Origin of the sequence: Afifella aestuarii (assembly GCF_004023665.1) — a bacterium.
Classification (GTDB): Bacteria; Pseudomonadota; Alphaproteobacteria; order Rhizobiales; family Afifellaceae; genus Afifella; species Afifella aestuarii.
In genome coordinates this window covers 395,108-452,778 of sequence record NZ_SAUF01000002.1, presented here as the reverse complement: position 1 = coordinate 452,778, position 57,671 = coordinate 395,108, and the positions used below count along the sequence as shown (strand labels likewise).

Here is a 57,671-nt window from a genome sequence, read left to right as displayed (position 1 = left end):
ATTGCGGTTGCCGAACCCCTCTCCCACCGGACCGCCATGGCGCGCGAGATGCTTCTCTCGCTCGGGCTGCCGCTCGTCATCGTCATCCCGCTCAGCCTTGCGGCGATCTTCTTTGCCGTGCGCACCAGCCTGCGGCCTGTCCGGCGGCTGCGCGCCGATCTCGCGCAACGCGGCGCCCGCAATCTTGCAGCGCTTTCGGATCGCGGCCTGCCGAGCGAGCTTGAACCGATCGTTCAGGGCATGAACCAGCTTCTCGACAGGCTGCGGGCCGCCTTCGAGGCGGAACGGAGTTTCGCCGCCAACGCGGCGCATGAATTGCGCACGCCGGTCGCTGGCGCGATCGCGCAGGCCCAAAGGCTGCGCGCCGAAACCGAGGACGCGAGTGCTGCCGAGCGTGCGAAGGAGATCGAGACGACGCTGAAGCGGCTCAATCTCCTGTCGGAAAAACTCATGCAGCTCGCACGTGCCGAGGGCGCCAGACTGCGCACCGACACCCCCGCCGATATGCGGCCGATCCTGAAGCTCGTCGTGGACGATTTCGCCCGCATCGGCGCAGCACCCCGCCTGCATCTTGAGATGCCGGACGAGCCGGTCCTGTCCGACCTCGAACGCGACGCTTTCGGCATTCTCTGCCGCAACCTCATCGAAAACGCTCTGAAGCACGGGCGCACGGGCGAACCGGTCGATATCGCGCTGTCGCAGGCCGGCATCCTGGCGGTCGCCAATGCCTGCCCGCCGGTGGCGGAAGAGGATCTCGCCCGGCTCACGACCCGCTTTGCGCGCGCCAGCGACAAGAAGGATGGCAGCGGCCTCGGCCTTGCCATCGTGCGCACCATCGCCGAGCGCGGCGGCGGCGAGCTCGCCTTCGCCTCGCCGATCCCCGGTAAGCCTGCGGGTTTCGAGGTTCGCTTCACGCTGCCCCGTTCCGAAGCCGGACCCGCATGACGCGCAAATGCTAACAGACCCTTGAAGGCAATCCCACGATTGTTCTTTTAGTCAAATAAGAGACTGGCCAAACGATCGATCACAACAGAGACTGACCGCAATGCCATCCACAACAGAGCGGCACCTGCGATCATGTTTTTGAAGTCTGCTGAAATCTTCGCGCTCAAAAGCGGCGGTATCAATCCGGTGCTGCTGCGCCTGACGACCGACAGCGGTGTGGTCGGCCTCGGAGAAGCTGCCGTCGCCTATGGTGTCGGCGCCAAGGCCGCCGCGGCAATGCTGCAGGAGCTCGCCGAGCGCTTTCTACGTGGGGGCGTCGATCCCTATCGCACCGAAAGCATCGCTGCGAGCATCAAGGATTTCAGTTTCTGGGCGAAGGGCGGCGGGCCGATCCTGCATGCGGGATTGAGCGCCATCGAACAGGCTCTCATCGACATCAAGGCACGCAGCCTCGACGTTCCTGTCTACGAGCTCCTGGGCGGGCGGATGCGCGACACGCTGAGAACCTATGCCAATGGCTGGTATTTCGGCTGCAGCTCGGATCGGGAACTGCCCGCGGCCGCCGAGCGAACCGTCGCTGACGGCTATTCCAGCCTAAAATTTTATCCCTTCGCAGAAATCCTCGACGACGGACGCCTCCGCCATCCCTCCCTGCGCGGCAGTGCCGATCCCGATCTCGTCAAGCGCGGTGTCGCCCTCGTCGCTGCAGTACGCGAAGCGGTCGGGACGGATGTTGAATTGCTGCTCGATCTCTCCGCCGGCCTCACGCCCTTCGATGCGATCCGCTTCTGCCACGAGATCGAAAAATACGACGTGGCCTTCGTCGAAGAACCGACCGAACCCGACGATTTGAACGCGCTCAAGCTCATCTCGGATCGCGTGTCGCAGCCGATCGCCGTCGGCGAGCGCCTCTATGGCCGCCAGGGTTTTCGCGATCTCCTGGAAAGCCGCAGCGTCGCCATCCTGCAGCCCGACCTCGGCAATACGGGCGGCATCTGGGAGGCTCGCAAGATCGCCGCGATGGCGGAAGCCTATGGCCTCAAGGTCCAGCCGCATATCTGCGCCAGCTCGCTGTCGACAGCGATCGGTGCGCATTTCAGCGCATCGATCCCGAGTTTTTACGTCCAGGAGCATTTCCCCTATTGGGCGCGAGTGCCCGGCTATGTGGAAGTGCTGCAAGACCCGCTCGAGCCACGGGTCCAAAACGGCCGCCTCCCCGTCGACGACCGACCGGGCTTCGGCGTCGACCTCGATGATGAGAGAATTGCCGACTTTCTGTTCTGCCGGATCGACCTCACCTGAAGCGAGGCAGCCTTGAACCTTCAACAGCTCGCAGCTTTCCGCGCCGTCATGATGACCGGCACCGTCAGCGGCGCCGCCGAAGTTCTGGGGCGCAGCCAGCCGGCGGTGAGCCGCATGCTGGACCGGCTGGAGGCGGATCTCGGCCTCACCCTCTTTGAACGCCGCAAGGGCCTGATCATGCCGATGCCGCAGGCGCGCCGGCTGCTCGACGAGGTCGAGCGCGCCTATGTCTCGCTCGATTCCTTGCAGGCGCTGGCGACCCGGCTCGCCAAGGGCCAGGGCGACCAGGTCAACCTCGCCATCCTTCCCGCCCTCGGGCTCAGCTTCATGCCGCGCGTCATCGCAAGATTCCGCGACGAGCGGCCCGGCACCCGCGTCAGCCTCGCCATCCGCATGTCACCCACCGTGGAGGAATGGGCGGCCGGCCAGCAGGTCGATTTCGGCTTTGCCGAGATGCCGGTTCGTCGAACCGGCTTCGATACCGAGATCTTCTCAGATTCCCCCTATGTGGCGGCGGTGCCGAGCGACCACGATCTCGCGGATCGCTCCTGTCTTGGGCCGACCGATCTCGCCAAAGGGCCCCTCATCTACTGGACGCCCTTCGTCGCGGCACGCCATCTTCTCGATCAGGCACTCATCACTTCGGGGGTGCGCGTGGAGGCGCTGTGCGAAACGAGCCTCTCGGGCGCCGCTTATGAGATGGTGAAACAGGGCCTCGGCATTGCCGTCATCGATCCCTACACGGCGATCCTGCAGCGCGACGATCGCATCCGCCTCATCCCCTTCCGCCCGGCCATTCCTTTCAGCGTGGCTCTTCTTCGGCCGCAATTTCGTGCCGCAACCCCGGCGGTCGAGCGCATGCTCGAGCTGGCAAAAATGGAACGGGACAAAGTGCTTGCCGAGGTTCCGTCCTGACCCGGGCGCCGCATCCCGCTCTCGGTATGCCTTTTGCGCATAACCATCGGCATATTTTTAATTTTGAACATTTCGAGGCTATCGACATAGTCGCGACAGAAAGTCGCCTCACCGGGAAGTATATGCCGAGCACCCTTGCGAACCTTGACGGGCTTGAATGCGATGTCGCTGTCATCGGAGCCGGGATCAACGGAGCAAGTGCCGCTCGCGAACTGACCGAAGCGGGTTATTCTGTCCTTCTCTGCGACAAGGAAGATTTCGCCGCCGGCGCGAGCAGCCGCTCTTCGCGGATGCTGCATTGCGGGCTGCGTTACTTCGAGGCCGAAAACCCGGTCGCGGCCTTCGGCCTGCATCCGCAGCGGTTTGTGCAGGCCTTGAGGATGGCGCGCGCCGGCATGGAGGCCCGCCACGAGATCGCCGAGACCGCAGCCGACGGCGTGAAACCGTTCACAATGTGCTTCCCGGTCTATCCCGAAAGCCCGGTGAAGAGCTGGCATCTCGATGTCGGGCTCCGGCTCCTGGAGCGGATCGGCCCCGGCGCGCCGCCTCTCGAATACCGCAAGATCACCGGCGATTTCGAACGGCACCTGCCCTTTGCGGGCGATCTGCGCGATCTCGACCGCCTCAAGGCCGTGGCGACCTACCGCGAATACGTCTTCGACTGGCCGGAACGCTTCTGCGTCGATGCCGCGCTCGAAGCGGAAGCGGAGGGCGCCGTCGTCAAGAACTTCTGCCGCGCGGAGCTCGTCGAGAGGGATGCGGCAAAACGCTGGATCCTGCGGCTCGAAGCCAAGGACGGCTCGGTCGCGACGGCAAAGGCCCGCCTCGTCTTCAACATGGCGGGCACCTGGATCGACGAGGTTAATGCGGAGGCTGCTCCCGGCGCGCATGACGCCCCGCGCGAAGGGCCCGAGCGGCTGATCCGCGGCACCAAGGGGGCGCATATGATGGTGCGCCTGCCTGAGAGGTATCAGGGCTACGGCATCGCCACCATGCACCGGCAGGGCATGCCCTTCTACGCCCTGCCCTCGCATGAGGATTTCTTCTATTTCGGGCCGACGGAAACGCCCTTCGACGGCGACGCCAAGGATATTTCCGCAACCGACGACGAGATCGATTTCCTTCTCGGCGAAGCCAATTATCTCCTGCCGGGCTTGAACCTCACCCGCGCCGACATCGCCTTCACCTGGGCAGGGGTCAGGCCCCTCACCTTCGATGAAGAGCTGCCGATGGGCCGCCGCTCGCGCGAGATCCACGACCTGTGGCAGGACGGCATGCCGAACGTCTTCGCCATGACCGCCGGGCCGGTGATGTCGCATCGCAGCGCCGGCCGGGTACTGCGCAAACGCGCGGAGGCGGCACTCGGCCCCGCACCCCACGCCAAAGGCAAGTCCGCTTCGCCCTGGCGGATCTCCGAGACCTCGCCGCGGCTGTCGCAGCCGGAACCCGCCGGCAACGCCCGACGCGCCGCCTTCCGCCATGCCGTCACGCACGAACATGCGCGCGACCTCAAAGGCATTCTTTACACGCGCACGGCCCTTGCCTGGCGCCGCCATCTCGCACGCGAAGATGTGGAGGAGGCCGCCCGGTCGGTGGCCGATCTCCTCGAATGGACGCCCGAACGAACAGCCGAAGAAGTCGAGGGCTTCCTCAACTACCAGCGGACGGTGTTTCGCACCGGTCAGCGCTCAAATGATCGATCGACCGCAATGCCAGCCTCAACCGGAGACATGCAGCCATGAAATCGATAGCGAAAGTCCTAGGCCTCCCCGTCCTCGCCGCATTGGCGGGCGCGACCTTCCTCGGCGCCACGGCCCCGGCCCAGGCGGCTGACGGCCGCCTGCAGGAAATCCTCGATCGCGGCACGGTCCGCGTCGGCGTGCTCGGGGCGTTCAAGCCCTGGTCGTTCCCCTCGACCGACGGCACCCAGGAAGGCATCGAAATCGACCTCGCAAAGAGCGTGGCCGATACGCTCGGCGTCGATCTCGAACCGGTCGTCGTCACCTCCGCGAACCGCATGCAGTTCCTGCAGCAGGGCAAGATCGATGTGATCATCGGCGGCATGTACGACACGGCCGAACGCCGCAAGATCATCGGCATCATCGAGCCGGCCTACTGGACCTCCGGCCCGACCTTGATGGCCAAGGAAGGTGCCATTGCGAGTTGGGAAGACATCAAGGACAAGCCGATCTGCGCCAAGCAGGGCGCCAATTACAACAAGCAGGTTCAGCGCGAATACGGGCCGCGTCTCGTCGCTTTCACCGGCAATACGGAAGGCAAGGCCGCCCTTCGAGCCGGCAAATGCGTCGCCTGGCTCTATGACGACGCCTCCATCATGGCCGACCTCGCCTCCGGCGAATGGGACGGCTACGAAATGCCCGTCTCCGTCCTCTTCAACAATCCCTGGGCCTCCGCCGTGCCGATCGAAGAGCTCGACAAGCCCTGGGGCGTCTTCATGACCGGCATGGCCTATCGCTGGCAGGCCGACGGCAAGCTCCTCGAGCTTGAAAAGAAGTGGGGCGTGAAGCCGTCCGATTGGCTCGCCGAACAGCACAAGCGTCTCGAATGGGACGAAAGCTACCTCGACGGCCAATAAGCGCCCGTAGCGAGACCAGGGGAAGTCAGTTTTAATTGCAGGGCATAAGCTTGTTCAGCCTCATCGCGCCTTTGTTCCAGCGGCTCTACGACGAGACCGGCCTCAACTTCATCGTTTTCTACGATCGCTATGAATACGACCGTTTCGTCTCCGGAATCGCGATTTCGCTGCAGCTCATCTTCTGGTCCATTCTGCTTTCCCTCGTCATCGGGGTTCTGGGCGCGTGGGTGCAAACCTCGCGCTCACGGCTCCTGAGGGGCGTCGTCAACGGCTACATCCAGCTCTTCCGCAACACGCCGCCCCTCATCCAGCTCCTGTTTTTCTATTTCGGCCTCGGCGCCTTCACGCCGCAGGTCGATATGGGCGGCTATTACGAGCCGCTCATCTCCTCCTTCAGCTGGGCGATCCTGTCGCTCGGCATTTTCGGCGGCGCCTTCAACGTGGAGATCTTCCGCTCCGGCATCGAGGCGGTGCCGAAATCGACGGCGGAAGCCGCGGAAAGCCTGTGCTTCTCACGCTGGCAGACCTACGCCTATGTCACCCTGCCTCTCGCCTTCCGCATCAGCCTGCCGGCCCTCACCAACAACCTCGTCAGCCTCGCGAAGACGACCTCGCTCGCCTACGTGATCTCGGTCCCGGAGATGACCTACACGCTCAATCAGGTCTGGTCGGACAACATCAACGTGCCGGAGATGATGCTCGTCCTGTTCCTCTTCTACGTCATCATCGTCAGCCTGATCGCCGCCGGCCTGCACTGGCTCGAAAAACATCTGGCGCTGCCGGGATATGGACAATGAAGACAGTCCGCCCCTTCCGCATCGACGCCGAAACCCTGTCGTCGTTCCTTCCCAGTCGCGCGATCCGCGGCTGGCAGGGCCTCCTGCTTCTCGGCATCTTTCTCGCGAGCCTCGCCGCCGCACAGGCTCAGGGCGTCGCGGCGCCGCAGACACCCTCGGCAATCGCCACGCTCATCGAGTGGATGCCCTTTATTCTGAAAGGCTTCGTCCTCAACCTCGTCATGAGCTTCCTGGCGATGGGGATCGCGACGGTTCTCGGGATCGCGCTCGGCATGCTGCAGCTCAGCCACAGCCGCCTCCTGCGCGCGCCGGCCTGGATCATCACGCATCTCTTCCGCAACTCGCCCTGGCTCGTCATCCTCTTCGTCGTCATGCTCCTCGTCCCTTTCGAGGTGGAGCTGCCGGGCGGGCGAAACCTGATCCTCTCCGACTGGATCAAGGCGACGATCGCCTTCTCGCTGCCGGTGATGGCGAATGTCAGCGAGATCGTGCGCGGCGCCATCGTTTCCATCCCGCGCGGGCAGTGGGAATCGGCGGAGAGCCTCGCCTTCACCCGCGGCCAGACGCTGCGCTGGATCATCCTGCCGCAGTGCGTGAAGCGGGCGATCCCGCCGTGGATGAACTGGTACGCGCTTCTCGCCATGGCGACGCCGATGGCCTCCATTCTCGGCGTGCGCGAAGCCGTCGGGAATGCGCAGGCGGCGATGGAAGCGGCGGGTGCCCGGCCGGAACTCCTCGTGCCGTTCTATCTGTTCCTGCTGCTTCTCTTCTTCGCCTACATCTACCCGATTTCGATTTGGACCCGAGCGATCGAGCGAAAATATGCTGTCGAGACCTAAGAAAACTGCGTCTGGCGCGGATACGCCGGCCTGGACGCCGGACATGCCGCTCGTCGAGGTGCACGACGTTCACAAATCCTTCGGCGAGCTCGAAGTCTTGAAGGGCGTCAGCTTCGATGTCCGCCAGGGCGAGGTCGTGTGCATCATCGGCCCGTCGGGTTCCGGCAAGTCGACGCTGATCCGCTGCATCAACGGCCTCAACAACATCCAGCAGGGCTCGATCAAGGTCGAAGGCCAGGAGGTCAACGACCCCAACCTCAACCTCCTGGAACTGCGCAAGAAGGTCGGCATCGTCTTCCAGCAGTACAATCTCTTCCCCCACAAGACGGCGCTCGAAAACGTCATGATGGCGCCGGTGAAGGTTCTCAAAGAGCCGAAGAAAGAGGTGGAGGAGCGCGCCCGCGCCCTCATCGCGAAAGTGCGCCTGAGCGGCAAGGAAGACGTCTATCCCGGCCATCTTTCCGGCGGCCAGCAGCAGCGCGTGGCGATCGCCCGCAGCCTCGCCATGCGCCCCGACGTCATGCTCTTCGACGAGGTGACGGCGGCGCTCGATCCGGAAACGGTCAAGGAAGTGCTCCTCACCATCAAGGAGCTCGCGGCCGAAGGCATGACCTGCATCCTCGTGACCCACGAAATGGGCTTTGCCCGGGAGGTGGCGGACCACGTGTATTTCACCGACCGAGGCGTGATCGTCGAGCACGGTCCGCCGGAAGAATTGTTCACCCGCGCCAAGGACGAGCGCACCCAGCGCTTCCTTAGCCAAGTCGTCTAGCCGCATCGCCCTCGGCCTCGCGGTCGCAACGGCGTGACGGACCCCGTCGCGCCGAAGGGATCGCTATGCCTTCGTCAAAGAGAGAAATGGATGTTTGAAACCGCACTCAGCCAAACGCCGCTGCAAGGCGATCCCGCCCACAAGGATCCGCTCCTGCGCCCTTTGCGCATCAAGCATGTCGAATTCCGCAACCGCATCATGAGCACGAGCCATGCCTGCGGGCTTGAATCCGGCGGCATGCCTCAGGAGGCCTACCAGCTCTATCATCTGGAAAAGGCCAAGGGCGGTATCGGGCTGTCCATGTTCGGCGGTTCGTCCAACGTCGACCGCGATTCCCCGAACATTTTTCGTCAGCTCAATGTCGGCGACGACGCGATCATTCCGCATCTGAGGCGCTTCAGCGAACGCATGCACGGGGAAGGCGCGGCGCTCATGTGCCAGATCACGCATCTCGGCCGCCGCGGCGATCCCTATGCCGGCGACTGGCTGCCGACGATCGCCCCCTCGCCGCTGCGCGAAACCCTGCACCGCAGCATCCCGAAGGAGATGGACGAACACGACATCGCGCGTGTCGTGAAGGCCTATGCCGCCGCCGCGCGCCGCTGCAAGGAGGGCGGGCTCGACGGCATCGAGACGCTCGCCGCCGGGCATCTGATCGGCCAGTTCCTCTCGCCTCTCACCAACCGGCGCACCGACCGCTTCGGCGGCAGCCTGGAAAACCGCTGCCGCTTTGCCGTGATGGTGCATGCGGCGATGCGCGAGGCGGTCGGAGAGGATTTCCTGATCGGCATTCGCTACGTGGTCGACGAAGCGACCAAGGGCGGCCTCAGCTTCGACGATTGCGTCGAGGCGGCGCTGCTTTTGAAGCGCGAAGGCGCCGTCGATTTCTTCAACGCCATCTACGGCACGATGGACACGACGCGGGCGCTCGCGGAAGAGAACATGCCGGGCATGGGCTCCAAGCTCGCGCCCTGGGTCGAGCCGGTCGGCGCCTTCAAGGCCGAGATCGGCCTGCCGGTCTTCCATGCCGCCCGCATCGCCGACATCTCGTCGGCGCGCTTTGCCGTTGCCGAAGGCAAGCTCGATATGGCGGGGATGACGCGCGCGCAGATCGCCGATCCGCATCTCGTCGCCAAGCTTGCCGCCGGTCGCGAGGAGGACGTCCGCCCCTGCGTCGGCGCCACGCATTGCCAGTCGCCCTATCGCCCCTCCTGCCTGCACAACCCCGTCACCGGCCGGGAAACGAAGCTGAGCCACGTCATCCGCCCGACGGACGGGCCGAAGCGCAAGGTCGTCGTCATCGGCGGCGGCCCGGCCGGGCTCGAAGCGGCGCGCATCGCGGCCGAACGCGGCCATGACGTATCGCTCTACGAAGCCGCGGCCGATGTCGGCGGGCAGGTTCTTCTCGGCTCGACCGGCTCCTGGCGCCGCGATCTCATCGGCATCGTGGAATGGCGGGTCGCCGAGCTTTCGCGCCTCGGCGTCGAGATCCACACCAACGCCTATATGGAGGCCGACGACATCAAGGCGCTCGCCCCCGACGTCGTCATTCTCGCCACAGGCGGCCTGCCGCAGATCGATCTTCTTGAAGGCGACGATCTCTGCGTCAGCACCTGGGACATCCTTTCAGGCCAGGTGCCGATCGGGCGCGACGTCCTCGTCTATGACGGCACCGGCCGTCATCCGGGGCCGCTTGCCGCCGAGAAGGCGAAGGAGGCCGGGGCGAACGTCACCTATGCCACGATCGATGTGACGATCTGCGAAGAGCTCACCTATGCGGAGCGGCTGCGCTGGAAGAAGCGCTTCCTCGCCCTCGGCGTCACGCCCGTTTCGGAGACCCGCCTCGTCGCCGTCACCCGCAAGGACAACCGCCTCGAAGCCGTCCTCCTCAACGAGCTGTCGCGGGAGGAGACCTCCGTTCTCGTCGACCAGGTGATCGTCGAGCAGGGCAGCATCCCGATGAACGAACTCTTCGAAGAGCTGCGCACGACTTCCAAGAATGACGGCATCACCGACATCGAGACCTTCATCAGCCTGCAACCGCAGCCCTTCCGGGACGGCGCCGGCTTCGAGGTCCACCGCATCGGCGATGCCGTTTCAAGCCGCAACATCCACGCCGCCATGCTCGATGCGGTCCGCATCTGCAGCCCGCTTTGAGCGGGCAGCACCAGCTTCTGCAATTTCCCCCAAGAAAGGCCACGCCATGCGATTTTCCCACTTCAAGGTTCTCACATTCGACGTCGTCGGAACGCTCATCGATTTCGAGAAAGGTCTGCTCGACGGATTTCGTTCGTTCGGCGGACCGGCGGCCCGCGATCTCAGCGACGACGAGATCTTCGTTCCCTACATCGAGGCCCGCCACATTTATCCGGGCCGCTCCAGTCAGGTGATGGAAGACGTCTATCAGCACGTTGCCGGCAAGCTCGGGCTCGACACCAGCAAGGGCGCAGCCACCGCGTTCCAGGCGCATGTCCTGAACTGGCCGGCCTTCCCGGATTCCGCCGAGGCACTGAAGCGCCTGCGCACCCGTTTCCGGCTCGTCGCGATGACCAACACCGACCGCGTCGTCTTCACGAGCTACGCGCATACCCTCGGCCATCCCTTCCATGACGGCGTGACGGTCGACGAGGTGGGCATCCCCAAGCCCGATCCGCGCTTCTTCGACTTCAACCGCGGCCGCCAGTCGGCCTTCGGCTACAAGCAGGAGGAAATTCTGCATGTGGCGCAGAGCCAGTATCACGACATCGGCGTGGCCCGCGAACTCGGCTATTCCGTCTGCTGGATCGAGCGGCGGCAGGGCCAGGAAGGCTTCGGTGGCACGCCGGTGCCGAAGGAAGTGACGAAGCCGGACTTCCATTTCCCGACGCTCGCCGCGCTCGCCGATGCGATCGACGAGGATTTCGCCGCAAACCACTAAAGGCGGTCGCGCGCGTTTTGATCCTGCAGGCCGGCTCCGGCCGGCCTGTCTCCAGTAAGATCTCGGGCGCTCACCGGATCTCGGGCGCTCAGCGGAAGGGCGGCTCGTCGAAGGCGCGCAGCTTGCGCGAATGCAGCCTGTCTCCCTCGCGGCGCAAAAGCTCGACGGCGCGGATGCCGATCTGCAGATGCTCTGAGATCGCCCCCTCATAGAACCGGTTCGCCTGCCCCGGCAGCTTGATCTCGCCGTGCAGCGGCTTGTCGGAGACGCAGAGAAGCGTCCCGTAGGGCACGCGGAAACGGTAGCCCTGCGCGGCGATCGTCGCACTCTCCATATCGACGGCGACGGCCCGGCTCTGATTGAGGCGATGCGCCGAGGCGGTGTAGCGCAGCTCCCAATTGCGGTCGTCCGTGGTGACGACGGTGCCGGTTCTGAGCCGCAGCTTCACCTCTTCGCCATGCATGCCGCTCACCTGCTTGGTCGCATCGTAAAGCGCCCGCTGCACCTCGGCGAGGCTCGGGATCGGGATATCCGGCGGCAAGACGGCATCGAGAACATGGTCGTCGCGCAGATAGGCGTGAGCGAGCACATAGTCGCCGATCGACTGGCTTTCGCGCACGCCGGCGCAATGGCCGATCATCAGCCAGGCATGCGGGCGCAGCACCGCCAAATGATCGCAGATCGTCTTCGCATTCGACGGTCCGACGCCGATATTGACGAGCGTGATCCCGGAACGACCCGACCCCATCAGGTGATAGGCCGGCATCTGGTGCTTCTTCCAGGCGAGCTCGGAGATCGCCCGCTCCGGATCCTCCGTCTCCTTCGTCACGAGACTGCCGCCGGCGCAGGAGAGCGCCTCATAGGGGCTTTCCGGATCGCGCACCTGCTCACACGCCCAGCGAATGAACTCGTCGACGTAGCGGCTGTAATTGGTGAAGAGAACGAAGGGCTGAACGTGGTCGGCGGGCGTGCCCATGTAATGCTTCAGCCGCGCCAGCGAAAAATCCGTGCGCAGCGCATCGAAATGCGACAGCGGGATCTCCTGAGCGGAGGCAAACAGCCCGTCGGAAACCTCATCGCCGATCAGAGCGAGTTCCGTCGTCGGAAAATGCCGGATCATTTCGAGCGTCGTCGCCCGGTCGAGCACGAGATCCCCGTCCTCGAGGACATAGGGAAAAGGGATTTCCTGGGACGACGGACGCACGCTCAGATGCACGCGGTGATCTTCGGCCAGAATGGCGAGCTGATCGGCGAGGTAGTTGCGAAAGAGTGCCGGCCGCGTGATCGTGGTCGTGTAGCCGCCCGGGCGCGTGAAACGTCCATAGGCGCGCGGCTTGAAGCTGCGCGGCGGTGCCCCGTCCCAGCTGACGCGCAGCTCCGGATAACAGAAAAGGCCCGCCTGGCGGGCCGCCGGATCGGGCGGCGTTCCGTCCTTGGCAAAGAGCGCGATGGCGTCCCGCAGCTCCTGGACGGCGGCCTCGTAAAGCTGTTCGAGGCGGTTCAGCGCGTCTTCGACGCCGGCTATGTCGGTTGTCCTGTCGTCTTTCATCACAATTCCTTCCGCCCGGAAGGCCATATCGCAAGACGCCTCTGTTTAGCTACGGGCGGCCGTCATCCGCGAGATTTCACCGAGACCGTCATAGAGGATGACGGCGAGCGCGCCGGTCAAAAGGCCGCCCTGCAGCACGAAGGCGAGATTGTTGGAGTTGAGCCCGGCGATGATCACCTCGCCTAAGCCTTTGGCGGCGACCGTGGAGCCGATCGTCGCCGTCGAAAGCGCAATCACGAGCGAAATGCGTACGCCTTCGAGGATCACGGGCAGAGCGAGCGGCAGCTCCACCTGAAAAAGCCTCTGCCGCCCCGTCATGCCCGTCCCCTTCGCCGCTTCCGCGACGGCCGGCTGCATGCCGGTCAAGCCCGCGAGCGTGTTCTCGAAGATCGGCAGAAGCCCGTAGAGAAAGAGGGCGATCAGGGTCGGCCAGGTGCCGAAGCCCACCACCGGCACGGCAAGCGCCAGCACCGCGACGGGCGGAAAGGTCTGGCCGATATTCACGATGGCGCGCGACAGGGGCAGAAATTCCGCGCCGATCGGCCGGCTCACCAGGATCGCGAGTGCCACACTGATCAGGGTCGCCGGCACGATCGCCGCCACCACGATCAGAAGATGCGAGATGGTGAGGTCGAGAAGGCTGGCGCGGTCATAGATCGCCGGCGCGCCCACGGGTGCAAACGGCTCAAGCAACGGCCTGAACGCCTCCGGGACGAAGAGGAAGGCGAGCACCAGCGCCACGAGCGCAAGCCGCAGGAGGAGGACGAAAGGCCGGCTCATGCCACCGATCGCGCCGCATCGAGAAGCGCCCCTCGCCGCACGAGACCACACGCCGTCCCGTCTTTACCGACCACGGGCAGAACCTCGCGACCACTCCAGATCATTTCCGCCAGCGCATCATAGAGCGAGCGATCGGCGGCAATCGGCGTTCCTTCCGCGGTTCCTTCTTCGGTCCGCTCGCTCACCGGGATGAGCGAGAGATAGCGGAACGGCCGGTCGTCGTCGCCGACGAGGTTGCGGACATTGTCGCTCGCCGGATGGGTCAGGATTTCGGCCGGCGGCGCGAGCTGTTCCACCCGCCCCTCGCTCATCACGGCAATGCGGTCGCCGAGCCTGATCGCCTCGGCCATGTCGTGGGTGACGAGCAGGATGGTGGAGCCGAGGCGGTCCTGGATGCTCTTGAGATCGGTCTGCGCCTTGGCGCGGATGACGGGATCGAGCGCCCCAAAGGGCTCGTCCATCAGAAGCATGTCGGGACGGGCGGCAAGCGCGCGGGCAACGCCGACGCGCTGCGCCTGACCGCCCGAGAGCTGGTGCGGATAGCGCGGCGCGATCTCGTCGGGATCGAGCTGCAGGAGCTCCAGAAGCTCGTGCACGCGTGCGTCGATCTTCTTGCGATCCCAGCCCAGGAGCTTCGGCACGGTGGCGATGTTGCGGGCGACCGTCCAATGCGGAAAAAGCCCGTGATCCTGGATCGCATAGCCGATGCGGCGGCGGAGCTCATAGGCCTTCATCTGCCGCGTATCGGTGCCGTCGATCTCCACCAGCCCCCGTGTCGGTTCGACGAGCCGGTTGATCATCCGCAGGAATGTCGACTTGCCCGAGCCGGACGTGCCGACAATCACCGTGATCGTCGCCGCCTCGATCTCCATCGACACGTCGCGAACGACGGCAGTGCCGGCATATTCCTTGGTGAGGCCTTCGATGCGGATCATGCCTTTGCTCCGGGGAGAACGTCGATGACGGCGTCGAGCACGACGGCGGCGGCAAATGCCAGCGCCACCGTCGGCAGTGCGCCGAGAAGGATGAGGTCGGTCGCCGTCTGGCCGAGCCCCTGGAAAACGAAGGTGCCGAAACCGCCCCCGCCGATGAGCGCGGCGATGGTGGTGAGGCCGATATTCTGCACGAGCACGATGCGCACGCCCGTCAGAATGACCGGCAAAGCGAGCGGCAGTTCGACGGAGATGAGCCGTTGGCGGCTCTTCAGCCCCATCCCGGCGGCCGCTTCCGTGACGCTCGGCGATACCCCGGAAAGCCCGGCCGCCGTGTTCGCAACCATCGGCAAGAGCGAATAGAGAAACAGCGCCACGAAGGCCGGCGCCATGCCGATGCCGCGAATGCCGATTTCGGAGGCGCCCGGCACGTTCGCCGCCACCCAGCTCAAAGGCACGATCAGCATGCCGAAGAGCGCGATCGACGGGATCGTCTGGATGAGGCTCAAGGTGCTGAGGACCGGGCCTTTCAAGCGTTCGGAGCGGTGGATCAGGATGCCGATCGGCACACCGGCGGCGATGGCGACGGCGAGCGAACCGAAGGCGAGCTGCAGATGATGCGCGCCCTCCCGCCAGAAGGTCGCCGCGTGCCCGCGATATTCGGCGAGGATCGACAAGGCGTCCCATTCCCCGGTCATGAGGATTGCGCCGATCGCGGCCGCCGCAAGCGCAAACACGCCGAGCCTCAGGAGCGGCCCGGGCTTCAGCCTGACGATCGCATCGGTGATCAGGATCGACAGCGCAAAGCCCGCGAGCCAGAAGCCCGCTCCCGGCGCCACGCGCGCATAATCGGCTCCGTCCGCCATCAGCATGCGCGCCGACACACCGATCGCGATCAAGAGGAGAAGCAGGGTGAGCGCCGGGGCGGCGAGCCGGATTGCCGGCGGGCGCACGAAGAGCGCGACCGCAATGGTAGTGACCGCGCAGGCGAGCAGCGCCGCGGCCCAGACGGCGGGCAGCGCGTCGAAAAGCCCGCGCGCCTCGGCGAGCGCGATCCGGTTCGCCCGGTAACTCGAAAGCGGCAGAGCGAGCGCAACCGCCAGCAGCGCGCCCATGGGCGCGCCGAGCTTGTCAGGACGCGGGATCACAAAGCCCGGCTCAGCCGTCGATGAAATCGTGCGAGACGAGGAATTCATGCGCCACATCGCCCGCCGGCTGGCCCTCGACCTGCACCTGGCCATTGAGCTTCTGCAGCGTTTCGAGCGTCAGGGCCTCAAATACGGGCTTCAAGAGATCGGCGATCTCCGGATGCTCGTCGAGAACGGGTTTTCTGATGATCGCGGTCGGCTGATAGACGGGCTGCACGCCCTTGTCGTCTTCCAGAACCTGCAGGCCGGCCGCCTGGATCGCGCCGTCGGTGCCGTAGACCATCGCCGCATTGGCGCCGTTCGTCTGGCGCGCCGCCGCGCGGATCGTGGCCGCCGTATCGCCACCCGAGAGCACGATGAGCTGATCGGAATTGAGCTTGAAGTCATAGGCCTTCTGGAAGGCCGGCAGAGCCGCGGCGGAGTTCACGAATTCCGAGGAGGCGACCAGCTTGACCTCGCCGCCATCCTTCACCCACTTGCCGAAATCGGAGAAGGTCGTGATGCCGTTCTCCTCTGCCACATCGCTTCGAAGCGCCACGGCCCAGGTGTTGTTGGCCGGCGCCGGCGTCAGCCAGACGATGTCGTTTTCCTCTCCGTCGAGCTTCTTGGCCATGTCGTAGGCCTTCTCGGCATCCGTCCAGACCGGCTCGTCGGCGCGGTTGAAGAAGAAGGCCGCATTGCCGGTATATTCCGGATAGATGTCGATCTCGCCGGCGGTGATCGCCTTGCGCACCACGGGCGTCGCGCCGAGCTGCAGACGGTTTTCCGTCTCGATGCCGGCATCGTTCAGAACTTCCAGGATGATGTTGCCGATGACGCCGCCTTCGGTGTCGATCTTGGAGGAGACGACCACCTGGGCGGAGGCACTACCGGCGACGAACGTTCCGGCCGCGACAGCCAGGGCGATGAGAATTTTCATGGACGATCTCCAAAATCTCCGACGATGGGTGACGCGACCATCGGCGCGCGGTGCGAACGCCGGAAAATCCGAAGCATCAAGGCAAGCTCCCCGGATTGCATCCCATTCCCCCCGCAGCTCATCCAACGGTCAACCACCAGCTAGGTACAGCAGGTGAACGCCTTGTCCATGATGGAAGATCCAAAAGTCGCGCAAAACGCCCCGTTCGCGGCGGATTCGTCGCGCCTTCAGAGCGTCTCGTTCGGCGCCGAACCTGTCTCGCCGGGCGATCGGGGCTCAGGCTTTCTCGCCTCGCGGCGGAACTCGCCCGGGCTCTTGCCGGTCCATCGGCGAAAGGCGCGATGAAAGGCGCTCGGCTCGGAAAAGCCGAGATCGGCGGCAAGCTCGCCGACCTTTGAATGGCCGTGGAGAAGCTCCTGCGTCGCCACCGCCATGCGCAGCTCGTCCTTGATGTCGTTGTAGGTCTGGCCTTCGAGACGTAGCTTCCGCCGCAAGGTGGAGGCGGGCAGACGCATCTGCGCGGCGAGTTCCTCAAAGCCCGGCCAGGCCGAGGGCGGCATCGCCCGCAGGCGCTCGCGCAGCCGCGCGGCCTGCCCCGCATCGTGGCGGTAGCGCACCAGAATATTGGCGGGCGCCTGGCGCAGGAACTCGCGCAGCGCCCGCTCGTCGCGGATCGGTGAAAGCTTCAGAAAATCGGCATCGAAGACGAGCCCGCTCTCCGGCTGATCGAAACGCACAGGCGCACCGAAGAACAAGCGGTATTCGGCCTCATATGGTGGCGGAGGTCCGCGAAAGTCGACCCGGCGGAGCGGAATGCGCCGCCCGATCAGCCAGCAGGAGAGCCCGTGCACCATGATCCAATAGGTGCGGTAGGCGAAGGCGGAGCGCGGACTGGCTTTGTCCTTGAGGACGATTTCGGCGAGCCCGTCGGCGACGCAGAGCTCGCCATAAGGGTCTTCCAGAACGACCCGCAGAAAACGCAGCGCCCGCCGCAGTGCCTGCTCCAGGCTTTTGGCCGACAGGATCGCATGGCACAGAAGTGTGAAACTGCCGCGCGGCATCGGCCTTGCCGCCTCGCCGAAGAACTCGTCATCGACCGCAAGCGCCACCGCCAGCCAGAGCGCACCATATTGCTCGGCCGACACCGGCTCCACCACGATTGGCGGCATGCCGGCCTGGCGCAGGAGCGGCTCTCGCGCGATGCCGCGCCGGTCCAGACAGGCGAGCGCGTCTTCGACGAAACACGGGGCGATCATGCGCCGTTCCAATCAAGCCCACTCCCCAAAAAGTGGCGAAACCGATCATGAAATTAGAGCAATTCGGTCATCGCACGCCATATCTCTTCATCGCTAACCTGACTTCACAAAAGAACACGGTTCCTCCGCCGCAGCGGAAAGGAACTCAGGGAGGACAGATATGGCCGCGCCTTCTGGCAGCGAAGACCGCGACGATTATGCCGACGCGATCGCGAACTTTCGTCTCGACGACATCACGAAGCTTCTCTCGGGCGATCTCGAAACTGGGATCAACGCCTGCGTCGAATGCTGCGACCGGCATGTGGCCGGCGGCGGCACGGCGCTTCACTATATCAGCGCCGATGGCCGTCAGGAGACCTACAGCTTCGCGCAGATGCAAAAGCTCTCGGCGCGCTTTGCCAATCTTCTAGCCGAGGAGGGCGTCAAGCCGGGCGATGTCGTCGCCGGCATGCTGCCGCGCACGCCGGCACTCCTTGCCATCATTCTCGGAACCTGGCGGGCGGGCGCCGTCTACCAGCCGCTCTTCACCGCCTTCGGCCCGAAAGCGATCGAGCACCGGCTCCAGATGTCGGACGCCCGCCTCGTCGTGACCGACACGGCCAATCGCGGCAAGCTCGAGGGGATCGCGGCTCTTCCCCGCGTCGTCCTCGTCGGTAGTGGGGACAGCACGGCGTCGTCATCGGGAGACCTCGACTTCGACAGCGCCATGGCGCGCCAGTCGGAGGAATTTGCGCCGGTGATGCGCTCCGGCGACGATCTCTTCCTGATGATGTCGACCTCCGGCACGACGGGGCTCCCCAAGGGCGTGCCGGTGCCGCTCAAGGCGCTTGCCGCCTTCCTCGTCTATATGCGCGATGCCGTGGAATTGCGGGCGGACGACGTCTTCTGGAACATCGCCGATCCGGGGTGGGCCTACGGCCTTTATTACGCCGTCACCGGCCCGCTCGTCCTCGGCCATGCGACCACCTTCTATGACGGGCCGTTCACGGCGGCGAGCACCTACGACATCATCAAGCGCTACGGCATCACCAATCTCGCCGGCTCGCCGACGGCCTTCCGGCTTCTGATCGCCGCCGGACCCGAGGCCGCCGCCGAGGTCAAAGGTCAGCTCCGTGCCGTCTCGAGCGCCGGCGAGCCGCTCAACCCGGAAGTCATCCGCTGGTTCGCCGAGCATCTCGATGCCCCGATCCACGATCATTACGGGCAGACGGAACTCGGCATGGTGGTGAACAACCATCACCGCCTCCGCCACCATGTGCATCCGGGCTCCGCCGGCCATGCCATGCCCGGCTACCGCGTCGCCGTCCTCGACGATGGCGGCCGCGAACTGCCGGCGCACAAGCCCGGCATCCTTGCCGTCGACATCGCGAAATCACCGCTTCTCTGGTTCTCCGGCTACTGGCAGCAGCCGACGCCGGCGATCGCCGACGGCTATTACCGCACCGGCGATACGGTGGAGATGGAAGAGGACGGGCGCATCAGCTTCGTCGGTCGTGCCGACGACGTGATCACCTCGTCGGGCTATCGCATCGGCCCCTTCGACGTGGAAAGCGCGCTCATCGAGCATCCGGCCGTCATCGAGGTGGCAGTCATCGGCAAGCCCGATCCGGAGCGCACCGAGATCGTCAAAGCCTATGTGGTGCTGCGCGAGGGGACGGAAGCCTCGACGGAGCTCGCCGAAGAGCTGCGCCTCTACGTCAAGGAGCGGCTCTCCGCGCATGCCTATCCGCGCGAGATCGAGTTCACCGAGGCTCTGCCGAAGACGCCGAGCGGCAAGCTGCAGCGCTTCATGTTGCGCAACCGCGAGAAGGCGAAGACCGACAGCGACGCCGCCTGAGCCACCGGCCCCGGAGCTGGGCCGCCCACTCCCGGCCGCCAACTCCCGGCCTTCTGGCCTCTTGTCCGAACTCAGCCCGTGCGCTTCGGCGCACGGCATTCTTGCCGCCCGCGTCAGAAAGCGAGACATGCCATGCAAAATCCCGATCCTGTCGTCATCGTCGGTGCCGCCCGCACGCCCATGGGCGGCTTTCAGGGCGATCTCAAGGATGCCACGGCTCCAGAGCTCGGCGCCGCTGCCCTCAAAGCCTCGCTGGAGAGGGCCGGGGTCACGCCGGAGGCCATCGACGAGGTGATCTTCGGCTGCGTCCTCAGCGCCGGTCAGGGCCAGGCGCCCGCGCGTCAGGCGGCGCTCGCTGCCGGCCTGCCGCTCGCCACCGGCGCCACCACCGTCAACAAGATGTGCGGCTCCGGCATGAAGGCGGCGATGCTCGCCCACGACGCGATCCTCGCCGGCTCTGTCGAAGTGGCCGCGGCCGGCGGCATGGAGAGCATGACGAACGCGCCCTATCTCCTCGACCGGGCACGCTCCGGCTACCGCATGGGCCACCAGAAGGTCATCGACCACATGTTCCTCGACGGCCTGGAAGACGCCTATGACAGGGGCCGGCTCATGGGCACCTTCGCGGAGGATTGCGCCGAGGCCTATCAGTTCACCCGCGCCGCCCAGGATGCCTTTGCCATCGCCTCGCTGGAAAAAGCGCAAAAGGCGATCACCGACGGCAGCTTTGAAGACGAGATCGTGCCGGTCACGGTGAAGACCCGCAAGGGCGAGGACACCGTGCGCCAGGACGAGCAGCCGCCCAAGGCGAGGATCGACAAGATCCCGAGCCTGAAGCCCGCCTTCCGCGAGGGCGGCACGGTGACGGCCGCCAATTCGTCCTCGATTTCAGACGGCGCGGCCTCGCTCGTTCTCATGCGCCGTTCGGAAGCGGACAGGCGCGGGCTCACGCCACTTGCCGTGATCGCCGGGCACGCCACCCATGCCCAGGCGCCCAATCTCTTTCCGACGGCGCCGATCGGCGCGATCGAGAAACTCGTCCAACGCACGGGCTGGGATCTGCGCGACGTCGATCTCTTCGAGATCAACGAAGCTTTTGCCGTCGTGGCGATGGCGGCGATGCGCGATCTCGACCTGCCGCAGGAGAAGGTGAACGTGCATGGCGGCGCCTGCGCGCTCGGTCATCCGATCGGGGCCTCCGGCGCGCGGGTTTTGGTGACGCTTCTGGCCGCGATGCGCCAATACGATGTGAAGCGGGGCATCGCCTCCTTGTGCATCGGCGGCGGCGAGGCGACGGCGATGGCGATCGAACGGCCGGCCTGAGCGCGACAGCCCGAATCGGCCTCTTTCCGACGGGGTCAAAAAAACGGCGTGCAGGCCCCGCGCGCGTCAAAAGCGCCTTCGCTTTGACATACCTCGGGAACACTCTCGGCAGACGGCGTATAATGCCGGCCCAAGACCTGGGAGTGAACAATGCGATTGAAGAGCCTCACGGTCAAAATTTGCTGTCTTGCCATCGGCCTTGCCTGGAGCATCCCCTCGGCCTCGGCGGCACCGGTTTCAGCCCCTGCGGTCGCGCCGCCTGACGCCGCACAAATCGTGCAGCCGGTGCAATGGGGACCGCCGCCACCTCCGCGCTACGGACCACCCCGCTATTACCGCCCTCGCTACGGTCCTCCCCGTTACGGGCCGCCGCGCTATGGCCCGCCGCCGCGTTGGCGCAGACCGCCTCCGCCGGGATGGGGCCCACGCCCGCGGTACTACGGCCCGCCCCCGGTCCGCTACGGCGCGCCGCGCCCGTGGACGCGCGAATGGTATGCCTATTGTTCGTCGAAATACCGCAGCTTCGACCCGCGCACAGGCACCTACCGCCCCTATAACGGGCCGCGCAGGCTCTGCCGCTGAGACAAACGGCAAAGTTCGGGCGGAGCCTTGCTCCGCCCGGATTTGTCGGCGATTTGGAGGAGAGAGCCGGCGTGCTCGACGCCGGCTTTACTGGGGCATCGGGTCAGAGACGGTGACGGAGCCCATGCGGATGCGGCGGAAGGCGGCTTCCACGAAGCAATAGCCGGCGAAGGCGACGAGGCCGAGCGCCACCAGCAACAAGAGAACGGTGCCGAAGGGCAGGCCCTGGATATAGCTCAGCGCGTCTTCGAGGCCCGGCGCACTCGAGGCGTCGTAGATGCCGCCCGCATAGAAGGCGAGAACGCCGATCACGATGAAGATGACGCCGCGCGCCATCAGCCCCAGCGAACAGACGGGTTTCACCATCTTCATCTTGTCGCGGTCGAGATCGAGGTATTTTTCGTAGCCGGCTGACCAGCCCTTATAGAGATGCGCAAGGCCGATACCGACCGGCACGAGGCAGAGGGCAAGAGCCACCCAGCGTCCCCAGGCCTGACCGAAAAGCCAGGTCAGCCAGCCGGACGTCGGATCGCCGGAGCCGCCGCCCCCGCCGCCGCCAATGGCGAAAAGCAAACTCACCACGAAGGCGGCAAGGCCCATATGGATGACGCCGCTGCAGAACAGGAAAAAGCGCAGAAGCAGGCCCTTTGGATCGCTGCCATGATCGTCGAGATCGCCGAACGACTGGGCGAAGCGCCAGAGCCCGAAGGCGGCAAGACCGATGCCGACCACGCCAAGAAGCACACCGCCGAGCGGCTGCGTGAGGATTTCGCGCAGCGCGCCGCGCGTGTTCTCCGCCTGCGTGGACCCGATCGCGGCAAGAACCGCCAGGATGCCGACCACCAGATAGACGACGCCACGCGCCGCATAGCCGCCGCGCGTGCCCCATTTCAATTGTTGCGAGATTTCCGCTGCGATGATCGCCCCCCTCGGTTTCGCCTCGACAACGTCAGATGGCGAGGCCGGTTCCGAGAGAAGAAGATCTGGATCTACCAGGGGTGCGCGAGCGGCTCGTGGCCTCACACGCTGACGAAAACGAAGAGAACGCCTGCAAGGACCAAAGGCACGCGCAGCATCAGCGGGCGGGCGGCGATGATGCCATAGGAGAGCATGGATAGCCCCACCCCCACCTTCACGAAGGCAAGAAGGGCTGCAAACGGGCTCACCCCGAGCGCGAGAAGCGACGGATTGGCGATCATGCCGAGCGGGATCACGTAAAGCCCGATGCCGAGCAGCATCGCCTTTCCCGCCACCTTCAGCCAGTTCTCACCGATCATGCCGGCGGCGATGAAGACCGCCCCGCAGACGGGCGGCGTGATCGTCGACAACAGCGCAAACCAGAAGACGAAGAGATGCGCGACGAGCGGCTTCAGCCCGAGAGCGGCAAGGGCCGGACCGGCGACCGAAATGCAGATGACATAAGCGGCCGTCGTCGGCACCTCCATGCCGAGGATGAGGCAGGCGAGCGCCGTCAGGAGAAGCGCCGGCCATAAGGAATCGTTGGCGACGGAGAGGATGGTCGACGTCACCTTCACGCCGAGCCCGGTCAAGGACAGAACCCCGATGACGATCGAGGCGCAGATGATGATGGAGCCGATCATCGCCACCTGGCGGCCGGCCGTCACGGCGGCGATCGCGAACCTGTTGCCGAAATGGCGGAAGGAGAAGCGCAGGCGGACATCGAAGAAGAGCAGGATCGTGGCCGTCAGGATGGCGACGGAGGCCGCATATTGCGGCGTGAAGCCCGCGCCGAAAATCGCAGCCAGCAGCGCCAGAAACGGCACGGCGAAGAACATCGAAGTGATCAGCGCCTCGCGCCGCCCCGGCTGGTCGGTGCTTTCCACCGGGCGCAGATCGTAGCGCGTGGCAAAGGCGTCGACGCCCACCCACACGGTCAGGAAGTAGAGGATCGCGGGCGGCAGCGCGGCCGCCATGATCTGCGTGTAGGGCGTGCCGGTCAGCTCCACCATGACGAAGGCGCCCGCCCCCATCAAAGGCGGCATGATCTGCCCGCCCGAGGAGGCAACGGCCTCAACGGCACCCGCGAGCGATTTCGGATAGCCGAGCTTCGTCATCGCCGGGATGGTGATCGCCCCCGTCGAGGCGACATTGGCGGAGGCGGAGCCCGAAATCGAACCGAACAGCGCGGACGACAAGGTCGCGACCTTTGCCGCGCCGCCCTTCAGTCGGCCCGCGACCACCGTCGCGACATTCATGAAACCCTTGCCGGCCTCGCCCGCATTCAACACCGCGCCCAGAATGACGAAGATCGCGACGACATTGACGGAGACGCCGGTGAGCTGCCCCCACAGGCCGCCTTCGGCAAGGGTCATGGTCCCCAGAAAACTCTCGAGCGGCAGGCCGGGATGGCCGAATTCGCCCGGCACATATTGCCCGAAGAGCCCATAAGCGAGGGTCGCGAGAGCCACGAGCGGCAGCGGCCAGCCGATGGCGCGGCGCGCTGTTTCGAGCGCCACGGCGATGAGGAGCACGGCGAGCCCCATCTGAAAGGGCCCGTCGATGAAGCCATACTGGTCGGCGATGTCGGAGGCGTTCAAGGCGATATAGAGACAGCCGGTTATGCCGAGAAGGCTGAGCGCCCAGCCGCTCCAACGCTGCCAGGGCGTCTTCGCGGGCAAGATCAGCATCCACGGCAGGAGAAGCGCCATATGGATCGGACGCGCCGCCAGCGCCGGCGCAAGTCCGTAAAAGATCAGGCCGATATGGAAGGCGATCGAGACGAGCCCGAGCGCCACCCATGGCCAATGCTTCGCCGGCGGATCGTCCACGGGCTCGCCTTTCGGTCAATCGCCGGAAAAATGGGAGAGTTTCAGCCGGGCCGCTATTTCAGCTGCTCCGGCACGTCGATGCCCGCTTCCTCGTAATAGCGCAGAGCGCCCTCGTGGAGCTTGCCCTCGACCTCCGACAGAAGCTCGGGCGACACCGCCTTCCACCACGGCGCCGTCTCGGACAGGCGCGCCTTCTCTTCCCAGAACGTCTTCGTCACCAGATAGGCCGTGTCGGCGTCCATCGCCGTCGTCGTATAGGCGATGACCGGAAGCGAGGTCGTCACCACGTCCTCATCGACGCCGGCATAGGTGCCGGCGGGAATGACGGCGCGGGTGCGGCCGGTCTTCTCGACTTCCTCATCCGTCATGGAGACGAGGCCGATATCGGCGCTCGCGGCCGTTTCCACGACGTTCGGCGCCGGAAACGAGCCGGAGGTCACGAAGGCATCGATCTGCCCGTTCTTCAGGGCATCGGCGGCATTGCCGAGCTCGGCATTGGCGATCGTCACCTTGTCCTTGAGATCGAAGAGCTCGAGATATTTCTCGCCCTCGCGCGCGCCGAACGAGCCTTTGCCGAGCAGCACCGATTTGCCTTCAAGCGCACTCAGAGGCAGCACCGCCTCGTCGCCGGCGATGACGAAATGCATGGTGAGCGAGGGGATCGGAAAGAGGGCGCGAACGTCCTTGAACTTTTCGCTCGGGCGTTTCTCGAAGGCGCCCTTGCCGGCCTGGGCGAGGCCGACGAGCGCCGGCGGCGTGGTGAAGATGAAGCTTCCTGGGCGAACCGCCGCTTCCATGACGTTCTGGACCGAACCCTGGCTTTCTTCGACCGTCAGGATCACATCGCCGTCGGTGCCCTGCTTGATCGCCTCGGAGAGCTCCACGCCCATCTGATAATAGGAGGTGCCGGCCTTCGCCGACTTATAGGTGATGCGGGTTTCCGCCTGCGCTCCGCCTGCGATCACGGCCGCCGCGATCAGCGCTCCGCCGGCCGCCCAAACGCGCCATCCAGCTCTGTTCCTCATGTCCGATCCTCCCCTTCAAATTCCTCTTGATGCGGCTCTGGACAATGCCGAACCGGCTGACGGCAAAGGCCTATTCGATCCCTTCCGCCGCGGCAAGCTTCGCAAGCCCGATGCGGCCGCGTCTCAAGGTCGAGACAAAGGACAATCCGCCTCTGCCCTTACTCCGCTCGCCGCAAGCGCATCGCGCTCACCTCCCGAGGAGGAACGGCAGCTCCGTCACGCGAATTTCTCCGGGCCAGCGCCTGCGACAATCTGGACATGTCTCTGAACGAACAAACGAAACGCACACCGTCATCGTCCCTTTCCGCTCAGGCCGTGCGCATTCTCACGGTTCTATTCAAGACTTCTAAACTCCTGTAGCCCATTCGCCGTACAGGTGGGGCGGAGCCATGACGGCAGAGACAATGCTCATATCGCGGAGCGATGGAGAGGAGGCGATCCTCCCCCAGCTGCTCGATCTCGTTTACGGCGCCTTGCCTTCCATCACCCTCATTCTGATCGGGTTCGCCGTTGCCGGAACGATCGCCGCGATGGACACGGGCGACCAGATCCTCGGTGCCATCACGATCTTCGGGTTTGTCGTCGGTCTGGCACGTATCGCCATTTGCCTGCATTACCGGCGCTGGCGCCGAAGCGCTTCGCGCCTTGTCGGCGACTGGCGCCGCTGGGAGCACGCCTATATGGCGGGCGGCTGGGTATTTTCCGCCTGTCTCGGGGCCCTGGCGGCGCGCACCCTCATCTTCCAGAACCACATGGCCGATGTCCTCGTAATGACGCTTACGATGGCCTATTTCACCGGCATCGTCGTGCGTGTCGTGCGGCCGCAGATCGCCATCGCGCAGCTCCTTCTCGTGCTGCTGCCGGTCATTGCCATGTCGCTGACGCTCGGCGGCTCGAGTTACATCGCCCTCGCCTTCATCGAGGTCATGTTTGCGGTCGGCGCCATACAGCTCATCGTCTACAATTCGCAGACCATGGTCGCGCGCCTTCAGGCGGAGCGCTCCTTGAGCCTGCTCGCACGCCACGATCATCTCACGAAGCTGCCGAACCGTGCCTATTTCGAAGAGAAAATGGCGACGGCGATCTGCGAGGCCGGCGCCCGGGGTGAAGGCTTCGCGCTCATCGTCCTCGACCTCGACGGTTTCAAGCCGGTCAACGACACGTTCGGCCACGTCATCGGCGATCAGCTTCTTTGCGCCTCGGCGGAGCGTATCCGCACGGCCCTGCCATTGGAGGCTTTCGCCGCGCGGATCGGCGGCGACGAATTCGCCGTCATCATGCCGGTCGGCATGGGGGGCGCTGAAGCCTTCGCGCGCGGCAAAGCGATCCTCGCGGCCGTCGCACAGCCTTTCGCCCTCGGACACGAGGATATCCGCATCGGCGCGAGCGCCGGACTTGCGACCTTCGTCTCCGGCGAGCTCGGCGCAAAGCAGCTCTACACCATGGCGGATCAGGCCCTCTACCAGGCGAAACGTCAGGGACGCGCCAATATCTGCGTCTACGCGGAGAGCTCCTTCGTCGCACAGCGCGCCGCCTGAGCGCAGGCCACGAAGGGCGGCGCGCCGTCCTTGCATAAGTTGCGAAAACCTGCGATCGCTACCTGGGGTTCAGGGGGATGAACCGATGGGGGCAATCGTTCCGCTCATTTTGTGCGGAGGATCAGGCACGCGCCTTTGGCCGGCCTCGCGCGTATCCGCGCCAAAGCAATTCATCAACTTCCTGGGCAAACGCTCGACCTTCCAAGAAACGATCCATCGCGTCAGCGCGCCGGATATTTTCGCGCCGCCCGTGATCGTCACGGCCGCCCGCTATCGCCACATGGTGGCAGAGCAATTGGCGGCACTCGGCTTGACCGCCACCATTCTCCTCGAACCTGAAGGCCGGGATTCCGGGCCGGCGGTCGCGGCCGGAGCCCATTTCATCGCCGGGCAAGACCCCCAGGCGGTCGTCATGATGCTCGCCGCCGACCACATGGTGGAGGATGTGGCAAGCTTCCAGGCGGCCGCGCAGGAGGCCGTCGCCAGCGCGCAGCACGGCCATATCGTGACCTTCGGCGTGCGTCCCGACCATGCCGCCACCGGCTATGGCTATATCCGGCCCGATGGCGCCGGTGAGACGTCGGCCATACGTGCCGTCGCCGCCTTCATCGAAAAACCCGACGCTGCGGCGGCGCAGGATTATGTCGCTGCCGGCTATCTCTGGAACTCCGGCAACCTCGTCTTTCGCGCCGATCAGCTCCTTGCCGAATACGCCCGCTTCGATCCCGAGACGGTCACAGCCGCCGCCGAAGCCGTGGCCGGCGCGAGATGCGAATTCGGCTTCCTGCGGCTCGAGGAAACGAGTTTCGCCCGCACGACGCCCGCCTCCATCGATGTCGCCGTCTTGGAGAAAACGAAGACCATACGCGTTCTTCCCGTCTCCATGGGCTGGCGCGATATCGGCTCCTGGGAGGCGCTCTGGTCGCTCACCGAAAAGGACGGGGACGGCAATGCGGCGCGGGGCGAGGCGCTCTTCGTCGAGGCGCAGGACAATTACGTCCTCGGCGACAGCCTCGTCGCCATCGTCGGCCTTTCGGGTCTCGCGGTCGTTCAGACACGGGATGCGACCCTCGTCACAGATCGATCGAAAGCCGAGGCGCTCAAACCTCTCGTTGCCATGCTCAAGGAAAGCAGTCGGCCGCAGATCGAAGAGCCGGCCTATGTCTATCGCCCCTGGGGAAGCTATCAGGCGATCGATCGCGGTGAGCGTTTCCAGGTCAAGCGCATCGAGGTGAAGCCCGGCGGCCGGCTCTCTTTGCAACGGCATTTTCACCGCGCCGAGCACTGGATTGTGGTTCGCGGCACGGCGCTCGTCACGATCGGGGACACCGAAAAGCTCCTCTACGAGAACGAATCGACGTTCATCCCGATTGGTGCCGTGCACCGCCTCGAAAACCCCGGAAAGATCCCGCTCGAGCTCATCGAGGTGCAATCGGGCGCCTATCTCGCCGAAGACGACGTCGTGCGGCTCGACGACGATTACGACCGGCTTCGCGACAGCGACTGGGAGCGCCGCGCCTACGCCACCGAACCGGTCAGAGGCTCCAGTAATGGAGGTGCGGGGGGCACTCCGAAAAGCGCGACTTCACATCCACAACCACGCCGCCATCTCTGACGCGCTTGAAAAGATCTCGCCCCGCATCGGCGAGATAGGCCGCATGCGGAACGGCCATGATGGCTGCATCGAGATCGTCGATCGCCTCGATCTCTTTGAGCTCGATCCCATAGGCACGAAAGGCTGCGCTCTTCTCCGCGAGCGGATCGTGCACGAGCGGCGTGATGCCATAGTCGCGCAGCTCCTCGACGATGTCGGGCACGCGGCTGTTGCGGAGATCGGACACGTTTTCCTTGAAGGTGAGCCCGAAAACGCCGACGCGGCTGCCCTTCACGCGCGACCCCTGCCCGATCATCAACTTGACGGCCTTGCGCGCGATGAAGGCGCCCATCCCGTCATTGGTGCGGCGCCCGGCCAGAATGACCTCCGGATGGTGGCCCATCTCCTCGGCCTTGGCCGTCAGATAATAGGGATCGACGCCGATGCAGTGACCGCCGACGAGGCCCGGCGTGAAATCGACGAAGTTCCACTTGGTGCGCGCAGCCGCCAGCACGTCGGCGGTGCGCAGGCCGAGACGATCGAAGATGAGGGCAAGCTCGTTCATCAGCGCGATGTTGAGGTCGCGCTGCGTGTTCTCGATCACTTTCGCGGCCTCCGCCACGCGGATCGAGGGCGCGCGATGCACCTCCGCCTCAAGCACCGAGCCGTAAAGCTCGGCCAGACGGTCGAGCGTCTTATCATCGGAGCCTGAAACCACCTTCGCAATGGTCTCGAAACGATGGCGGTCGTCTCCGGGATTGATGCGCTCCGGCGAATAGCCGACGGCAAAATCCTCCCCGAACCTCAAGCCGCTCTCGGCTTCGAGGATCGGCACGCAGACGTCTTCGGTCGCACCCGGATAGACGGTCGATTCGTACACGACGATGTCGCCCGCCTTCAGCACGCGCCCCACGGTCACCGAGGCGCTCTGAAGCGGCCGGAGATCCGGCCTTCGGGCGGGCGTGATCGGCGTCGGCACCGTGACGATGTGAATATCGGCCCGGGCGAGCTCTTGCGCGTCAGACGTGATGTGAAGCCTTGGACAGGCGAGATCCTGCGGCGTCACCTCGGCATTGCGATCGCGCCCGGCGCGCAATTCCTCCACGCGGGCCGCATCGATGTCGAAGGCGACAACCTCATAGCCCGCGCGCGCAAAAGCTGCGGCGACCGGGAGCCCGACATATCCGAGCCCCAGGACGGAGAGACGATGTCGATCCAAAGATCCCCTCATGCGATGGTCACGATCAGGCAGGGGGGCGATGTGTCGGCAACCGTCCTCCAAATGCTAAGCGACACGCCTACAAGCGGCGGGTTTTCCGGTCAACGGCGGGGCATGCTCTCGGTTGTGGCCTCCCCAGTTGCAGATGGACCCCGAATGACGCACCGGGACGCCACGATGCGCCGGAGGGTGCCTCAAAAACTCAGAATGCGCGTGTTCTCCGCCAGGAGATGCTCCGCCATCTGCGGCGGCTCAGCGACGCCGACGCCCTCGATCAGCGCATCCTCGTTCCGCCCCTTGTTGGGCAGATAGAGGGCGCAGACGTCGACGGCCGTGTCCGTCTTTTGCAGGATCGTCTGCATCAGCCCCTTCGGGCTCATGCCTTTCGGCTTCTGCAACGCCATCGCGCTCGCCGGCGCATTCGTGAGGGCGATATCGGCCGCCGGCCCGCACAGAAGCACCCGCGCCTTCGCCCCCTGCTGCACGGATTGCATGGTGAGCACCATCGCCATCAGCTGCGTCTGCGGCTCGGGCGATGTCACGACGGTCACGAGCGACGGCTTTTCCTGCGCCACGGCGGGCGTAGCGAAAACCAGGACGAGGCTCGCGAGGGCAAGGATCTTGCGCATCAGGGTTCTCCGCAAATCATCACATTCACTTTCAAGAATATGATTGTGATGAGGTCTGTAAAGCCCGAATGCCGCGCCCCTTCGCCGCGCCCACAACGAGACCGGCCGCCACGCTGTCGCGCGGCGGCCGTCTTCGTCAGAGATCATTTGGCAGAGATCGAGGCGTCAGTCCTGCCGGGTCAGCGTGCGGCGCACGGCATCGCGCCAGCCGGCAAGCTTTGCGGTCCGCACGTCCTCGGAAATCTGCGGCGTGAAGCGGCGTTCCGGGCGCCAGGCCTTGGCGAACTCCTCTTCCTGCGGCCACACGCCGGCCTGCCGGCCTGCGAGCCATGCCGCGCCAAGAGCGGTCGTCTCCAGAACCACCGGGCGGTCGACCGGCGCATCGAGAAGATCGGCGAGACGCTGCATCGTCCAGTCGCTCGCCACCATGCCGCCATCGACGCGCAGAACCGGATTGTCGGCGCCCTGCCAGTCGCCCTGCATCGCGGACACGAGATCGGCCGTCTGGAAACACACCGATTCGAGCGCCGCACGGGCAAGTTCCGCCGGGCCCGTCGAACGCGTCAGGCCGAACAGGGCGCCGCGCGCATCGGAATCCCACCAGGGAGCTCCAAGCCCGGTGAAGGCCGGCACGAGATAGACGTCCTGGCCGTCATCGGCGCGGCCCGCGAGCTCACCCGATTCTTCGGCGCGGTCGATCATTTTGAGCCCGTCGCGCAGCCACTGCACGGAGGCACCGGCGACGAAGATCGAGCCCTCGATCGCGTAGGTGGTGCGCCCGTCGAGGCGGTAGGCGATCGTGGTCAGAAGCTTGTTCTTGGAGCGGACGAATTCGTCACCCGTATTGAGGACGGCGAAGCAGCCGGTCCCGTAGGTCGACTTCACCATGCCGGGCGTGAAACAGGCCTGGCCGAGGGTGGCGGCGTGCTGGTCGCCGGCAACGCCGCGGATCGGGATCGCCGTGCCGAAGATCGCAGGATCCGTCTCGCCGAATTCCGCGGCGCTGTCCTTCACCTCCGGCAGCATGGAGCGCGGCACGCCGAGCATGGCGAGAAGCTCGTCGTCCCATTCGTTGCGGCGAATGTCGAACATCAGCGTCCGCGCCGCATTGGTCGCGTCGGTCGCGTGGACGCGCCCGCCCGTCAGCTTCCAGATGAGCCAGGTGTCGACCGTGCCGAAGAGAAGATCGCCCGCCTCCGCGCGCGCCCTCGCACCTTCGACATTGTCGAGAATCCAGTTGACCTTGGTGCCGGCGAAATAGCTGTCGATCAGAAGACCGGTCTTCTCGGCGACCGGCTCGGCATGCCCCTCTTTGATGAGGCGCTCGCAAAGCCGCGCCGTCCGGCGATCCTGCCAGACGATGGCGTTGTGGACCGGCTTGCCTGTCTTGCGATCCCAGACGAGCGTGGTCTCGCGCTGATTGGTGATGCCGATGCCGGCGAGATCCGGCGCGGAAAGCCGGGCTTCGGCCAAGGCGCGGCGCACGGTCTCCACCGTGGTCCGCCACAGGTCTTCCGGATTGTGCTCCACCCAGCCGGAACGCGGGAAATGCTGCTGGAATTCCAGCTGCCCGACGCCCATGACGTGGGCGCGATCGTCGAAGACGATCGCTCGTGTCGATGTCGTGCCCTGATCGATGGCGAGGACGTAACCGCCCATATCCTACCCTTCCTTATTTTTCGTCTCGACCGTTATTGGGCGAGCGCCCGTCATGCTCAAGGGCGAGGGCGGGATAGAGGGAAGGAAATCGGCACTCGGCGGGCAAAAGCCCGGAAATCCTCATCTTCTGAATGCAATATGCCGGCCCCGACAACCCGGAACCGGCATATTGCGAGGCCAGTCAGCGCTGAAAGGCGGTCAGTGGCGCGCGGCCATTTTCTTGTTGCCGCACAGACGCTCGAACGCGTCGGCCGGGGCGTGCCCGGTCGCTTCCGCTTCGGCCGCGAGATCGCAGGCGGTGGCAAAGGTCGACATCATCTGAGCGAACGAACGGCCCTGACGTGCGAGCGCGTCGTGCCAGTGCGCTCCAGCGAGATGGGGTTGGGGGGTTGAGGGGGATGTGCGCATCGGATCACTCCTGCTTTGACCCTTCTATTCTTGCCGCTGCCCTACGCCCGCTCGCCGCACTGCACAACGTACCTTACGCGATAGCTGCCATCGCGAATTCGGGAGGCTCCGGCTGGAGATAGCGGAAATTCCGTTAACCCCTTTGAAGTTCGCCGGAGCCGGGCTTCGAGGCGCAGCGCCGGCAGGCCGGCGTGGTCAGGCGCGGCGTGGAACCCACCCTCTCCTCCGCCGTTCGGCGTTCATGGAATCCAGTCCCCGCAACACCACCGAGGTCGTCGATCGCCTCGCCGAAACGGCACGCCAGCACGAGCGTGTCTCCATTGGACAGATGATGGACACGTTCGGCCACCGCAGCTACGGCCCCTTCCTCCTGGTCCCCGCCTTGATCGAGCTTTCGCCGATCGGCGGGATACCGGGCGTCCCCACCTTCCTCGCCGCCATCGTTGCGCTCTTCGCAGGCCAGATGCTGTTCGGCCGCGACCATTTCTGGATCCCGGAATTCGTCTCGCGCCAAAGCGTCTCCGCCAGGAAACTGGGCGAGGCGACACAATCCATGCGCGCCTTCGCGCGCCGCCTCGACCGCTTGTTCCACGGCCGGCTCACCCGCTACGCCAGCGGCCCCTTCGTGCGGGTCGCGGCCTTCATCTGCATCGTGATGACGCTGACCGTGCCGCCCCTGGAACTCATCCCGTTTGCGAGCAGCGCGCCGATGGGCGCCATCGCGCTCATCGGGCTCGCGCTCCTCGTCTGCGACGGTGCCCTGATGATCGCCGCCACAGGCCTCGCCGCCGTCGCCCTCGTGATCACGGCAAGCATCTTCACGCCGGCCCTTTAGCGCGCAAGGCCTCGCACGAGCGCCTGCCGGCAAACTGTTCTCCTGACCCCGCTGTCCAATTAGCGGCCACACATCCACGCGACTGAAACCGGCGCCGCTCAACATCTCCGCCCCCTGCGCTCGCTTTGTATAAAAATGTAAATATTGAATTATTGTACGTTAATTTCGAATTAGCGCGCAGCTCTATTTTTTTAAGATATTTACTATTGAGTATTTCTACTTGACTCTGCTTCTGATTTAGAACGTTATTCTCGCGTTGCGTCACGCACACGAGGAGGAAGTCATTATGGCAACTGAAGCCGGACATCTGCATCAGCCTGACTATTTGCGTGGCCTCGCCAAGCAGTTGCGCGAGGAAGCGGACCGGGCGGAGGCCCGCGCCAAGAACCTGGAGACTGGAAAGGAAGCCGTCGGCTGCGATCCCGGCTGCTGGAACGTCCTTTCCACCTGCATTCAGGTGCAACCGCTTTGACATGAAGCGTCCGGCGTCCGTTCCCCGGACGCCGGATCTTCTCCGCCACGCCGCCTTCCGTGCGGCGAAGACGGGCCCAATTCGCACGCCGGGAGGAGGCCACAATGGGCGTTGAAGCGAAGCACTCCGTTCCTGTCCTGAAGGACAATGTGCGGCTGAAGCCGATGCAAGGCTACGCGCTGGCACATGGCTATCATCCTTCGCTCATCCGGATGATCCATCCCTCACACGCGTTTTTTCTGTCGCTCTGCCACGGCCAGATGACGTCCACCGAGATCGCCTTTCTGTATGGAGAGACCTTCGGGCTTTCTCCGGCGAACGCGCGATCGCAGGTGCTCCGGCTCATCGAGCAGAACCGGATGTTCCTGACGGAAGATCATGTGCCGGTCAGAGAGCCGGGGCCTGATCTGCACGTCAAACCGCGCTTCGAACCGAAGAGCTTTCTCTATCCCGGAAACGACGCGGTCATCGCGAGCGCCATGCATGGGCAATGGCCGGTGCCCGCAGGCATCAACATCACGCTGACCTTCAAATGCAATTTTGACTGCACCTATTGCTACCAGGACCTCCAGCAAAAGGGAGACCCGCGCTGGGACCTGACGAAGTGTCTGGAGGTGGTCGACGAGGCGGCGGATTGGGGTGTCGTGTTCCTGGGCCTCACGGGCGGCGAACCCACGCTCTTCAAGGGCTGGCTGGAGGTCATCGAGCGCGGCCTCAGCCGCGGCATGATTCCGACGATCACCAGCAACGGCACGGTGATCGGCTCGGATCAGAGGATCGCGCAACGTCTCGCCAAAGCGGGGATGGAGGAGATCACGATTTCCTTCGACGCGCCCACGGCAGAGCTTCACGACGCGGTGACGCGCTCCCGCGGTCAATTCCAGCGCGTGCTCAACGCCATCCACTATCTGACCGACGCCGGCATCAAGGTCGTCGTGAAGAGCGTGCTCACACCCAGGACACAACACGGCGTCGAGACGATGATCGACCTTCTCGTCACGCTCGGCGTTGCGGAGATCGGCATCTCCTACATGGAGACCGGCGCCATCCATTCCGGCGCCAATTCAGAGACGAACGTCACGGACGAAGAGCTCGCGCAGGTGCGCCAGAAGGTGGCGAAGAAGCGCGACGATTATGCCGCTCTATGCCGCGTTCATCCCCCCAAAGACACCAGCCGCAAATGGAGTGAAGACGACTGGTATCCCTGTGGCGGTATCAATATGGGCATGTCGATCTTTCCGACCGGCGATGTCTCCGTCTGCGACAAGATGCATGGCGTGAAGGACTTCACCTACGGCAACGTCTTCGAGGCCGGACTGAAAGCGATCTGGAACGGGGACGCGTTCGCAGCGCTGCGTGAGCGCACGGTGGCACCCGCTCTGATCGATCCGGAATGCGCGCGCTGCTCCAAGCTCTATGCCTGCCGCACCTCGTGTTTCGTGGATTCGTTCAACGCCACCGGCAGCTACTACGCCAAGGATCCGCATTGCGGCGGCCCGTTTTTCTCCTGAGCAATCTTCCAGGCCCCCCGGGAAAGGCCAAGCCCATGTCCGTAAAGTTCGATATCAACTATCATGCAGAACTGACCCAAGAGGCCAATGACGGCGTCCTCGATCAGCAACAGCTCGGCTACGTGGTTCTCGCCAATATGGCGCAAGACCTGCTGCAGACCCAAAGCTGCGTGCATTTCGACAATTGCGATTTCCCAGGCGGGATCCAGCATATCGCCGATGAATGGAACCTCATCGACACGGTCGGCGACAAGTACGGGGATCCCGCGCTCGCCGCTTTCGGCGCGCTCCTTCATACGACACAGGACTTCTACGCGCATTCGAACTGGGTCGAACTGCATGTGGACGACGCGCCGATCCCTGTCTGGGACCAGACGCTTGCGACCTTGCCCGCAGATATCGTCAGCGGCACATGGGCGCTCGGCTCGCCGAAACTGTGCGGACCGAATGCACCGAGCCACAGCCAGCTCAACAAGGACAGCCCGAGTTCGACGGAAGGAAGCAAGGTCGTCGACAGCGGCCCCAACAAGGGCAAGAGCCTGTTCGAGCTTGCCTATGCGACCGCGCTGTCGGCCACCAAGGTGCAGTACGCCCGCTTCAAGACAGTCAAACTGGCAACGGCCGATCTGCGCGCGGTACGCACCGAAGGCGAGACGTTGATGTACATGATAAAGGCGAACGCCGAATTGCGCCGCGTCTTCTGACGTTCGCCAATTTCCGAACTTTCGAACGCTCCTACTTTCGAAGTTCCTCGATATCGCGGAAGAGATCGAGCGCTTCGGGATTGGCGAGCGCCTCGAGATTCTTCACGTCGCGGCCGTGAACGATGTCGCGCACGGCAAGTTCGGTGATCTTTCCCGATTTCGTGCGCGGAATGTCGGCGACCTGGACGATCTTCTGCGGAACATGGCGGGGCGAGGCCCCGTCGCGGATCTGCTGCTTGATGCGCTTCGTCATCTCCGCATCGAGTTCGACGCCCTCCGCCAGCCTGACGAAGAGAACGATGCGCACATCGTCGTCATAGGTCTGACCGATGGCGAGCGCCTCCAGGATCTCCGGCAGCTTTTCGACCTGATTGTAGATCTCCGCCGTGCCGATCCGGACGCCGCCCGGATTGAGCGTCGCGTCGGAGCGGCCATGGATGACGATGCCGCCATGCTCGGTCCATTCGGCAAAGTCGCCATGGCACCACACGCCCGGAAAGCGGTCGAAATAGGCGGACTGGTATTTGATCCCGTCGGGATCGTTCCAGAACATCACCGGCATCGACGGAAAGGGTTTCGTGCAGACGAGTTCGCCCTTGGCTCCCTTCACGGGCTGGCCGTCCTCGTCCCACACATCGACCGCCATGCCGAGACCCGGTCCCTGGATCTCGCCGCGCCAGACGGGCTCGGTCGGAATGCCGAGGACGAAGCAGGAGACGATGTCGGTGCCGCCGGAAATCGAGGCGAGATGCATATCCTTTTTGATCGCCTCGTAGACGAAATCGAAATTCTCCGGCGCGAGCGGCGAGCCGGTCGAGGTCATCATGCGCAGGGCCGACAGATCGTGCGAGGTTGCAGGCTTAAGCCCCGCCTTGCGCACAGCATCGATGAATTTCGCCGACGTGCCGAAGATCGCCATCTTCTCTTCGGCGGCATAATCAAAGAGCGCGTTGCCGTCGGGATAGAAGGGAGAGCCGTCGTAGAGGAGGAGCGTCGCATCGCAGGCGAGCCCCGAGACGAGCCAGTTCCACATCATCCAGCCGCAGGTGGTGAAGTAAAAAAGCTTCTCGCCCGGTGTGATCGAGCAATGCAGCCGATGCTCCTTCAGATGCTGCAAAAGCGTGCCGCCCGCCCCGTGGACGATGCATTTCGGAATGCCCGTCGTGCCGGAGGAAAAGAGCACATAGAGGGGGTGGTTGAAGGGCAGGCGCTCGAAGGTCGGCTCCTGCGCCTCGAAAGAGGCGATGAAATCACCGAGCGCGACGCCCCGCGGCACACGTTTCGCCACCTCCTCGGCCTGATCGAGATAGGGCACGATCACGACCTTTGCGGCCGTTGGAAGTTTCTCGGCGATCTTGGCGAGCTTGTCGGCCACCTCGATCTTCTTGCCGTTGTACCAATAGCCGTCGCAGACGATGAGGAGCTTCGGCTCGATCTGCCCGAAGCGGTCGAGAACGCCACCCTCGCCGAAATCCGGCGAGCAGGACGACCAGATCGCTCCGAGCGAGCTTGCCGCCAGCATGGCGGCGATCGTTTCCGGCATGTTTGGCATCATCGCCGCCACCGGGTCGCCCTTGCCGATGCCGGCGTCGCGCATTGCCTGCTGCAGGCGCGAGACGAGGCCGCGAAGATCGTCCCAGGAGAGCCGCCGCCTCACCTTGTCTTCGCCGCGGAAGACGAGGGCATCCTCGGCGCCTTTCCGCTTTAAGAGGTTCTCGGCGAAATTCAGCCGCGCATCCGGGAAGAAGGCCGCCCCCGGCATCGCCTCGGCGCTTTCCAGGATCCGTTCGCCCTTTTCGCCGATGACGCCGCAATGATCCCAGATCGCGTTCCAGAAAGCGGCAGGATCACGCACCGACCAGGCGTGCAAAGCGTGATAGTCACCGAGTTCTTCGCCCGCCGCCGCCTCGGCAGCGGTTTTGCGGAAGCGCGCCATGGGCGTCGCCTCGGCCTTGGCCGGATCGGGTTTCCACAAAGGCGTATCGTTCATCAGCGTTTCCTCGGCTCGTGTTCTGTAGGGGCGCTCTTGCCTCTTAAAGGAAGGCGTGCAGAAAACCCCAAGCGCCTTGCCTTCGGGCGGCAAAGCCCCTATCGCGATGACAACGGAGATAGGTCCCCATGATGCGGCGGCTGCTTATCGCCCTCGGCCTCCTGGTCGTTCTCGTGGGCGGGCTGGCATTCCTCGCTAGCCAACTCGTCTCGCCCGAAGACGTCAAGCGTCGGGTCGCCGAGCAGATATCGGCCTGGACCGGGCGGGAAGTCTCGCTCGAGGGCGAAGCCGTCATCACGCTCCTGCCGCGCCTCAGCGTCAAGCTCAAGGATGTGGAGATCGCCGGACCTCCGGGCGACGACACGCCTTTCGTCCAGATGGCCTTCCTCAAAGCCTCGGTGCGCCTCCTGCCGCTTCTCATCGGCGAGGTCGAGATCGAGGATTTCACCATCGTCGCTCCCGTCATTTCGTTGCGCCGTGCCGCCGACGGGGCGGAGAGCTGGGATTTCGACACGAGTGCCGCCGCGCTGCAACTGGCCTTTGCCGGCGATGTGCGCCTCGGTTCCTTCGTCATCGAGAACGGGCGTATCGTCTACAGCGACGAACTAAGCGGACGCCGCGAGGTCTTCTCCAAGGTCAACCTCAATCTGCAATGGGACAGCGTCAGGAAACCGATCGAAGTTTCCGGCCGCTTCGTGCGGCATGGCGAAGAGATGCGCATCACCGCCTCCGCCCAGCAGCCCTACCGCTTCATCCGGGCCGGCGAAACGACGCTCAATCTCGATGTGCAGGCGAAAAGCCTCAACGCCTCCTTCAGCGGGACCGTGCGCGACCCGCGCGATCCGCATCTCCTCGGCAGGCTCGCCCTCAACCTCGAAGACGCACCCACAGTGCTCTCCTGGTTCAGCAACCGTTATGCCGAAGCCTCGCCCTTTCAGACCATTCGCCTCGATAGCGACGCCGACATCGCCGGCAATATGGCGACGTTTTCCGATGCCACCCTCAATCTGAACGGCGTTTCGGGCAAGGGCGCCCTGCGGCTCGATTTCACCGGCACGCCGTCCATGTCCGGGACGCTCGCCTTCCCCTCCTTCGATACGACGCCGGTCCTGCATCATCTCTTCAGCGTCGACGACGGCGAGGCGCCGGCGATCCTCAAGACGCGCCTCACCACCGGCTGGCTCGACGATTTCAAGGCCGATCTTCGCGTCTCGGCCGGCGAAGTCCGGGTCGATGCGGCCCGCCTGCATCAGGTCGGGGCATCGCTTCTCGTCCAGAACGGCCACGCCCTTCTGACGATCGGCGAGGCGGAGCTTTCTGGGGGGCGCCTCAGCGGCAACATCACCCTCGATGTGGATGACGGCCTGCCGCGTCTGCAGACCGCTTTGCGCGCCCACGAGCTCAAGACCGCGGGCCTCACCTCCATGCTCGGCACCGCGCCGATCGAGGGGACGGCCGATATCATGGTCGAATTGACCGGCTCCGGAGAAGATGTCGGCGCCATGCTGCAGACCGCGACCGGGCGCCTCACTGTCGACGCCAAGAACGGCCGCCTGCCGTATCTCGACCTCGAAGCTGCAGCCAAAGCGCCTGAAGGCGGGGCACAGCCGCTCCTCAAGGCAACCGCAAGCACGCCCTTCACGCAGCTCAAGGCGGGCCTCACCTTTGCCGACGGGCAGTGTGAACTCACCGACGGCCTGGTGGAGACGTCGCGCTACACCGCCTCGCTTGCCGGCGAGATCGGTCTTCATGACCGTCGCCTCGACCTGTCCGGAACGCTCACGCCGAAGACGGATCAGCCGGCGATCCCGGTCGACATCATCGGCACGCTGGCAAGCCCGGAGCTGACCTCGAGCGCGCCCGCCTCGAACTGAGGCCCGCACTGCCCGATGGCGTCGGCGTCTATGGAGCCCGCGCCGGGGCGCGGGCCTTGCCGAGGATCGAGGCCGTCAGTACGCCCAGCGTCACCAGCGCCACGAGGATGGTGCACACCGCGTTGATCTCGGGCGTCACGCCGCGGCGGACCTGGCTGTAGATCTTCATCGGCAAGGTGGTGGCGCCCGGGCCGGTCGTGAAACTCGCAATGACGAGATCGTCGAGCGAGAGCGAGAAGGCGAGCATCCAGCCGGCGACGACGGCAGGCGCAATCAAGGGCAGCGTGACGGCAAAGAAGGTCTTCACCGGCGTCGCCCCGAGATCGAGCGCCGCCTCTTCCAAGGAGCGGTCGAAGGAGAGAAGCCGCGACTGCACGACGACGGCGACGAAGCACATCGAGAAGGTGATATGCGCGATCGTCACCGTCCAGAAGCCGCGGTCGAAATTGACCGCCACGAAGAGAAGCAGGAGCGACAGGCCGGTGATCACCTCCGGCATGACGAGAGGCGCGAAGACCATGCCGGAGAAGAGCGTGCGCCCCCAAAAACGACCCCCGCGCACGAGCGCGAGTCCTGCAAGCGTGCCGAGGAAGGTGGCGAGCGTCGCGGACAAAAGCCCCACACGCAACGTTACCCATGCCGCATCGAGAATGCTCTGATTGTGCATGAGCTCGACATACCAGCGCGTCGAAAACCCGCCCCAGACGGTGACGATGCGCGAGGCATTGAACGAATAGATGATCAGAATGAGGATCGGCAGATAGAGGAAGGCGAGGCCGAAGACGAGCGCGACCAGATTGAAGGATGTGAAGCGGCGCATCAGCTCGACGCCCTCTGCTGCATCTTCTGGAAAATGACGATCGGCACGACGAGGAGCAGCAGGAGCACGATCGCAACCGCGCTCGCGACCGGCCAGTCGCGATTGTAGAAGAACTCGACCCAGAGCGTGCGCCCGATCATCAACGTGTCGGAGCCGCCGAGAAGATCCGGGATGACGAATTCGCCGACTGCCGGAATGAAGACGAGGAGCGAACCCGCCAGAATGCCCGGCACCGACAAAGGCACGGTGATCTTCCAAAAAGCCCCGAGCGGCGTCGCGCCGAGATCGTTCGCGGCCTCGATCAGCCGGTAATCCATCTTCTCCAAGGTGGCGTAGAGCGGCAGCACCATGAAGGGCAGATAGGAATAGACGATGCCGATATAGACGGCCCAATCCGTGTTGATGATGGTGAGGGGCTGGTCGATGACGCCGAGCGACAGAAGCAGCTGGTTCAACAGACCCTCGGGCTTCAGGATGCCGATCCAGGCATAGACGCGGATCAGAAACGAGGTCCAAAACGGCAGGATGATCGCCATCAAGAGGAGCGGGCGGATGCGGTCCGGCGCACGCGCCATGGCAAGCGCCAGAGGATAGCCGATAAGGAGCGTGATCGCCGTCGAAATGAGCGCGATCTTGACCGAGGAGAGATAGGCTTTGATGTAAAGCGCATCCTCCGTCAGCCAGACGTAATTGTCGAAGGAGAGATCCTTCGCCCTCTCCCAAAGCGTCGCCAGCCCGTCGAAGACCGGCGTATAGGGCGGCATGGCGATCGCGGTCGCTGAAAACGAGATCTTCAGGACGATCAGAAACGGCGCCAGAAAGAAGACGGCGAGCCACAGATACGGAATGGCGATGACGATGCGGCGGGCGAAAAAGCTGCGCAAAGCGTGCATGCCGCCCCCCTATCGCACCAGAACGGTGCCGGCGTCCGGCCGCCAGGAAAGGAAGACCCGGTCCTCCCAAGTGAGCGGACGCTCCACTTCGCGCGAGGCGTTGAGCCGCGTCGCGCGCACCACGTCGCCGGAATCGAGCTTGATGTTGTAGATCGAGACATCGCCGAGATAACCGATATCCCAGACTTCGCCTTCGATGAGATTGGTGGTGGCGTTTGGCGGCCGCTCGTGGCTGATCACCATCTTTTCGGGGCGGATGGCGAACCAGATCGTCTCGCCGGCCTGCGGGCGGGCCACGCCTTGCGGCATCTCCGCCACTTCGACCGTAAAGCCGGCCGCCGTCGTCATGGTCAGGCCACCATTTTCCAGATGCGCGATGCGGCCTTCGAAAATGTTCACGTCGCCGACGAAATCGGCGATGTAGCGCGAGGCCGGCGCCTCGTAGATGACGGCCGGCGTCGCCACCTGGATGACGCGGCCATGATCCATGACGGCGATGCGGTCGGCCATGGTCATCGCCTCTTCCTGGTCATGCGTGACGATGAGAAAGGTGAGGCCCAGGCTCTCCTGCAGGTCGGTCAGCTCGAACTGCGTCTCCTCGCGCAGCTTCTTGTCGAGCGCGCCGAGCGGCTCGTCGAGAAGCAGCACTTTCGGACGTTTGGCGAGCGCGCGGGCGAGCGCCACGCGCTGCTGCTGGCCGCCGGACAATTGCGCCGGCTTGCGGCGGGCGAAATCCTGCAATTTGACGAGGCGCAGCATCTCGTCGACGCGCACCGCCATATCGGCCTTCGCCATCCCCTCCTGCTTCAAGCCGAAGGCGATGTTGTCGGCAACGTTCATATGCGGGAAGAGCGCGTAGGACTGGAACATCATGTTGACGGGCCGCTTGTGCGGCGGCACGCCCGTCAACGGCCGGCCATCCAGAAAAATCTCGCCCTCGCTCGGCTCCTCGAAGCCGGCCAGCATCCGCAACAAGGTGGTCTTGCCGCAACCGGATGGCCCGAGCAGGGCATAGAATTCGCGCTCGTAGACGGTGATCGACTGGTTGTCGACGGCGGTGAAATCGCCGAAGCGTTTGGTGACGTTCCTGAATTCGATGAAGGGCGGCTGACTCGGATCGTTCCACGGCTGAAAAGCGCGCCTCACGGGCCCGAGCATTTTGGCCATACGTAACCCTTCCCTCGTTGAAGACCGGGCAGGATGCCTGCCCGGCCATTTTGCGGCCTCTTACTGCCCGGTCTTGACGCTCGTCCAGGCGCGCGTGATGAGCCGCTGCGCCTTCGGATTGTACGGGTCGACCGTGTAGAGCTTGTCCATCACGTCCTTCGGCGGATAGATCGCCGGATCGCCGATGATCTCTTCATCGAGATATTGCTGCGAATCCTTGTTGCCGTTGGCATAGAAGACATAGTTCGATGCCTTGGCGATGACATCGGGACGCAGGATGTAATTGATGAAGGCATGAGCGTTGTCGGGATGCGGCGCGTCGGCCGGGATCGACATCTGGTCGAACCACATCTGCGCGCCCTCCTTCGGGATCACGTATTTGACGTTGATCCCTTCGGCCTCCGCATCGATCGCCTGAAAGACATCGCCCGACCAGCCGACGGCCATGCAGATGTCGCCGTTGGCGAGAGAATCGATATAGGCGGAGGAGTGGAACTTCTGAATGTAAGGGCGCACGGACTTCAACAACTCTTCCGCCTTGTCGATGTCGTCCGGCTTCGTCGAATTCGGATCGAGACCGAGATAGTTGAGGGCGGCCGGGATCATCTCTGTCGGCGCGTCGAGCATGTAGACGCCGCAATCCTGAAACTTCGAGATGACGTCAGGGTCGAAGACCATATCCCAGGAATTGACCGGCGCATCGGGCATGCGCTCGTTGATCATATCGACATTGTAGCCGATGCCGGTCGTGCCCCACATGTAATTGACCGAGTATTCGTTGTCGGGATCGTATTTCGATACCCGCTCGGCAATCGTGTCCCAGACATGGCTGAGATTGGGGAGCTTCGACTTGTCGAGCTTCTGCATGGCGCCGGCCTGGATCTCGCGGGCGAGAAACGGCGAGGCGGACGGCAGGACCACATCGTAGCCCGTGCCGCCGGAGAGCAGTTTGGTTTCCAGGATCTCGTTGGAATCGTAGACGTCGTAGACGACCTTGATGCCGGTTTCCTTGGTGAAATCTTCAAGGATGGATTCGTCGATATAGTCCGACCAATTGTAGACGTTGACGACTTTCTCCTCGTCCTGGGCCAAGGCCGGACTGCCGGAGGCAGCGACGATCGCCAGGGTGGAGACGAGACAAAGAGCTCTGAACAAGAGCACCTCCCCTGTTGGTGGGCTTTCACTGCACGCATAGCGGCCATTCCCTGGCAACATAGGGGCAAGCCGCGGCAAGCTTCAATCGCCGCGAGGCCAAAAACGCCGCGTTTCAGGGTAACGAAAGTCGCAGGTGCGTCGGGATTTTCCTCTCAAGGGATCTCCCGGTCGGATTTGCCGATGCGGTAATCGTGCAAGCTCGCTGGCCGGGTCGCCGGCGGCTGGGCGCGATGGGCGCAGCCTTCCCGTTCGCACAGCCGGCAGGTCACGCCGACGGGCCGGGCCGGGGCGGAGCGAACGAAATCATAGACGGTCGCCTCGGCGAAACGCTCGGGGAAGACGAGAAGCGTCGCCCGCAAAGGCGGCGGCAGCGTCTTGTCGGCAAGCGCTTCGGATTCCCGCATGGCGAGCGCGAAGAAGGTCGCCCCGTCGGGAAAGGACAGGCGAGCGGCGAGCACGCCGCTTTCCGTCCGCCGGTCGAAAATCGGCAGGCGCCCGCAAGCGGCTCCGAAACGGGCAAAGGGAAAACCCGCGCCTCGGATGCGCGTGATCACGGTGCCGGCGCCGTCGAGCACGACGAGGGCGGCCTCGTCGACGTCGCCCTCCGGATTGCCGGCAAGGGCTGCAAGGCGCGCCATGATGCGGGCATTGCGGGTCTGGAAGCGCTGGCTGAGCCCGGCGAGATCGAAGCGGAATTCGCGCGCCGCCGCGGCAAGGCGCGGGGCCGGGATCAGGATCGCGTCGGCAAGACGACGCGCGAAGCCCGCCCGCAGGAGACGCTGCGATTCGGTATCCTTCGGCGCGGCCTGGGCGGCGAGCTTGTTCAAAAGCGGCGTATGGCCGGAATAGGCGACCTGCAGCGCAACGAGCCAGGCGCGATCGACGAGCGGCACGGATTCGGCGATGAAGAAGCGCATCGAATGGCGATCGAAGCGGGCGCGCTCGTCCGGCAGCGCATGGGCGGGCAGGATCCTGAGATCGATGCCGTGGCGCTCGCGCAGATGCGCCTTCAAGGCGGCGAAGGGATCGTCGCGCGGGGTCAGCTCCTCCGCCAGCGCTGCTGCGGTCTCCTCGAGTTCGGGAAACCACGGCCCCGCCTCCTCGAACCAGGTCGCGACCCGGTCGAAGGGCAGCCGCGCGCCCATCTCGGTGCGGATCTCGCCGCCTTCGGCCAGAAGCTGCGACAGTTCCGAAAGCCGCCCGGCCCCTTCCATATAGGCTTCGTAGAGACGCGAGATGCCGCGCACCACGTTGGGCGCCGCCTCCGCCACCTCTTCCAGCTCCGACGGGCTCGGCACTTCCGCGGCCAGAAGCGGATCGGCGAACACCGCCTTGAGAGCGTCGAGATCGACCCCCTCCTCGTCGAGCTTGAGCTCGCTCGCGCTGATCTTGAACGCCGCCTGCAGCTTCAACAGCACCTGCACGGTCAGAGGCCGCTGGTTGCGCTCGATGAGATTCAGGTAGCTCGAAGAGATGCCGAGGGCTTCGGCCATGTCGGCCTGGGTCAGGCCGAGGCCGTTTCTGACGCGCCTGATGCGCGGACCTGCGAATATCTTGCGTTCCGCCACGATCGCCTCCCCCATCGCGTCGTTGCAACGGCTGTCAATTTACGGCCGCCGCGAGACTTTGTAAATTCCTTACAACTTCGACAAAAACGCGCGTGCAAGACTTACAAGTTCACCCGTTTCACGCGATTTTCCGGCTTTTCGCCCTGGCATTTTGTGCGCCGCATTGTAAATGAGCCTCACAAAGACGGGAACAGACACAAGAAGTCTAGTAAGGAGATTGACATGACCGATTTTCAGAGCCTTCTTCCGAACGCTCCGGCCGATCGCTACGAGGGGATCGAGCGGCCCTATACCGCAGAGGATGTGAAGCGGCTGCGCGGATCTCTGAAGATCGAGTATTCGGTGGCCGAGCACTGCGCCAACCGGTTGTGGAAGCTTCTCCATGAAGACGACTTCGTCAATGCTCTCGGCGCGCTCTCCGGCAACCAGGCCATGCAGATGGTGCGTGCAGGCCTGAAAGCCATCTACCTTTCCGGCTGGCAGGTCGCGGCCGACGCCAATGTCGCCGGCGCCATGTATCCCGACCAGTCGCTCTACCCGGCCAATTCCGGCCCGGAGCTCGCCCGCAAGATCAACCGGACCTTCCAGCGCGCCGACCAGATCGAGACGTCCGAAGGCAAGCATTCGGTCGACACCTGGTACGCCCCGATCGTCGCCGACGCGGAAGCCGGCTTCGGCGGCCCGCTCAACGCCTTCGAGATCATGAAGGCCTATATCGAGGCCGGCGCGGCTGGCGTGCATTTCGAGGATCAGCTCGCGTCTGAAAAGAAGTGCGGCCATCTCGGCGGCAAGGTCCTGATCCCGACGGCGGCCCATATCCGCAACCTGACGGCGGCGCGTCTTGCGGCCGATGTCTGCGGCGTGCCGAGCCTCGTCATCGCCCGCACGGATGCGGAAGCGGCGAAGCTTCTCACCTCCGACATCGACGAGCGCGACCGGCCCTTCGTCGATTACGACGCCGGCCGCACGGCGGAAGGCTTCTACCGGGTGCAGAACGGGCTCGAGCCCTGCATCGCGCGCGCCATCGCTTACGCCCCTTACTGCGACCTCATCTGGTGCGAGACGTCGAAGCCCGACCTCGAACAGGCGAAGCGCTTCGCCGAAGGCGTGCGCAAGGCGCATCCGGATAAGATGCTGGCCTACAATTGCTCGCCCTCGTTCAACTGGGAGAAGAATCTCGACAAAGAGACCATCGCCAAGTTCCAGCGCGAGCTCGGTGCGATGGGCTACAAATTCCAGTTCATCACGCTCGCCGGCTTCCACCAGCTGAACTTCGGCATGTTCGAGCTCGCCCGCGGCTACAAGGATCGCCAGATGGCGGCCTATTCGGAGCTGCAGCAGGCAGAATTTGCGGCGGAATCCGTCGGCTACACGGCGACCCGCCACCAGCGCGAAGTCGGCACCGGCTATTTCGACGCCGTGTCGATGGCGATCACGGGCGGCCTGTCGTCGACCACGGCCATGGGCGAATCGACGGAATCCGCTCAGTTCCACTCCGGGGAGGAGAAGGCCCAAACGCGCGCGGCGTGACCGGGTTGATTTTCCGGTCAGAAGACGCGCAACCTAAAGGCCGCGGGAGAGCGATCCTCTCCCGCGGTCGCAATTGAGCCCGGCGACCGAACTGGGCGCGCAAAGAAAGTGGAGACGATGTTGACCAAACCGCCGGTGAAGGAGCGCGCCGAAGCGCTTTCGTCCGAAATGACTGACGCGCAGCAGGCGGCCATCCGCGTGCTCGCCAACGAACTGCACCGGCTGAATCAGGCCGTAATCGGCTGCGTCGATGCCGGCCTTTCGGTCGAATTGCAGCGCACCGCCCGCCACCATTCCGAAGACGGCTTCTGGGGCGACCTGCTGGTACCGATCGTGGTGAAGCAGCGCTAGACGGGCTTTTCGGGCAACGCGCGTCGCGCGCAGGCCGGAGCTTGCGGAGAAGCGCTTCCAGGCTCCTCGCGGGGCGGACGCGCAACGACACCCTGGCCTCGCCTGACCCATCTCTTTTCGACGGCCGTCGCGGCACATCGCGGCGGCCGTTTCCTTTGGTGAGCTCGGCTCCCACCCGCCGCATGCTGTCCTCCCCCAAAAAACCGCCTCGACCATGACGCTCACGCACCGCGAGAGCACGTCATCAGCGTTTCTTATTAGAGCGATTATAAAAAGAAGGCTTCACCTATCGCTCGGCGGCAGATAATTTCTGCTCCTGATAGAAACGTCCAAGGAGGCACTCATGGATGCGAAAGTAGACGACGGTTCCGGCGGCTGCCCGTTCGGTGGCGGCAAACGCGGTGCCCGCAACAGCGAGTGGTGGCCCGAACAGCTCGACATCTCGACGCTGCACCGCAACTCAGACTTGTCCGATCCCATGGACAAGGATTTCGATTACGCGAAAGAATTTCAGAGCCTCGACCTCAACGCCGTCATTGCGGACCTGAAACAGGTCATGACGGATTCGCAGGAATGGTGGCCTGCCGATTTCGGCCATTACGGCGGCCTGATGATCCGCATGGCCTGGCACTCGGCCGGCACGTATCGCATCACCGACGGGCGCGGCGGCGCCGGCGCCGGCCAGCAGCGCTTCGCGCCTTTGAATTCCTGGCCCGACAACGCCAACCTCGACAAGGCGCGCCGGCTCCTCTGGCCGGTGAAGCAGAAATACGGCCGCAAGATCTCCTGGGCCGATCTGATGGTACTCGCCGGCAACGTCGCGCTCGAAACCATGGGCTTCAAGACGTTCGGCTATGCCGGCGGCCGCGCCGATGTCTGGGAGCCGGAAGAGCTCTACTGGGGCCCCGAAGGCACCTGGCTCGGCGATGAACGCTATTCCGGCGAGCGCCAGCTCGAACAGCCGCTCGCGGCCGTGCAGATGGGCCTCATCTACGTCAATCCGGAAGGTCCGAACGGCAAGCCCGACCCCGTCGCGGCGGCGAAAGATATCCGCGAAACCTTCTACCGCATGGCGATGAACGACGAAGAGACCGTCGCGCTCATCGCCGGCGGCCATTCCTTCGGCAAGACGCACGGCGCGGGCGATCCCTCGCTTCTCGGCCCGGACCCGGAAGGCTCGGCGATCGAGGATCAGGGCCTCGGCTGGAAGAGCGGTCACGGCACGGGCTTCGGCGACGACGCCATCACCGGCGGTCCGGAGGTCACCTGGACGCAGACGCCGACGCAGTGGAGCAACTACTTCTTCGACAACCTCTTCGGCTTCGAATGGGAGCTCGAAAAGAGCCCGGCCGGCGCTTATCAATGGGTGGCGAAGGATGCGCCGGCGGAAATCCCGTATGCGCATGACCCGAGCCGCTTCCGCAAGCCGACGATGCTGACGACAGATCTCGCGCTCCGCTTCGACCCGGACTATGAGAAGATCTCGCGGCGCTTCCACCAGGATTTCGACGCGTTCGCCGATGCCTTCGCGCGCGCCTGGTTCAAGCTCACCCACCGCGATATGGGCCCGAAAGTCCGCTATCTCGGCCCGCTCGTGCCGCAGGAAACGCTGCTCTGGCAGGACCCGATCCCCGCGGTCGACCACGAGCTGGTGAATGCTGAGGACATCGCCGATCTCAAGGCCAAACTCCTCGCCTCCGGCCTGTCGGTCTCCGAGCTCGTATCCACGGCCTGGGCGTCGGCTTCGACCTTCCGCGGCTCCGACAAGCGCGGCGGTGCCAATGGCGCACGCATCCGCCTCGCCCCGCAGAAGGATTGGGAGGCGAACGAGCCCGAAAAGCTCGCCAAGGCGCTGCAGGCACTCGAAAAGATCCAGGCGGACTTCAACGCCGCCCAGAGCGGCGGCAAGAAGGTCTCGCTCGCCGATCTCATCGTGCTCGGCGGCACCGCAGCCGTGGAAAAGGCGGCGAAGGATGCCGGCGTCGATGTCGCCGTGCCGTTCACGCCGGGCCGCATGGATGCGAGCCAGGAGGAGACGGACGTCGATTCCTTCCGAGCTCTCGAGCCGCGTGCCGACGCCTTCCGCAATTATCTGAGCGGTCGGCAATTCATGCGTCCGGAGGAAGCGATGGTCGACCGGGCGGAGCTTTTGACGCTCACCGCCCCGGAAATGACGGCGCTTCTCGGCGGCATGCGCGTCCTCGGCGCGAACTATCAGAACGCGCCGCACGGCGTCTTCACCCACCGGCCGGGCATGTTGACGAACGATTTCTTCGTCAACCTCCTCACCATGGCGACGCAATGGCAGCCCATCGCCGACGGCACCTATGAGGGGCGCGATCGCAAGACCGGCGAGGTCAAATGGCGGGCGACGCGCGTCGACCTCATGTTCGGCTCGCACTCGCAGCTGCGTGCGCTTGCCGAGGTCTACGCCTGCGCCGACAGCCAGGAGAAGTTCGTGAAGGACTTCGTCGCCGCCTGGACGAAGGTGATGGAGGCCGACCGCTTCGACCTCCAGGCCCCGCGCCACTAGGCTCCGCCCACCTGCGGCCTCGCCCCCTAAAGAGCGCGGCCGCAGATTTTTCGAAGGGCACGATCGGCAACGATCGTGCCCTTTTCTTATCGCTCCTGCTCGCCCTGCATAAAAACACCTGACCGCTGAAGCACTGAGCGACGCTGGAGGCGTCGGCCTCCTCCTTCGTCAAACCCGACTTGGGTAATGCCCAAACGGCCCAAGTGACTACACGGAATGGATTTTCAGCCAGCGAATCATGCGCTCGATGAGATCGCGAATGTTAGCTGGACTCGACGGGACGTGCCCTTCACCGAAGTAACGCACGAATTCCACTCTCTGCTTGCGATCGCGCAGCGCGGCAAACATCGTCTCGGATTGTTCGATCGGGCAATAATCAAGATCGCCGTGAATAAGCAGAAGCGGAGCTTTTATCCGCTCCACCGAAAAGAGGGGGCTGTTACGAACATAAGCTTCGAGATGACGCCACGGAGGGCCAGGAAGCTGCCAGTTCCTTTCGCATAAATCGCTATTGAAGTGCGGCTCCTCCGCATATCGATCACGCGGATCGCAGACGCCGTGCAGAGAGATCAGATTAGAGGCCGCGGAAATAGCAATTCCTGAACGAAAGCGATCCGTTTCCGCCAGAAGTGCAAGAGCGGCCCAGCCGCCTAAACTGTGCCCACCTACGTGGAGTTGGTCCGGGTCCACATACCCGTTCTGCACGGCCGCCTCGATCGCGGGGAGGACTGCATCGCAAACCTGATCGACCATCGGGCGCTTGTCGGCGGCTTCATTTTCGATAGGCACACTCGGCCGGATCACCGTGATGCCTCTCGCGGCAAGAAGCTGCAAGTTTATGAAACGGAAACTGTTGAGACGATCCTGCTCACCGCCGCCTTCAGGAACGTCCGCGCCCGGGTAAAGCCAAACGAGCCCAGGATTCGGGTCACCCTCTCGACGCACGGGAGGCTGGATGACATTCGCAAAAGCTCTATGGCCGCTCCTCGTCTCGAAGACGAAGCTGTGAATGCTGCCGGGGCACACCTCTTTGAGATGCCGATCCGTCTCAAAGACCGTCCGCCGTGCCGCACCGCCCCCTATAAGAACGCGTGTCGCATCGTTCACACGTTCGACGAGCACCTCTTGTCCGGACTGTTTATCGGCAAGGACAATCTGAGCTCCGTTTTTGTCGACTGGGGGCGGATATACGACACGTTCTCGTCGCGCGAATGACTGCAACGAAGTCGGAGCCTTTTCCGCATCTGGAAACGATTGGAGCGATGAGCTGCTGGCGTTGATCTGCGCCAGCTCCCCCTCCGCTGACCGCGGGCTTTCCATCCGGTCCGAAAGGACGCTTGCCGTAACATCTTGGCCGGCTTGGGCACTTTGAAGGGCAGCAACGGCGGCGTTCACACCCCGAAATTCGGCCTCGATTCCCAAAGGAGTCTGACCTTCGGGCAAGAGTTCACATCCAATCTCTCGTTCGTTCAACCAGCCGGTCGGCGGTCTGTGTGCCCGTAGAGCGAGATTTCGATCGGTCAGAACGCGGATGCTCTGGGTATCGAGATCGAAAACGCAGGGACGCACGAAACGCCCGTCCGTCACGGCAAGAGAGATTCGGGCCCCATCAGGCGAGAAAACCGGAGAAAAAAGTCCCAGTCCTTGCGGAGAAGGAACCAGTCGCACATCGCCCAGCTGGAGGTCGAGAAGATGCAGTTTTCCACGCTCAGCGCCGACGAGAAATGGCACCCCGAAGCGAGGCGCTGACGCGGCGCCCGTCTGGACTGAGAAGGCGAGATAGCGGCCGGAAGGATCAAGAGCAAACTGCGAACCGTAGAAACCCTCGAAGGAACTGAGTGCGAGCACGTCATCGATGCATAGCGGTCGAGGCATGAAGAGACGAATAAACCGTTTGCTCGACCGGCACGACGCCGAAATCCAAGCAAATCTTAAAACGGTGACTTCGGATAGTCCGACGCACTGCGCAAAACGGCTTTATCTCTAATGCAGGAGGGGGAAGACTTTGGCCGCGGCGATCTCGAACGTCGCGCACTCGGTCACTGAACGCGGATGCCGCCGCCTATCCCTCTCAGCCTGCCCGCCCAGCGAGACCGGCGTCCGGCGGTCCCACGCCTCACCCATCCTCCTGGTCGAGACCCAATTCCTTCCGCTTTTTCTTCGAAAGCCCGTGGGCCACCAGGCGGTGAGAGGCGCGGAGATAGGCGCGGAGGTCTTCATCGGAGAGGCCTTGCGCAAAATCCTGGATCCAGGTGAGGCCGCGCGAGGCGAGATAGGGCGCCGGGCACAGTCCCGGCTCCTCCTTCAAAATCTCGAACGAGATCTCCGTCGTCTTGAAGGTGAAGGCCGGCCGCTCCTCGTGCCAGCCGCCGATCGCAAAGACCTTGCCGCCGACCTTCCAGACATCCGCCCCGCCCCATTGCACGACATGGGTCGTTGCCGGCAGCGCGCCACAGAAAGCGTTGAATTCCTCGTAGGTCAAATCCCGCCTCCCCTGGTGGCGGCAACCGCCGTCTCTGTCCCCGGGTGCGACTGCCGTCCAGCTCCCCGGTGGCGGCGACCGCCTTCCTGCGCCCCGGCTAGCATGTTCCGCGGACCTGCGCAGCCACGACATTACGCAATCAAACGAACGTTTGACTTAAACGATCGTTTGATTGATGATTACCCCTAGATCAAAGGCCGAAAAGTCCTATCCATGAGCAGAAACCCCGCGTCGCAGCCCCCCATGATGCAGCCCCCCATGCTGCATCCCAAGGAAGGCGCTCGCCGGCCGAAATCCTCGGAGAAAGCCACCGGCGCGTCCAGAACGCCCGCGGAGAAACCCGCAGCGCCCCGCCGCTCGCCGGCGAGCCCGGCCAACGTTCCGGGCGACACGACGCGCGAGCGCATTCTCGATGCCGCTTTGGAGTTGTTCGGCGAACGCGGCCTGCATGCCGCCTCGGTGCGCGATGTCGCCAAGCTCGCCAAGGCCAATGTCGCCGCGATCTCCTATCACTTCGGCGGCAAGGAGGAGCTCTATCTCGCCGTCGCCGGCTATGTCGCCGCGATCATGGGAAGCCGGATCGCGGAACGCGCGCCGCAGATCGTCAATTCCGCCCCGCCCGCGAACCCGCAGGAGGCGCTTGCCCATCTCGAGCTCGCCTTCGACACGATCGTCGACGTCATCGTCGGCCATGAGGACATGCGCCGCGTCGCCCGTTTCATCCTGCGCGAGCAGATGAGCCCGACGGCGGCCTTCGACATCATCTACGCGCAGGTGATGGAGCGCATGCACCGCACGGTGTGCCTCAATTTCGGCATCGCGACCGGCCTCGATCCCGACAGCGAGACTGTGCGCCTCAGAACCTTTCTCCTCATCGGCCAGGGCATTTTTCTGCGCGTTGCCGAGGCCGTGGTTCTGCGCCGGCTCGGGGCCGACCGGTATACCCCATCGCTCCTCGACGAGATCAAGGCGATGCTCCGGACGCATCTTCATCTCGTCGTGACGGAGCTGCGCGGTGGCAAGGTGGAGGCATGAGATGCGTGTCGCCGGTGCCCTTTTCGTCGTCCTTGCGGCCGTCGCGACCCTGTCCGCCTGCGGGCGTGCCGGCGAAGCCGATGCGCCGCCCCTGCAAGGCTATGTCGAAGGCGACTTCGTCTATGCGGCGCCCGAAATCGCCGGGCGTCTTGCCGAGATAAAGGTTCAGGAAGGGGCGCAGATTGAGGCCGGCGCCCTCCTCTTCACGCTCGACCGCCAGACGATCGAGGCGGAGTTGCGCCAGTCGGAGGCGGAACTCGCCGCTGCCGAGGCCGAACTCGCCGACCGGCGCGAAGGCCAGCGGCCCGTCGAACTCTCCGTCATCGAGGCGCAGATCGACAAGGCGCGCGCCTCCCGCGATCAGGCGGAAAAGGAGTTTCAGCGCCAGCAGGATCTTTTCCAGCGCGGCGTCATCGCCAAGGCGCGCCTCGATCAGGCGAGCGAAACCCTGTCCGTCGCCGAAGCGCAGCTTGCCGAGGCGCGGCGTCAGAAAGACGTCGCCACGCTGCCGGCCCGCAAAGCCCAGATCGAGGCGGCGGAACGCCAGGTCGAGGCGGCGCGCGCCGGCGTCACTCAGGCGAAGACGAAGCTTGCGAAGACGAATGTCCGCGCCCCGGAAGCAGGCCTCATCGACGATGTCTATTATCGCCCGGGCGAGGTCGTCGCCGCCGGCGAGCCCGTGCTCTCGCTTCTGCCGCAGAGCGAGCGCAAGATCGTCTTCTTCGTGCCGGAACCGCAGCTCGCACAACTGCCGCACAATGCCGAAATCGCCATCTCCTGCGACAATTGCCCGGCCGGTCTCACCGCAAAAGTGACGCGCGTCTCGGCGGAAGCGGAATTCACCCCGCCGGTCATTTTTTCCGAAAAACGCCGCGACAAGCTTCTCTTCCGCGCCGAGGCGCGGCCGGTCGGCGACACGGCACGCCTGCGCGTCGGGCAGCCGGTCGATGTGCGCCTCGTCGCTGCGGAGCCCGGATCATGAGGTCGGGCACCAGCCAAAGCGATCGCGCGCCCGTCATCGAGGTCGAGGATCTCACCAAGCGCTTCGGCGGCAAGGCGGTCGTCAAGGACATCGACCTTGAGATCGCGCGCGGCGAGATCGTCGGCTTCCTGGGTCCGAACGGCTCCGGCAAGACCACGACCATCCGCATGATCTGCGGGCTTTTGCATCCCGACGGCGGCAGCGGCACCTGCCTTGGCTACGACATCCTGACCCAAGCCGAAGAGATCAAGCGGCGCGTCGGCTACATGACGCAGCGTTTCTCGCTCTACGAAGACCTGACGATCGAGGAAAATCTGGTCTTCGTCGCGCGCCTCTACGGCATGACAAACGTGCGCAAGGCAGCCAAAGACACGCTCGACCGTCTCGGCCTCGCCTCGAGGCGCGGTCAGCTCGCGGGCACGTTGTCGGGCGGCTGGAAGCAGCGTCTGGCGCTCGCCGCCTGCACCATGCACACGCCGGAGCTCCTTCTCCTCGACGAGCCGACGGCGGGCGTCGATCCGAAGGCGCGGCGCGAATTCTGGGACGAGATCCACGAGCTCGCAGAAACGGGCCTCACCGTCCTCGTCTCCACCCATTACATGGACGAGGCGGAGCGGTGCCACCGCATCGTCTATATCGCCTATGGCACCATCGTGGCGCGCGGCACGGTCTCAGAGATCATCGACCAGTCGAAGCTTACGACCTTCATCTTGAGCGGCAAAGGCGCCCCGGCGGCCGCCAAAGCGCTGACGGGGGCAAAGGGCGTGGAACAGGTGGCGCCCTTCGGCAGCGAGGTGCATGTCGTCGGCTCCGATGCGCAAGCCCTCAAAACCGCGATCGATGCCGTCAAGAGCGACCACGACATCGCCGTGCGCCAGGGCGAAACGACGCTCGAAGACGTCTTCATCCGCCTGATGAGCCAGGCCCAGGCGCTGGAGGGGTGAGATGGGCCTGATCTCGCTCTCCCGCATCAAGGCGGTGCTCCTCAAAGAAGTCATCCAGATGCGCCGCGACCGGCTCACCTTCGCGATGATCATCGGCATCCCCATCCTGCAGCTCATCCTCTTCGGCTATGCCATCAACACCGATCCGAAGATGCTGCCGACGGGCGTCCTCGTCCTCGACGGCGGGCCGGTGTCGCGCGCCATCGTCGCGGGCATGGAAACCTCCGGCTATTTCGACATTGCCGCCCCGCTCGCCCGCGAGACGGACGCGCGCGCAGCCCTCGAAGACGGCTCGCTCTCCTTCGTTCTCACCATTCCGCAGAATTTCGAGCGCGATCTCGTGCGCGGGCTTTCCCCCGAAGTCGTCGTGGAAGCCGACGCGACGGATCCCGCCGCCTCCGCCAATGCGCTCGCCGCCATGCCGGAGATCGTCAGCCGCGCCATCGCCCATGTCCTGAGCGGCCCGCTCGGTTCAAAAAGCGCACAGGCGCGCAGCGCCGACGTCATCATCCACCGCCTCTACAATCCGGAGGGCATCAGCCAGTACAACATCGTGCCGGGCCTTCTCGGCACCATCCTCACCATGACCACGACCTTGATGACGGCGCTCGCCCTCACCCGCGAGATCGAACGCGGCACGATGGAGAATCTCCTCTCCATGCCGGTCAAACCGGTGGAGATCATGATCGGCAAGATCGTGCCCTATATCGGCCTCGGCCTCATCCAGGTCGTCGTCATCCTCGCCGCCGCGCTCACGCTCTTCAACGTGCCGATGCTCGGCAATTATCTCGCCCTTCTCGTCGCCGTCACCATCTTCCTCGCCGCCAATGTGACGCTCGGCTACACCTTCTCCACGCTCGCCCGCACGCAGCTCCAGGCGATGCAGATGACGTTCTTCTTCTTTCTGCCGTCGATCCTTCTCTCGGGTTTCATGTTCCCCTTCCGCGGCATGCCGGAATGGGCGCAGATCCTCGGCAATGTCCTGCCGCTCACGCATTTCCTGCGCGTCGTGCGCGGCATCATGCTGAAGGGCAGCGACCTCTCCTTCGTCTGGCCGGAAATCTGGCCGATCCTCGCCTTCCTCGGCGTCATCGCCGCGCTCGCCCTCATCCGCTTCCGCAACACCCTCGACTGAGCGCAGAGCGACCACCCTCTGCGGCATCGGGCGTGGCCGCGCCGCCACGGTTTCCGAAAAAGCCCATCGCCGGACGATTCGTTTCTTTGCTGTGCAGCGTGGAGTCGGTAGCGATTGTTCCATGCAAGAGCTTGGCGACATCATCGAGAATTCGGCCGACAGATCCGGGAAAAAGCGGCGGGTTCACCCGCGCGCTGCGATCCGTGCGTTCGCAGGCAGTGTCCTGGCAGCGTTCATCGCCGCCTCGTCGGCCACCACGCCCGTTGCCGCGCAGGAAACACCCGTTCCCGCGGACAAGAGCAGCCACGATCTCATTCTGGAGCTCGGCGCCGGCGCCTCGGTCCAGCCCGCCTATGAGGGCGCGGACGATTATACGGTCCAGCCGCAGCCCTTCGTCGCCCTGCATTATCTCAGCCTGCCGGTTTTCGGCGAGTTCGGCGGCAAGCCGGAACAGGGGCTTTCGGTCAGCCCGTCCTTCCGCGTCGTGCGCGAGCGCGACGACAGCGATTATTCCAAGCTTCGCGGCATCGGCGACGTCGATACGGCGGTCGAACTCGGCGGCGCCGTCAAATACCGGTGGAACGATCTCGAAGCCTATCTCGCGCTGCGCCGCGGCGTGACGGGCCATGACGGCTTCGTCGGCGAGACGGGCGTCAATCTCGTGACGCATCCGACCAACAAGCTCGAAATCACGGCCGGCCCCCGGCTTTCCTTCGCCGATGCGGAATATCTGCAGACCTATCTCGGCATCACGCCGGAGCAGGCGGCGGCCTCGGGGCTTGCGGTCTTCGATCCCGACGGCGGCATCAAAGGTGTCGGGGCTTCGCTCGAAGCGCGTTACGCCTTCACCGAGAATTGGTCGGTCGTCGGCCAGGCCAACTACGAGCGGCTCATCGGCGATGCCGCGGATTCGCCGATCACCGATGTCGGCAGCGAGAACCAGTTCACGGCGGCTCTCGGCCTCACCTACAAATTCGGTCTCGACCTCTTCGACTGAGCTGTGCCGGCGGCCCGTTTGACCGCCCATTCGTCGAGCTTCGCCTTCGCCTCATCATCGGGTATGAAGGGGGCGAGGTGATCATGACCGAATCGCATAAAGCCACGGCCACGCCGACGGACCCGGAAACCTCTCTCCGACGCGGCGTCGCCAACAGTGAAGAAGCCCGGCGCTGGTGCCGGGAACGGGCCATCGAAGACATCGAATGCATCGTGCCCGATCAGGCCGGTGTCGCCCGCGGCAAGCTGATGCCGACCGGAAAATTCTTCGACGACAAGCCGATGACGCTGCCGGCGGCGATCTTCACCCAGACCATCACCGGCGATTATCCGGACCGCGACGAAGAGGAATACGCCGAATCCATCACGGACGGCGATCTCATCTTCCGCCCGGATTTCTCCACCCTCGCCGTCGTGCCCTGGG

At 64.4% G+C, this 57,671-nt stretch carries 50 protein-coding genes (2 of these 50 running past the window's edge); 29 read left to right on the top strand and 21 right to left on the bottom strand.

The genetic code is table 11. The annotated features are described in order from the left end of the window. From EO094_RS10530 to EO094_RS10485, 10 genes are all read left to right on the top strand, one after another. A protein-coding gene (locus EO094_RS10530) for a sensor histidine kinase (RefSeq protein ID WP_128292257.1) crosses the window boundary here: on the top strand, positions 1-945 show its 3' portion. 444 nt of this gene lie to the left of the window's left edge; the window shows 945 of its 1,389 coding nt (coding positions 445-1,389); its start codon lies beyond the left edge, outside the window; its stop codon occupies positions 943-945. Positions 946-1,077: 132 nt separating this feature from the next. After that, positions 1,078-2,247: a mandelate racemase/muconate lactonizing enzyme family protein gene (locus EO094_RS10525; RefSeq protein WP_128292256.1), complete on the top strand. Its 1,170-nt coding sequence runs from the start codon at positions 1,078-1,080 to the stop codon at positions 2,245-2,247. A 12-nt stretch (positions 2,248-2,259) separates the two neighbouring features. Beyond that, positions 2,260-3,162 carry a LysR substrate-binding domain-containing protein gene (locus EO094_RS10520; RefSeq protein WP_128292255.1) on the top strand — a complete coding sequence of 301 codons (903 nt, stop codon included), beginning with the start codon at positions 2,260-2,262 and terminating at the stop codon, positions 3,160-3,162. A gap of 122 nt (positions 3,163-3,284) precedes the next feature. Beyond that, positions 3,285-4,904, top strand: coding sequence for an FAD-dependent oxidoreductase (locus EO094_RS10515; RefSeq protein ID WP_128292254.1), 1,620 nt, complete (start codon positions 3,285-3,287; stop codon positions 4,902-4,904). Then, a complete protein-coding gene (locus tag EO094_RS10510; protein ID WP_128292253.1) occupies positions 4,901-5,758 on the top strand; it encodes a transporter substrate-binding domain-containing protein in 858 nt (285 codons plus the stop codon). The genes EO094_RS10515 and EO094_RS10510 overlap by 4 nt, the downstream gene beginning before the upstream one ends. A gap of 50 nt (positions 5,759-5,808) precedes the next feature. Next, positions 5,809-6,555 carry an amino acid ABC transporter permease gene (locus EO094_RS10505; protein WP_128292252.1) on the top strand — a complete coding sequence of 249 codons (747 nt, stop codon included), beginning with the start codon at positions 5,809-5,811 and terminating at the stop codon, positions 6,553-6,555. Next, the gene (locus tag EO094_RS10500; protein WP_128292251.1) at positions 6,552-7,394 is read left to right on the top strand and encodes an amino acid ABC transporter permease; all 843 of its coding nucleotides are present in this window, start codon (positions 6,552-6,554) and stop codon (positions 7,392-7,394) included. Before EO094_RS10505 ends, EO094_RS10500 begins: the two co-directional genes overlap by 4 nt. Further along, entirely contained in the window at positions 7,378-8,166 is a 789-nt protein-coding gene (locus EO094_RS10495) for an amino acid ABC transporter ATP-binding protein (protein WP_128292250.1), read from the top strand. The genes EO094_RS10500 and EO094_RS10495 overlap by 17 nt, the downstream gene beginning before the upstream one ends. A gap of 90 nt (positions 8,167-8,256) precedes the next feature. Further along, a complete protein-coding gene (locus EO094_RS10490; RefSeq protein WP_128292249.1) occupies positions 8,257-10,323 on the top strand; it encodes an NADH:flavin oxidoreductase in 2,067 nt (688 codons plus the stop codon). 46 nt (positions 10,324-10,369) lie between these two features. Further along, a complete protein-coding gene (locus EO094_RS10485; protein ID WP_128292248.1) occupies positions 10,370-11,083 on the top strand; it encodes an HAD-IA family hydrolase in 714 nt (237 codons plus the stop codon). A gap of 88 nt (positions 11,084-11,171) precedes the next feature. Here the strand turns inward: EO094_RS10485 and EO094_RS10480 are convergent, their stop codons facing one another. The 6 genes from EO094_RS10480 to EO094_RS10455 all read right to left on the bottom strand — a co-directional run bounded on the left by EO094_RS10480 (position 11,172) and on the right by EO094_RS10455 (position 17,679). Next, positions 11,172-12,632, bottom strand: coding sequence for an AMP nucleosidase (locus tag EO094_RS10480; protein ID WP_128292247.1), 1,461 nt, complete (start codon positions 12,630-12,632; stop codon positions 11,172-11,174). Between the two features lie 45 nt (positions 12,633-12,677). Continuing rightward, positions 12,678-13,412, bottom strand: coding sequence for an ABC transporter permease (locus tag EO094_RS10475; RefSeq protein ID WP_128292246.1), 735 nt, complete (start codon positions 13,410-13,412; stop codon positions 12,678-12,680). Then, complete coding sequence (locus EO094_RS10470; protein ID WP_128292245.1) at positions 13,409-14,347, bottom strand: ABC transporter ATP-binding protein; 939 nt, start codon at positions 14,345-14,347, stop codon at positions 13,409-13,411. Before EO094_RS10470 ends, EO094_RS10475 begins: the two co-directional genes overlap by 4 nt. After that, a complete protein-coding gene (locus tag EO094_RS10465; protein WP_425455871.1) occupies positions 14,344-15,540 on the bottom strand; it encodes an ABC transporter permease in 1,197 nt (398 codons plus the stop codon). The genes EO094_RS10470 and EO094_RS10465 overlap by 4 nt, the downstream gene beginning before the upstream one ends. After that, positions 15,503-16,411 (bottom strand): glycine betaine ABC transporter substrate-binding protein OsmF, encoded by a 909-nt coding sequence (gene osmF, locus EO094_RS10460; RefSeq protein WP_128292244.1) that lies wholly within the window; start codon positions 16,409-16,411, stop codon positions 15,503-15,505. Before osmF ends, EO094_RS10465 begins: the two co-directional genes overlap by 38 nt. 227 nt (positions 16,412-16,638) lie before the next feature. Further along, the gene (locus EO094_RS10455) at positions 16,639-17,679 is read right to left on the bottom strand and encodes an AraC family transcriptional regulator (protein WP_164879625.1); all 1,041 of its coding nucleotides are present in this window, start codon (positions 17,677-17,679) and stop codon (positions 16,639-16,641) included. 148 nt (positions 17,680-17,827) lie between these two features. Here EO094_RS10455 and EO094_RS10450 point away from each other — a divergent pair, with 148 nt between their 5' ends. From EO094_RS10450 to EO094_RS18925, 3 genes are all read left to right on the top strand, one after another. Beyond that, positions 17,828-19,504 (top strand): acyl-CoA synthetase, encoded by a 1,677-nt coding sequence (locus EO094_RS10450; RefSeq protein WP_128292242.1) that lies wholly within the window; start codon positions 17,828-17,830, stop codon positions 19,502-19,504. 132 nt (positions 19,505-19,636) lie between these two features. Then, positions 19,637-20,827, top strand: a complete 1,191-nt coding sequence (locus tag EO094_RS10445; protein WP_128292241.1) for an acetyl-CoA C-acyltransferase — start codon at positions 19,637-19,639, stop codon at positions 20,825-20,827. Positions 20,828-20,977: 150 nt separating this feature from the next. Then, positions 20,978-21,409 carry a BA14K family protein gene (locus tag EO094_RS18925; RefSeq protein WP_128292240.1) on the top strand — a complete coding sequence of 144 codons (432 nt, stop codon included), beginning with the start codon at positions 20,978-20,980 and terminating at the stop codon, positions 21,407-21,409. 87 nt (positions 21,410-21,496) lie between these two features. Here the strand turns inward: EO094_RS18925 and EO094_RS10435 are convergent, their stop codons facing one another. The 3 genes from EO094_RS10435 to EO094_RS10425 all read right to left on the bottom strand — a co-directional run bounded on the left by EO094_RS10435 (position 21,497) and on the right by EO094_RS10425 (position 25,223). Beyond that, complete coding sequence (locus EO094_RS10435) at positions 21,497-22,303, bottom strand: DUF1206 domain-containing protein (RefSeq protein ID WP_128292239.1); 807 nt, start codon at positions 22,301-22,303, stop codon at positions 21,497-21,499. Positions 22,304-22,428: 125 nt separating this feature from the next. Further along, positions 22,429-24,198, bottom strand: coding sequence for a TRAP transporter permease (locus EO094_RS10430; RefSeq protein ID WP_128292238.1), 1,770 nt, complete (start codon positions 24,196-24,198; stop codon positions 22,429-22,431). 53 nt (positions 24,199-24,251) lie between these two features. Beyond that, positions 24,252-25,223 carry a TAXI family TRAP transporter solute-binding subunit gene (locus tag EO094_RS10425; protein ID WP_128292237.1) on the bottom strand — a complete coding sequence of 324 codons (972 nt, stop codon included), beginning with the start codon at positions 25,221-25,223 and terminating at the stop codon, positions 24,252-24,254. Between the two features lie 389 nt (positions 25,224-25,612). Here EO094_RS10425 and EO094_RS10420 point away from each other — a divergent pair, with 389 nt between their 5' ends. After that, on the top strand, positions 25,613-26,761 hold the full coding sequence (locus EO094_RS10420; protein ID WP_128292236.1) for a GGDEF domain-containing protein: 1,149 nt from the start codon (positions 25,613-25,615) through the stop codon (positions 26,759-26,761). 85 nt (positions 26,762-26,846) lie between these two features. Beyond that, positions 26,847-28,376 carry a mannose-1-phosphate guanylyltransferase/mannose-6-phosphate isomerase gene (locus EO094_RS10415; RefSeq protein ID WP_128292235.1) on the top strand — a complete coding sequence of 510 codons (1,530 nt, stop codon included), beginning with the start codon at positions 26,847-26,849 and terminating at the stop codon, positions 28,374-28,376. Here the strand turns inward: EO094_RS10415 and EO094_RS10410 are convergent. The 4 genes from EO094_RS10410 to EO094_RS10395 all read right to left on the bottom strand — a co-directional run bounded on the left by EO094_RS10410 (position 28,297) and on the right by EO094_RS10395 (position 32,270). Next, entirely contained in the window at positions 28,297-29,586 is a 1,290-nt protein-coding gene (locus tag EO094_RS10410; RefSeq protein ID WP_128292234.1) for a nucleotide sugar dehydrogenase, read from the bottom strand. The genes EO094_RS10415 and EO094_RS10410 overlap by 80 nt on opposite strands. A gap of 182 nt (positions 29,587-29,768) precedes the next feature. Beyond that, positions 29,769-30,203 (bottom strand): DsrE family protein, encoded by a 435-nt coding sequence (locus EO094_RS10405; protein WP_128292233.1) that lies wholly within the window; start codon positions 30,201-30,203, stop codon positions 29,769-29,771. Positions 30,204-30,368: 165 nt separating this feature from the next. After that, the gene (gene glpK / locus EO094_RS10400) at positions 30,369-31,862 is read right to left on the bottom strand and encodes a glycerol kinase GlpK (RefSeq protein ID WP_128292232.1); all 1,494 of its coding nucleotides are present in this window, start codon (positions 31,860-31,862) and stop codon (positions 30,369-30,371) included. Between the two features lie 198 nt (positions 31,863-32,060). Continuing rightward, positions 32,061-32,270: a hypothetical protein gene (locus EO094_RS10395; protein WP_128292231.1), complete on the bottom strand. Its 210-nt coding sequence runs from the start codon at positions 32,268-32,270 to the stop codon at positions 32,061-32,063. Positions 32,271-32,511: 241 nt separating this feature from the next. On the opposite strand from EO094_RS10395, the gene EO094_RS10390 reads away from it, so the two are divergent. The 4 genes from EO094_RS10390 (at position 32,512) to EO094_RS10375 (ending at position 35,792) form a co-directional block, all read left to right on the top strand. Beyond that, on the top strand, positions 32,512-33,105 hold the full coding sequence (locus EO094_RS10390; RefSeq protein ID WP_128292230.1) for an exopolysaccharide biosynthesis protein: 594 nt from the start codon (positions 32,512-32,514) through the stop codon (positions 33,103-33,105). A 286-nt stretch (positions 33,106-33,391) separates the two neighbouring features. Next, positions 33,392-33,577: a hypothetical protein gene (locus EO094_RS10385; RefSeq protein WP_092809035.1), complete on the top strand. Its 186-nt coding sequence runs from the start codon at positions 33,392-33,394 to the stop codon at positions 33,575-33,577. Positions 33,578-33,681: 104 nt separating this feature from the next. Further along, positions 33,682-35,088, top strand: a complete 1,407-nt coding sequence (locus EO094_RS10380) for a radical SAM/SPASM domain-containing protein (protein ID WP_128292229.1) — start codon at positions 33,682-33,684, stop codon at positions 35,086-35,088. 35 nt (positions 35,089-35,123) lie between these two features. Then, positions 35,124-35,792, top strand: a complete 669-nt coding sequence (locus tag EO094_RS10375) for a hypothetical protein (protein ID WP_128292228.1) — start codon at positions 35,124-35,126, stop codon at positions 35,790-35,792. Between the two features lie 31 nt (positions 35,793-35,823). On the opposite strand, the gene EO094_RS10370 is transcribed toward EO094_RS10375, so the two are convergent. Then, positions 35,824-37,782: an acetoacetate--CoA ligase gene (locus EO094_RS10370; protein ID WP_425455870.1), complete on the bottom strand. Its 1,959-nt coding sequence runs from the start codon at positions 37,780-37,782 to the stop codon at positions 35,824-35,826. Between the two features lie 128 nt (positions 37,783-37,910). On the opposite strand from EO094_RS10370, the gene EO094_RS10365 reads away from it, so the two are divergent. Continuing rightward, complete coding sequence (locus EO094_RS10365) at positions 37,911-39,656, top strand: AsmA family protein (RefSeq protein WP_128292227.1); 1,746 nt, start codon at positions 37,911-37,913, stop codon at positions 39,654-39,656. Between the two features lie 28 nt (positions 39,657-39,684). Here the strand turns inward: EO094_RS10365 and EO094_RS10360 are convergent, their stop codons facing one another. The 5 genes from EO094_RS10360 to EO094_RS10340 form a co-directional block, all read right to left on the bottom strand. After that, positions 39,685-40,476: an ABC transporter permease gene (locus EO094_RS10360; RefSeq protein ID WP_128292226.1), complete on the bottom strand. Its 792-nt coding sequence runs from the start codon at positions 40,474-40,476 to the stop codon at positions 39,685-39,687. After that, positions 40,476-41,369: an ABC transporter permease subunit gene (locus EO094_RS10355; RefSeq protein ID WP_128292225.1), complete on the bottom strand. Its 894-nt coding sequence runs from the start codon at positions 41,367-41,369 to the stop codon at positions 40,476-40,478. The genes EO094_RS10360 and EO094_RS10355 overlap by 1 nt, the downstream gene beginning before the upstream one ends. Positions 41,370-41,378: 9 nt before the next feature. Then, positions 41,379-42,536 (bottom strand): ABC transporter ATP-binding protein, encoded by a 1,158-nt coding sequence (locus tag EO094_RS10350; protein WP_128292224.1) that lies wholly within the window; start codon positions 42,534-42,536, stop codon positions 41,379-41,381. A gap of 60 nt (positions 42,537-42,596) precedes the next feature. Continuing rightward, positions 42,597-43,691, bottom strand: coding sequence for a polyamine ABC transporter substrate-binding protein (locus tag EO094_RS10345; RefSeq protein WP_246008463.1), 1,095 nt, complete (start codon positions 43,689-43,691; stop codon positions 42,597-42,599). A 152-nt stretch (positions 43,692-43,843) separates the two neighbouring features. Beyond that, positions 43,844-45,259, bottom strand: a complete 1,416-nt coding sequence (locus tag EO094_RS10340; RefSeq protein WP_164879624.1) for a short-chain fatty acyl-CoA regulator family protein — start codon at positions 45,257-45,259, stop codon at positions 43,844-43,846. 222 nt (positions 45,260-45,481) lie between these two features. On the opposite strand from EO094_RS10340, the gene aceA reads away from it, so the two are divergent. The 3 genes from aceA (at position 45,482) to katG (ending at position 49,673) form a co-directional block, all read left to right on the top strand. Then, entirely contained in the window at positions 45,482-46,789 is a 1,308-nt protein-coding gene (aceA, locus tag EO094_RS10335; protein ID WP_128292221.1) for an isocitrate lyase, read from the top strand. Positions 46,790-46,906: 117 nt separating this feature from the next. Then, complete coding sequence (locus tag EO094_RS10330) at positions 46,907-47,140, top strand: SMc00767 family acetate metabolism repressor (protein WP_092809024.1); 234 nt, start codon at positions 46,907-46,909, stop codon at positions 47,138-47,140. A gap of 343 nt (positions 47,141-47,483) precedes the next feature. Continuing rightward, entirely contained in the window at positions 47,484-49,673 is a 2,190-nt protein-coding gene (katG, locus tag EO094_RS10325; protein WP_128292220.1) for a catalase/peroxidase HPI, read from the top strand. A 207-nt stretch (positions 49,674-49,880) separates the two neighbouring features. Here katG and EO094_RS10320 read toward each other — a convergent pair whose 3' ends face one another. Beyond that, entirely contained in the window at positions 49,881-51,521 is a 1,641-nt protein-coding gene (locus EO094_RS10320) for a S9 family peptidase (RefSeq protein WP_164879623.1), read from the bottom strand. Between the two features lie 268 nt (positions 51,522-51,789). Continuing rightward, entirely contained in the window at positions 51,790-52,155 is a 366-nt protein-coding gene (locus tag EO094_RS10315) for an MmcQ/YjbR family DNA-binding protein (protein WP_128292218.1), read from the bottom strand. A gap of 243 nt (positions 52,156-52,398) precedes the next feature. Between EO094_RS10315 and EO094_RS10310 the strand changes: the two genes are divergently transcribed. The 6 genes from EO094_RS10310 to EO094_RS10285 form a co-directional block, all read left to right on the top strand. Further along, positions 52,399-53,190, top strand: a complete 792-nt coding sequence (locus EO094_RS10310; protein WP_128292217.1) for a CerR family C-terminal domain-containing protein — start codon at positions 52,399-52,401, stop codon at positions 53,188-53,190. 1 nt (position 53,191) lies between these two features. Further along, entirely contained in the window at positions 53,192-54,172 is a 981-nt protein-coding gene (locus EO094_RS10305) for an HlyD family secretion protein (protein WP_128292216.1), read from the top strand. Then, the gene (locus EO094_RS10300) at positions 54,169-55,116 is read left to right on the top strand and encodes an ABC transporter ATP-binding protein (protein ID WP_128292215.1); all 948 of its coding nucleotides are present in this window, start codon (positions 54,169-54,171) and stop codon (positions 55,114-55,116) included. The genes EO094_RS10305 and EO094_RS10300 overlap by 4 nt, the downstream gene beginning before the upstream one ends. A 1-nt stretch (position 55,117) precedes the next feature. Beyond that, entirely contained in the window at positions 55,118-56,251 is a 1,134-nt protein-coding gene (locus EO094_RS10295; protein ID WP_128292214.1) for an ABC transporter permease, read from the top strand. 121 nt (positions 56,252-56,372) lie between these two features. Next, complete coding sequence (locus tag EO094_RS10290) at positions 56,373-57,248, top strand: MipA/OmpV family protein (protein ID WP_128292213.1); 876 nt, start codon at positions 56,373-56,375, stop codon at positions 57,246-57,248. Positions 57,249-57,331: 83 nt separating this feature from the next. Continuing rightward, positions 57,332-57,671: the 5' portion of a glutamine synthetase family protein gene (locus EO094_RS10285; RefSeq protein ID WP_128292212.1), read on the top strand. Its footprint extends 1,076 nt past the window's final position; the window shows 340 of its 1,416 coding nt (coding positions 1-340); it begins with the start codon at positions 57,332-57,334; its stop codon lies beyond the right edge, outside the window.

What these genes read in the sequence shown, in the direction of transcription:
- EO094_RS10525 (WP_128292256.1), top strand. Translation starts at nt 1,078, where the DNA reads ATGTTTTTGAAGTCTGCTGAAATCTTCGCGCTCAAAAGCGGCGGTATC.
- EO094_RS10515 (WP_128292254.1), top strand. Translation starts at nt 3,285, where the DNA reads ATGCCGAGCACCCTTGCGAACCTTGACGGGCTTGAATGCGATGTCGCT.
- EO094_RS10510 (WP_128292253.1), top strand. Translation starts at nt 4,901, where the DNA reads ATGAAATCGATAGCGAAAGTCCTAGGCCTCCCCGTCCTCGCCGCATTG.
- EO094_RS10500 (WP_128292251.1), top strand. Translation starts at nt 6,552, where the DNA reads ATGAAGACAGTCCGCCCCTTCCGCATCGACGCCGAAACCCTGTCGTCG.
- EO094_RS10495 (WP_128292250.1), top strand. Translation starts at nt 7,378, where the DNA reads ATGCTGTCGAGACCTAAGAAAACTGCGTCTGGCGCGGATACGCCGGCC.
- EO094_RS10490 (WP_128292249.1), top strand. Translation starts at nt 8,257, where the DNA reads ATGTTTGAAACCGCACTCAGCCAAACGCCGCTGCAAGGCGATCCCGCC.
- EO094_RS10485 (WP_128292248.1), top strand. Translation starts at nt 10,370, where the DNA reads ATGCGATTTTCCCACTTCAAGGTTCTCACATTCGACGTCGTCGGAACG.
- EO094_RS10480 (WP_128292247.1), bottom strand. Translation starts at nt 12,632, where the DNA reads ATGAAAGACGACAGGACAACCGACATAGCCGGCGTCGAAGACGCGCTG.
- EO094_RS10475 (WP_128292246.1), bottom strand. Translation starts at nt 13,412, where the DNA reads ATGAGCCGGCCTTTCGTCCTCCTCCTGCGGCTTGCGCTCGTGGCGCTG.
- EO094_RS10470 (WP_128292245.1), bottom strand. Translation starts at nt 14,347, where the DNA reads ATGATCCGCATCGAAGGCCTCACCAAGGAATATGCCGGCACTGCCGTC.
- EO094_RS10465 (WP_425455871.1), bottom strand. Translation starts at nt 15,540, where the DNA reads ATGAATTCCTCGTCTCGCACGATTTCATCGACGGCTGAGCCGGGCTTT.
- osmF (WP_128292244.1), bottom strand. Translation starts at nt 16,411, where the DNA reads ATGAAAATTCTCATCGCCCTGGCTGTCGCGGCCGGAACGTTCGTCGCC.
- EO094_RS10450 (WP_128292242.1), top strand. Translation starts at nt 17,828, where the DNA reads ATGGCCGCGCCTTCTGGCAGCGAAGACCGCGACGATTATGCCGACGCG.
- EO094_RS10445 (WP_128292241.1), top strand. Translation starts at nt 19,637, where the DNA reads ATGCAAAATCCCGATCCTGTCGTCATCGTCGGTGCCGCCCGCACGCCC.
- EO094_RS18925 (WP_128292240.1), top strand. Translation starts at nt 20,978, where the DNA reads ATGCGATTGAAGAGCCTCACGGTCAAAATTTGCTGTCTTGCCATCGGC.
- EO094_RS10425 (WP_128292237.1), bottom strand. Translation starts at nt 25,223, where the DNA reads ATGAGGAACAGAGCTGGATGGCGCGTTTGGGCGGCCGGCGGAGCGCTG.
- EO094_RS10420 (WP_128292236.1), top strand. Translation starts at nt 25,613, where the DNA reads ATGACGGCAGAGACAATGCTCATATCGCGGAGCGATGGAGAGGAGGCG.
- EO094_RS10415 (WP_128292235.1), top strand. Translation starts at nt 26,847, where the DNA reads ATGGGGGCAATCGTTCCGCTCATTTTGTGCGGAGGATCAGGCACGCGC.
- EO094_RS10410 (WP_128292234.1), bottom strand. Translation starts at nt 29,586, where the DNA reads ATGAGGGGATCTTTGGATCGACATCGTCTCTCCGTCCTGGGGCTCGGA.
- EO094_RS10405 (WP_128292233.1), bottom strand. Translation starts at nt 30,203, where the DNA reads ATGCGCAAGATCCTTGCCCTCGCGAGCCTCGTCCTGGTTTTCGCTACG.
- glpK (WP_128292232.1), bottom strand. Translation starts at nt 31,862, where the DNA reads ATGGGCGGTTACGTCCTCGCCATCGATCAGGGCACGACATCGACACGA.
- EO094_RS10395 (WP_128292231.1), bottom strand. Translation starts at nt 32,270, where the DNA reads ATGCGCACATCCCCCTCAACCCCCCAACCCCATCTCGCTGGAGCGCAC.
- EO094_RS10390 (WP_128292230.1), top strand. Translation starts at nt 32,512, where the DNA reads ATGGAATCCAGTCCCCGCAACACCACCGAGGTCGTCGATCGCCTCGCC.
- EO094_RS10385 (WP_092809035.1), top strand. Translation starts at nt 33,392, where the DNA reads ATGGCAACTGAAGCCGGACATCTGCATCAGCCTGACTATTTGCGTGGC.
- EO094_RS10380 (WP_128292229.1), top strand. Translation starts at nt 33,682, where the DNA reads ATGGGCGTTGAAGCGAAGCACTCCGTTCCTGTCCTGAAGGACAATGTG.
- EO094_RS10375 (WP_128292228.1), top strand. Translation starts at nt 35,124, where the DNA reads ATGTCCGTAAAGTTCGATATCAACTATCATGCAGAACTGACCCAAGAG.
- EO094_RS10370 (WP_425455870.1), bottom strand. Translation starts at nt 37,782, where the DNA reads ATGAACGATACGCCTTTGTGGAAACCCGATCCGGCCAAGGCCGAGGCG.
- EO094_RS10365 (WP_128292227.1), top strand. Translation starts at nt 37,911, where the DNA reads ATGATGCGGCGGCTGCTTATCGCCCTCGGCCTCCTGGTCGTTCTCGTG.
- EO094_RS10360 (WP_128292226.1), bottom strand. Translation starts at nt 40,476, where the DNA reads ATGCGCCGCTTCACATCCTTCAATCTGGTCGCGCTCGTCTTCGGCCTC.
- EO094_RS10355 (WP_128292225.1), bottom strand. Translation starts at nt 41,369, where the DNA reads ATGCACGCTTTGCGCAGCTTTTTCGCCCGCCGCATCGTCATCGCCATT.
- EO094_RS10350 (WP_128292224.1), bottom strand. Translation starts at nt 42,536, where the DNA reads ATGGCCAAAATGCTCGGGCCCGTGAGGCGCGCTTTTCAGCCGTGGAAC.
- aceA (WP_128292221.1), top strand. Translation starts at nt 45,482, where the DNA reads ATGACCGATTTTCAGAGCCTTCTTCCGAACGCTCCGGCCGATCGCTAC.
- EO094_RS10330 (WP_092809024.1), top strand. Translation starts at nt 46,907, where the DNA reads ATGTTGACCAAACCGCCGGTGAAGGAGCGCGCCGAAGCGCTTTCGTCC.
- katG (WP_128292220.1), top strand. Translation starts at nt 47,484, where the DNA reads ATGGATGCGAAAGTAGACGACGGTTCCGGCGGCTGCCCGTTCGGTGGC.
- EO094_RS10310 (WP_128292217.1), top strand. Translation starts at nt 52,399, where the DNA reads ATGATGCAGCCCCCCATGCTGCATCCCAAGGAAGGCGCTCGCCGGCCG.
- EO094_RS10305 (WP_128292216.1), top strand. Translation starts at nt 53,192, where the DNA reads ATGCGTGTCGCCGGTGCCCTTTTCGTCGTCCTTGCGGCCGTCGCGACC.
- EO094_RS10300 (WP_128292215.1), top strand. Translation starts at nt 54,169, where the DNA reads ATGAGGTCGGGCACCAGCCAAAGCGATCGCGCGCCCGTCATCGAGGTC.
- EO094_RS10295 (WP_128292214.1), top strand. Translation starts at nt 55,118, where the DNA reads ATGGGCCTGATCTCGCTCTCCCGCATCAAGGCGGTGCTCCTCAAAGAA.
- EO094_RS10290 (WP_128292213.1), top strand. Translation starts at nt 56,373, where the DNA reads ATGCAAGAGCTTGGCGACATCATCGAGAATTCGGCCGACAGATCCGGG.